The organism is Mesorhizobium sp. B2-7-2, assembly GCF_006440775.1.
Classification (GTDB): domain Bacteria; phylum Pseudomonadota; class Alphaproteobacteria; order Rhizobiales; family Rhizobiaceae; genus Mesorhizobium.
The window spans coordinates 450,666-505,539 of the sequence record NZ_VFTZ01000001.1 but is presented as its reverse complement, the minus strand read 5'-3'; the positions used below and the strand labels follow the sequence as shown (position 1 = coordinate 505,539).

58 protein-coding genes and 1 tRNA gene (1 of these 59 running past the window's edge) are annotated in these 54,874 nt (G+C 63.3%); 45 read left to right on the top strand and 14 right to left on the bottom strand.

Annotated features, from left to right (window positions below; genetic code table 11):
• Positions 1-8: 8 nt before the first annotated feature.
• From glpD to glpK, 9 genes are all read left to right on the top strand, one after another.
• Positions 9-1,535, top strand: coding sequence for a glycerol-3-phosphate dehydrogenase (gene glpD / locus FJ425_RS02550; RefSeq protein ID WP_140627775.1), 1,527 nt, complete (start codon positions 9-11; stop codon positions 1,533-1,535).
• A gap of 39 nt (positions 1,536-1,574) precedes the next feature.
• The gene (locus FJ425_RS02545; protein WP_140627777.1) at positions 1,575-2,654 is read left to right on the top strand and encodes an ABC transporter ATP-binding protein; all 1,080 of its coding nucleotides are present in this window, start codon (positions 1,575-1,577) and stop codon (positions 2,652-2,654) included.
• 10 nt (positions 2,655-2,664) lie between these two features.
• The gene (locus FJ425_RS02540) at positions 2,665-3,732 is read left to right on the top strand and encodes an ABC transporter ATP-binding protein (protein WP_140627778.1); all 1,068 of its coding nucleotides are present in this window, start codon (positions 2,665-2,667) and stop codon (positions 3,730-3,732) included.
• Positions 3,733-4,599 (top strand): sugar ABC transporter permease, encoded by an 867-nt coding sequence (locus FJ425_RS02535; RefSeq protein WP_140627780.1) that lies wholly within the window; start codon positions 3,733-3,735, stop codon positions 4,597-4,599. It abuts the gene before it with no gap.
• Between the two features lies 1 nt (position 4,600).
• Positions 4,601-5,509: a carbohydrate ABC transporter permease gene (locus FJ425_RS02530; protein ID WP_140627782.1), complete on the top strand. Its 909-nt coding sequence runs from the start codon at positions 4,601-4,603 to the stop codon at positions 5,507-5,509.
• 3 nt (positions 5,510-5,512) lie between these two features.
• Complete coding sequence (locus tag FJ425_RS02525) at positions 5,513-5,800, top strand: DUF2160 domain-containing protein (RefSeq protein WP_140545837.1); 288 nt, start codon at positions 5,513-5,515, stop codon at positions 5,798-5,800.
• A 76-nt stretch (positions 5,801-5,876) separates the two neighbouring features.
• Positions 5,877-7,601, top strand: coding sequence for an ABC transporter substrate-binding protein (locus FJ425_RS02520; protein WP_140627784.1), 1,725 nt, complete (start codon positions 5,877-5,879; stop codon positions 7,599-7,601).
• A gap of 65 nt (positions 7,602-7,666) precedes the next feature.
• Positions 7,667-8,071 (top strand): hypothetical protein, encoded by a 405-nt coding sequence (locus FJ425_RS02515; RefSeq protein WP_140627786.1) that lies wholly within the window; start codon positions 7,667-7,669, stop codon positions 8,069-8,071.
• A 7-nt stretch (positions 8,072-8,078) separates the two neighbouring features.
• On the top strand, positions 8,079-9,572 hold the full coding sequence (gene glpK / locus FJ425_RS02510; protein ID WP_140627788.1) for a glycerol kinase GlpK: 1,494 nt from the start codon (positions 8,079-8,081) through the stop codon (positions 9,570-9,572).
• Between the two features lie 73 nt (positions 9,573-9,645).
• Here glpK and FJ425_RS02505 read toward each other — a convergent pair whose 3' ends face one another.
• Positions 9,646-10,101 carry a BA14K family protein gene (locus FJ425_RS02505; protein ID WP_140627790.1) on the bottom strand — a complete coding sequence of 152 codons (456 nt, stop codon included), beginning with the start codon at positions 10,099-10,101 and terminating at the stop codon, positions 9,646-9,648.
• A gap of 291 nt (positions 10,102-10,392) precedes the next feature.
• On the opposite strand from FJ425_RS02505, the gene FJ425_RS02500 reads away from it, so the two are divergent.
• The 3 genes from FJ425_RS02500 to FJ425_RS02490 all read left to right on the top strand — a co-directional run bounded on the left by FJ425_RS02500 (position 10,393) and on the right by FJ425_RS02490 (position 12,082).
• Positions 10,393-10,468: transfer RNA gene (locus FJ425_RS02500), tRNA-Lys, on the top strand.
• A 162-nt stretch (positions 10,469-10,630) separates the two neighbouring features.
• Positions 10,631-10,837 (top strand): hypothetical protein, encoded by a 207-nt coding sequence (locus FJ425_RS02495; protein ID WP_140721486.1) that lies wholly within the window; start codon positions 10,631-10,633, stop codon positions 10,835-10,837.
• 99 nt (positions 10,838-10,936) lie between these two features.
• Positions 10,937-12,082 carry a hypothetical protein gene (locus FJ425_RS02490; protein WP_140627794.1) on the top strand — a complete coding sequence of 382 codons (1,146 nt, stop codon included), beginning with the start codon at positions 10,937-10,939 and terminating at the stop codon, positions 12,080-12,082.
• Between the two features lie 31 nt (positions 12,083-12,113).
• On the opposite strand, the gene dprA is transcribed toward FJ425_RS02490, so the two are convergent.
• The 4 genes from dprA to FJ425_RS02470 all read right to left on the bottom strand — a co-directional run bounded on the left by dprA (position 12,114) and on the right by FJ425_RS02470 (position 16,253).
• Positions 12,114-13,241, bottom strand: coding sequence for a DNA-processing protein DprA (gene dprA, locus FJ425_RS02485; protein ID WP_140627796.1), 1,128 nt, complete (start codon positions 13,239-13,241; stop codon positions 12,114-12,116).
• Entirely contained in the window at positions 13,238-13,819 is a 582-nt protein-coding gene (plsY, locus tag FJ425_RS02480; protein ID WP_140627798.1) for a glycerol-3-phosphate 1-O-acyltransferase PlsY, read from the bottom strand. The genes dprA and plsY overlap by 4 nt, the downstream gene beginning before the upstream one ends.
• Positions 13,820-14,004: 185 nt before the next feature.
• Positions 14,005-15,291, bottom strand: coding sequence for a dihydroorotase (locus FJ425_RS02475; RefSeq protein ID WP_140627799.1), 1,287 nt, complete (start codon positions 15,289-15,291; stop codon positions 14,005-14,007).
• Positions 15,288-16,253, bottom strand: a complete 966-nt coding sequence (locus FJ425_RS02470) for an aspartate carbamoyltransferase catalytic subunit (protein ID WP_140627801.1) — start codon at positions 16,251-16,253, stop codon at positions 15,288-15,290. Before FJ425_RS02470 ends, FJ425_RS02475 begins: the two co-directional genes overlap by 4 nt.
• Before the next feature lie 201 nt (positions 16,254-16,454).
• Here FJ425_RS02470 and FJ425_RS02465 point away from each other — a divergent pair, with 201 nt between their 5' ends.
• The 3 genes from FJ425_RS02465 to FJ425_RS02455 all read left to right on the top strand — a co-directional run bounded on the left by FJ425_RS02465 (position 16,455) and on the right by FJ425_RS02455 (position 19,196).
• Complete coding sequence (locus tag FJ425_RS02465) at positions 16,455-18,083, top strand: DNA alkylation response protein (protein ID WP_140721483.1); 1,629 nt, start codon at positions 16,455-16,457, stop codon at positions 18,081-18,083.
• Between the two features lie 214 nt (positions 18,084-18,297).
• On the top strand, positions 18,298-18,855 hold the full coding sequence (locus tag FJ425_RS02460) for a hypothetical protein (RefSeq protein ID WP_140721658.1): 558 nt from the start codon (positions 18,298-18,300) through the stop codon (positions 18,853-18,855).
• Positions 18,855-19,196: a DUF6105 family protein gene (locus tag FJ425_RS02455; RefSeq protein ID WP_140721480.1), complete on the top strand. Its 342-nt coding sequence runs from the start codon at positions 18,855-18,857 to the stop codon at positions 19,194-19,196. The genes FJ425_RS02460 and FJ425_RS02455 overlap by 1 nt, the downstream gene beginning before the upstream one ends.
• Here the strand turns inward: FJ425_RS02455 and ruvX are convergent.
• A complete protein-coding gene (gene ruvX, locus FJ425_RS02450) occupies positions 19,138-19,620 on the bottom strand; it encodes a Holliday junction resolvase RuvX (RefSeq protein WP_140721477.1) in 483 nt (160 codons plus the stop codon). The genes FJ425_RS02455 and ruvX overlap by 59 nt on opposite strands.
• A gap of 116 nt (positions 19,621-19,736) precedes the next feature.
• Between ruvX and FJ425_RS02445 the strand changes: the two genes are divergently transcribed.
• From FJ425_RS02445 to FJ425_RS02420, 6 genes are all read left to right on the top strand, one after another.
• On the top strand, positions 19,737-20,444 hold the full coding sequence (locus tag FJ425_RS02445; RefSeq protein WP_140721474.1) for a metal-dependent hydrolase: 708 nt from the start codon (positions 19,737-19,739) through the stop codon (positions 20,442-20,444).
• A gap of 216 nt (positions 20,445-20,660) precedes the next feature.
• Complete coding sequence (gene gatC / locus FJ425_RS02440) at positions 20,661-20,948, top strand: Asp-tRNA(Asn)/Glu-tRNA(Gln) amidotransferase subunit GatC (protein WP_140545764.1); 288 nt, start codon at positions 20,661-20,663, stop codon at positions 20,946-20,948.
• A 3-nt stretch (positions 20,949-20,951) separates the two neighbouring features.
• Positions 20,952-21,398 carry a GNAT family N-acetyltransferase gene (locus FJ425_RS02435; protein WP_140721471.1) on the top strand — a complete coding sequence of 149 codons (447 nt, stop codon included), beginning with the start codon at positions 20,952-20,954 and terminating at the stop codon, positions 21,396-21,398.
• On the top strand, positions 21,398-22,963 hold the full coding sequence (locus tag FJ425_RS02430; protein ID WP_140721468.1) for an amidase family protein: 1,566 nt from the start codon (positions 21,398-21,400) through the stop codon (positions 22,961-22,963). Before FJ425_RS02435 ends, FJ425_RS02430 begins: the two co-directional genes overlap by 1 nt.
• Before the next feature lies 1 nt (position 22,964).
• Complete coding sequence (locus tag FJ425_RS02425; RefSeq protein ID WP_140721465.1) at positions 22,965-23,498, top strand: hypothetical protein; 534 nt, start codon at positions 22,965-22,967, stop codon at positions 23,496-23,498.
• A 9-nt stretch (positions 23,499-23,507) separates the two neighbouring features.
• Positions 23,508-24,305: a YdcF family protein gene (locus FJ425_RS02420; RefSeq protein ID WP_140721462.1), complete on the top strand. Its 798-nt coding sequence runs from the start codon at positions 23,508-23,510 to the stop codon at positions 24,303-24,305.
• On the opposite strand, the gene FJ425_RS02415 is transcribed toward FJ425_RS02420, so the two are convergent.
• Positions 24,278-24,997 carry a DUF599 domain-containing protein gene (locus FJ425_RS02415; protein WP_140721458.1) on the bottom strand — a complete coding sequence of 240 codons (720 nt, stop codon included), beginning with the start codon at positions 24,995-24,997 and terminating at the stop codon, positions 24,278-24,280. The genes FJ425_RS02420 and FJ425_RS02415 overlap by 28 nt on opposite strands.
• Before the next feature lie 168 nt (positions 24,998-25,165).
• On the opposite strand from FJ425_RS02415, the gene FJ425_RS02410 reads away from it, so the two are divergent.
• From FJ425_RS02410 to FJ425_RS02395, 4 genes are all read left to right on the top strand, one after another.
• Complete coding sequence (locus tag FJ425_RS02410) at positions 25,166-26,569, top strand: L-serine ammonia-lyase (protein ID WP_140721455.1); 1,404 nt, start codon at positions 25,166-25,168, stop codon at positions 26,567-26,569.
• Positions 26,570-26,815: 246 nt separating this feature from the next.
• Complete coding sequence (locus tag FJ425_RS31915; RefSeq protein WP_140545758.1) at positions 26,816-27,031, top strand: type II toxin-antitoxin system HicB family antitoxin; 216 nt, start codon at positions 26,816-26,818, stop codon at positions 27,029-27,031.
• A gap of 75 nt (positions 27,032-27,106) precedes the next feature.
• Positions 27,107-27,541, top strand: a complete 435-nt coding sequence (locus FJ425_RS02400; protein WP_140545757.1) for a DUF1489 family protein — start codon at positions 27,107-27,109, stop codon at positions 27,539-27,541.
• Between the two features lie 123 nt (positions 27,542-27,664).
• The gene (locus FJ425_RS02395; RefSeq protein ID WP_095765344.1) at positions 27,665-28,363 is read left to right on the top strand and encodes a molecular chaperone DnaJ; all 699 of its coding nucleotides are present in this window, start codon (positions 27,665-27,667) and stop codon (positions 28,361-28,363) included.
• A 43-nt stretch (positions 28,364-28,406) separates the two neighbouring features.
• On the opposite strand, the gene FJ425_RS02390 is transcribed toward FJ425_RS02395, so the two are convergent.
• The gene (locus tag FJ425_RS02390; protein ID WP_140627825.1) at positions 28,407-29,831 is read right to left on the bottom strand and encodes a D-alanyl-D-alanine carboxypeptidase; all 1,425 of its coding nucleotides are present in this window, start codon (positions 29,829-29,831) and stop codon (positions 28,407-28,409) included.
• 288 nt (positions 29,832-30,119) lie between these two features.
• Between FJ425_RS02390 and FJ425_RS02385 the strand changes: the two genes are divergently transcribed.
• The 3 genes from FJ425_RS02385 to clpA all read left to right on the top strand — a co-directional run bounded on the left by FJ425_RS02385 (position 30,120) and on the right by clpA (position 33,525).
• Positions 30,120-30,449, top strand: coding sequence for a phasin family protein (locus FJ425_RS02385; RefSeq protein WP_140627827.1), 330 nt, complete (start codon positions 30,120-30,122; stop codon positions 30,447-30,449).
• 277 nt (positions 30,450-30,726) lie between these two features.
• Positions 30,727-31,053 carry an ATP-dependent Clp protease adapter ClpS gene (clpS, locus tag FJ425_RS02380; RefSeq protein WP_036258315.1) on the top strand — a complete coding sequence of 109 codons (327 nt, stop codon included), beginning with the start codon at positions 30,727-30,729 and terminating at the stop codon, positions 31,051-31,053.
• A 6-nt stretch (positions 31,054-31,059) separates the two neighbouring features.
• The gene (gene clpA, locus FJ425_RS02375; protein WP_140721452.1) at positions 31,060-33,525 is read left to right on the top strand and encodes an ATP-dependent Clp protease ATP-binding subunit ClpA; all 2,466 of its coding nucleotides are present in this window, start codon (positions 31,060-31,062) and stop codon (positions 33,523-33,525) included.
• 89 nt (positions 33,526-33,614) lie between these two features.
• Here the strand turns inward: clpA and FJ425_RS02370 are convergent, their stop codons facing one another.
• From FJ425_RS02370 to FJ425_RS02355, 4 genes are all read right to left on the bottom strand, one after another.
• On the bottom strand, positions 33,615-34,043 hold the full coding sequence (locus tag FJ425_RS02370; RefSeq protein WP_140721449.1) for an HIT domain-containing protein: 429 nt from the start codon (positions 34,041-34,043) through the stop codon (positions 33,615-33,617).
• A 265-nt stretch (positions 34,044-34,308) separates the two neighbouring features.
• The gene (locus FJ425_RS02365; protein WP_140721446.1) at positions 34,309-35,523 is read right to left on the bottom strand and encodes a GNAT family N-acetyltransferase; all 1,215 of its coding nucleotides are present in this window, start codon (positions 35,521-35,523) and stop codon (positions 34,309-34,311) included.
• Positions 35,524-35,578: 55 nt separating this feature from the next.
• A complete protein-coding gene (locus FJ425_RS02360; protein WP_140721443.1) occupies positions 35,579-36,307 on the bottom strand; it encodes a glycerophosphodiester phosphodiesterase in 729 nt (242 codons plus the stop codon).
• Positions 36,308-36,315: 8 nt separating this feature from the next.
• Positions 36,316-36,780, bottom strand: coding sequence for a RidA family protein (locus tag FJ425_RS02355; RefSeq protein WP_140721441.1), 465 nt, complete (start codon positions 36,778-36,780; stop codon positions 36,316-36,318).
• Positions 36,781-36,919: 139 nt separating this feature from the next.
• Between FJ425_RS02355 and FJ425_RS02350 the strand changes: the two genes are divergently transcribed.
• The 4 genes from FJ425_RS02350 to tsf all read left to right on the top strand — a co-directional run bounded on the left by FJ425_RS02350 (position 36,920) and on the right by tsf (position 40,134).
• Positions 36,920-37,750, top strand: a complete 831-nt coding sequence (locus FJ425_RS02350; protein ID WP_140545913.1) for a cell envelope integrity EipB family protein — start codon at positions 36,920-36,922, stop codon at positions 37,748-37,750.
• Positions 37,751-37,832: 82 nt separating this feature from the next.
• Positions 37,833-38,111, top strand: a complete 279-nt coding sequence (locus FJ425_RS02345) for a DUF4031 domain-containing protein (protein WP_140721439.1) — start codon at positions 37,833-37,835, stop codon at positions 38,109-38,111.
• A 201-nt stretch (positions 38,112-38,312) separates the two neighbouring features.
• Positions 38,313-39,092, top strand: a complete 780-nt coding sequence (rpsB, locus tag FJ425_RS02340; RefSeq protein ID WP_140545916.1) for a 30S ribosomal protein S2 — start codon at positions 38,313-38,315, stop codon at positions 39,090-39,092.
• A 121-nt stretch (positions 39,093-39,213) separates the two neighbouring features.
• Entirely contained in the window at positions 39,214-40,134 is a 921-nt protein-coding gene (tsf, locus tag FJ425_RS02335; RefSeq protein ID WP_140721437.1) for a translation elongation factor Ts, read from the top strand.
• A 53-nt stretch (positions 40,135-40,187) separates the two neighbouring features.
• Here tsf and FJ425_RS02330 read toward each other — a convergent pair whose 3' ends face one another.
• Positions 40,188-41,114 (bottom strand): LysR family transcriptional regulator, encoded by a 927-nt coding sequence (locus tag FJ425_RS02330; protein ID WP_140721435.1) that lies wholly within the window; start codon positions 41,112-41,114, stop codon positions 40,188-40,190.
• 114 nt (positions 41,115-41,228) lie between these two features.
• On the opposite strand from FJ425_RS02330, the gene FJ425_RS02325 reads away from it, so the two are divergent.
• The 13 genes from FJ425_RS02325 to lpxB all read left to right on the top strand — a co-directional run bounded on the left by FJ425_RS02325 (position 41,229) and on the right by lpxB (position 54,356).
• Complete coding sequence (locus FJ425_RS02325; RefSeq protein WP_140721433.1) at positions 41,229-41,756, top strand: nuclear transport factor 2 family protein; 528 nt, start codon at positions 41,229-41,231, stop codon at positions 41,754-41,756.
• A 35-nt stretch (positions 41,757-41,791) separates the two neighbouring features.
• Complete coding sequence (locus FJ425_RS02320; RefSeq protein ID WP_140721431.1) at positions 41,792-42,901, top strand: aldo/keto reductase; 1,110 nt, start codon at positions 41,792-41,794, stop codon at positions 42,899-42,901.
• A gap of 168 nt (positions 42,902-43,069) precedes the next feature.
• Positions 43,070-43,792 (top strand): UMP kinase, encoded by a 723-nt coding sequence (gene pyrH / locus FJ425_RS02315; RefSeq protein WP_095765617.1) that lies wholly within the window; start codon positions 43,070-43,072, stop codon positions 43,790-43,792.
• A gap of 84 nt (positions 43,793-43,876) precedes the next feature.
• On the top strand, positions 43,877-44,431 hold the full coding sequence (gene frr, locus FJ425_RS02310; protein WP_140545921.1) for a ribosome recycling factor: 555 nt from the start codon (positions 43,877-43,879) through the stop codon (positions 44,429-44,431).
• Between the two features lie 31 nt (positions 44,432-44,462).
• Positions 44,463-45,182, top strand: a complete 720-nt coding sequence (locus FJ425_RS02305; RefSeq protein ID WP_140721429.1) for an isoprenyl transferase — start codon at positions 44,463-44,465, stop codon at positions 45,180-45,182.
• 12 nt (positions 45,183-45,194) lie between these two features.
• Positions 45,195-46,010, top strand: a complete 816-nt coding sequence (locus tag FJ425_RS02300) for a phosphatidate cytidylyltransferase (RefSeq protein ID WP_140721427.1) — start codon at positions 45,195-45,197, stop codon at positions 46,008-46,010.
• Between the two features lie 103 nt (positions 46,011-46,113).
• The gene (rseP, locus tag FJ425_RS02295; protein WP_140721425.1) at positions 46,114-47,256 is read left to right on the top strand and encodes an RIP metalloprotease RseP; all 1,143 of its coding nucleotides are present in this window, start codon (positions 46,114-46,116) and stop codon (positions 47,254-47,256) included.
• Positions 47,257-47,474: 218 nt separating this feature from the next.
• Positions 47,475-49,841 (top strand): outer membrane protein assembly factor BamA, encoded by a 2,367-nt coding sequence (gene bamA, locus FJ425_RS02290; RefSeq protein ID WP_140721423.1) that lies wholly within the window; start codon positions 47,475-47,477, stop codon positions 49,839-49,841.
• Positions 49,842-49,919: 78 nt separating this feature from the next.
• Complete coding sequence (gene lpxD / locus FJ425_RS02285) at positions 49,920-50,975, top strand: UDP-3-O-(3-hydroxymyristoyl)glucosamine N-acyltransferase (RefSeq protein ID WP_140545926.1); 1,056 nt, start codon at positions 49,920-49,922, stop codon at positions 50,973-50,975.
• A complete protein-coding gene (gene fabZ / locus FJ425_RS02280) occupies positions 50,968-51,429 on the top strand; it encodes a 3-hydroxyacyl-ACP dehydratase FabZ (protein WP_095765364.1) in 462 nt (153 codons plus the stop codon). Before lpxD ends, fabZ begins: the two co-directional genes overlap by 8 nt.
• Positions 51,430-51,444: 15 nt before the next feature.
• Entirely contained in the window at positions 51,445-52,281 is an 837-nt protein-coding gene (gene lpxA, locus FJ425_RS02275; RefSeq protein WP_140721421.1) for an acyl-ACP--UDP-N-acetylglucosamine O-acyltransferase, read from the top strand.
• Positions 52,268-53,185 (top strand): UDP-2,3-diacylglucosamine diphosphatase LpxI, encoded by a 918-nt coding sequence (lpxI, locus tag FJ425_RS02270; protein ID WP_140721420.1) that lies wholly within the window; start codon positions 52,268-52,270, stop codon positions 53,183-53,185. The genes lpxA and lpxI overlap by 14 nt, the downstream gene beginning before the upstream one ends.
• Positions 53,175-54,356: a lipid-A-disaccharide synthase gene (lpxB, locus tag FJ425_RS02265; RefSeq protein ID WP_140721418.1), complete on the top strand. Its 1,182-nt coding sequence runs from the start codon at positions 53,175-53,177 to the stop codon at positions 54,354-54,356. Before lpxI ends, lpxB begins: the two co-directional genes overlap by 11 nt.
• Positions 54,357-54,429: 73 nt before the next feature.
• On the opposite strand, the gene gltA is transcribed toward lpxB, so the two are convergent.
• On the bottom strand, positions 54,430-54,874 hold the 3' portion of the coding sequence (gltA, locus tag FJ425_RS02260; RefSeq protein ID WP_140546402.1) for a citrate synthase. Its footprint extends 884 nt past the window's final position; only the last 445 of its 1,329 coding nucleotides appear in the window; its start codon lies beyond the right edge, outside the window — the gene reads right to left on this strand; it ends in the stop codon at positions 54,430-54,432.

Sequence of the window (54,874 nt, the reverse complement as noted above, 5' to 3'; positions counted from 1 at the left end):
AGGAATCTTTGGACGCATCTCCGATCCATGACATTTTCGTCATCGGCGGCGGCATCAACGGCTGCGGCATAGCCCGCGATGCCGTCGGCCGCGGATTTTCAGTTTACCTTGCCGAAATGAACGATCTCGCCAGCGGGACTTCCTCCGGCTCGACCAAGCTCATACATGGCGGCCTTCGCTATCTCGAATTCTACGAGTTCCGGCTGGTGCGCGAAGCGCTGATGGAACGCGAGGTTCTGTGGAAGAACGCGCCGCACATCATCTGGCCGATGCGCTTCGTGCTGCCTTATGCCAAGGGGCTCAGGCCCGCCTGGCTGATCCGGCTGGGACTGTTCCTTTACGATCATATCGGCGGGCGCAAGCTGCTGCCGGCGACGAAGACGCTGGATATGGCCCGCGATCCGGCAGGCAAGCCGCTCAAGCCATTGTTCCGCAAGGCTTTCGAATATTCGGATGGTTGGGTCAACGACGCGCGCCTGGTGGCGCTGAACGCGCGTGACGCCGCCGACCGGGGCGCCGCTATCCGCACCCGCACCAAGGTCGTCAGCGCGCGTCGCGACGGCGCGCTTTGGACCGTGAAAGTGCAGAATGTGCTTACCGGGGAGACCGAAGAGGTTCGCGCGCGGCTTCTCGTCAATGCCGCCGGCCCTTGGGTCGATCACGTGCTCTCGACAGCGGTCGGCCAGAACGACGTCCACAATGTTCGCCTCGTGCAGGGCAGCCACATCGTCATCAACAAGAAGTTCGACGACCCGCGCGCCTATTTCTTCCAGAACAAGGACGGCCGCATCATCTTCGCCATTCCTTACGAGGAAGAATTCACGCTGATCGGCACCACCGATCGCGACTATCCGGGCGATCCACATGAGGTGAAGATCTCCGACACCGAGATCGACTATCTGTGCGCCGCGGCAAGCGAATATTTCGCGCAGCCGGTGAAGCGCTCCGATATCGTCTGGACCTATTCGGCGGTGCGCCCGCTCTATGACGACGGCGCCTCGAAGGCGCAGGAAGCAACGCGCGACTATGTGCTGAAGGCCGATGGCGGGGAGGGGGCTGCCCCTTTGCTCAACGCGTTCGGCGGCAAGATCACCACCTTCCGCCGGCTGGCGGAATCGATGTTGGAGAAGATCGAGGGTTTTCTCGGCAAGCGCGGCAGTCCGTGGACGCATGATGCGCCGCTGCCCGGCGGCGATTTCGCCGCGACCGGCTTCGATGCCCAGGTTGCCAGGCTGAAGAGCGCCTATCCGTTCCTCGACCAGCGGCTGGCGCGCCGCTTCACCCGGCTTTACGGCACGCGGGCGGAAAGGCTGCTCGGGCTCGCCAAGTCGAATGCCGATCTCGGCCGCAATTTCGGCGCCGACCTTTTCGAGGCGGAAGTTCGCTATCTGGCCGAAAACGAATGGGCGGTCACCGCCGAGGACGTGTTGTGGCGCCGCACCAAGCGCGGTTTGCATTTCAGCCGCGAGCAGACGGCGGCATTGGAAGAATTCATGCGCGGACTGAGCAGCCGCCATGTCGCGGCGGCGGAATGAGGATCGGCTGCTGATGCGCAAGGCCTGGGAGGAGGCGTGATGCTGGAATTGAGGAACGTGACGAAGACCGTCGGCGCGCAGGAGCATATCCGCGACGTGTCGCTGACGCTTCAGCACGGCTCGCTGAACGTCCTGCTTGGGCCGACGCTCTCCGGCAAGACCAGCCTGATGCGGCTGATGGCTGGCCTCGACGCGCCGACTTCCGGCTCGGTCTGGTTCGACGGCAAGGACGTCACCGGACAGAAGGTGCAGAAGCGCAACGTCGCCATGGTCTACCAGCAGTTCATCAACTACCCGGCGATGACCGTCTACGAGAACATCGCCTCGCCGCTGCGCGTAGCCGGTGTCGAGCAGGCGAAGATCGACAAGGAGGTGCGCAACGCGGCGGCGCTCTTGAAGCTCACGCCCTATCTCGACCGCACGCCGCTCAGCCTGTCCGGCGGCCAGCAGCAACGCACCGCGCTTGCCCGTGCGATCGTCAAGAATGCCAGCCTGGTGTTGCTCGACGAGCCTTTGGCCAATCTCGACTACAAGCTGCGCGAGGAATTGCGCGCCGAATTGCCGAAGATCTTCGCCGCGGCCGGCACGATCTTCGTCTATGCGACGACCGAGCCGCACGAGGCCCTTTTGCTCGGCGGCAACACAGCAACGCTTTCGGAAGGCCGCGTCACGCAATTTGGCCCGACGGTCGAAGTGTTCCGCAAGCCCGTCGACCTGGTGACGGCGCGGACCTTCGCCGATCCGCCGCTCAACACCATCGTGCTCTCCAAGAAGGGGTCGGATTTCCTGCTCGAAGGCGGCGTCAAGCTGCCGGTGCCGACGGAACTCGCCGGCATTGCGGACGCCAGCTACACGATCGGCTTCCAGCCGCATCATTTGTCGTTGGAGCGGCCGAACGCCGGCGCCGTGCCGGTGCGGGCCAAGGTCACCATCACGGAGATCACCGGCTCGGAGAGCTTCGTCCATCTCGATTTCGCCGATGCGCGCTGGGTGATGCTTGCGCATGGCATTCTCGATTTCGAGACGGACGACGAGGTCGAGGTGTTCATCGATCCGCGCCACATCATGGTATTCGACCATAACGGCCGCGCCGTGACGGCGTCGAAGCTGGCGGCCTGAGGAGAAAACGATGGCGCGCATCGAGGTCAATCACATCCGCCATTCCTACCTGCCCAACCCGCAGAAGGATTCCGACTTCGCTCTGAAGGAAGTGCACCACACTTTCGAGGATGGCGGCGCCTACGCGCTGCTCGGGCCTTCGGGCTGCGGCAAAACCACCTTGCTCAACATCATTTCGGGACTGCTGCACCCCTCGCACGGCAAGTTGCTGTTCAATGGCCGGGACGTGACCAGGCTGTCGACGCAGGAGCGCAATATCGCCCAGGTGTTCCAATTCCCGGTCATTTACGACACCATGACCGTCTACGACAATCTGGCCTTCCCGCTGCGCAACCGGCGCGTGCCGGAAGCCGATGTCGACCGCAAGGTGCGCGAGACGCTCGACATGATCGATCTCGCTTCGATGGCGAACAGGAAGGCGCGCCGGCTCACCGCAGACCAGAAGCAGAAGATCTCGCTTGGACGCGGCCTGGTGCGCTCCGACGTCAACGCCATTCTGTTCGACGAACCGCTGACGGTCATCGACCCGCATATGAAGTGGGTGCTGCGCTCGCAGTTGAAGCAACTGCACCGCCGCTTCGGCTACACCATGGTCTATGTCACGCATGACCAGACCGAAGCGCTGACTTTCGCAGACCGCGTCGTGGTCATGTATGACGGCGAGATCGTGCAGATCGGCACGCCTGCCGAACTTTTCGAGCGTCCGCGCCACACCTTCGTCGGTTATTTCATCGGCTCGCCGGGCATGAACGTGCTGCCGGTTGCGCTGGAAGGCAGGACGGCGAAGCTCGGCGCGCAGCGCATCGAATTACCCGGCGTGCCCAAGGCCGAAGCCGGCGCCGTCGAGCTCGGCATCCGTCCCGAATATGTGCGGCTCGGCCGCGAGGGCATGGCGGTGCAGGTCAGCAAGGTCGAGGACGTCGGCCGCCACAAGGTCGTGCGCGCCAACCTGGAAGGCAGGGAGATCGCCGCGGTGATCGGCGAGGACGACGAGGTGCCGGCCGAACCCAAAGTCCGCTTCGATCCGGCCGGCATCAACATTTATGCCGATTCCTGGCGCGTCGAGATGGGGGCATAGATGGACAAGATCTGGAACAACAAGGCCTGGTTCCTTGTCCTGCCGATGCTGGTGCTGGTGGCGTTCTCGGCCGTCATCCCGCTGATGACCGTCGTCAATTATTCGGTGCAAGACACGTTCGGCAACAACGTCTTCTTCTGGGCCGGCACCGAATGGTTCGAGGAATTGCTGCACTCCGACCGCTTCTGGGAAGCGATGGTGCGCAATCTGATCTTCTCCTTCATCATCCTGGCGATCGAAGTGCCGCTCGGCATCTTCATCGCGCTCAACATGCCGAAGAAGGGCTGGGGTGTGCCGGTCTGCCTGGTGCTGATGGCGCTGCCGCTGCTCATTCCGTGGAACGTCGTCGGCACGATCTGGCAGGTGTTCGGCCGCAACGACATCGGGCTGCTCGGCTATTATGTCAATGCGCTGGGCTTCAACTACAATTATGTCCAGGATCCGTTCGACGCCTGGGTCACCGTCATCGTCATGGATGTCTGGCATTGGACAAGCCTGGTCGTGCTGCTGTGCTATGCCGGCCTGGTCTCGATCCCGGATGCCTTCTACCAGGCGGCCAAGATCGACGGCGCCTCGCGCTGGGCGGTGTTCCGCTACATCCAACTGCCCAAGATGCAGCGCGTGCTTTTGATCGCAGTGCTGCTGCGCTTCATGGACAGTTTCATGATCTACACGGAGCCTTTCGTGGTCACCGGCGGCGGCCCCGGCAATTCGACGACCTTCCTGTCGATCGACCTCGTCAAGACGGCGCTGGGCCAGTTCGACCTCGGTCCGGCGGCGGCGATGTCGCTGGTCTACTTCCTGATCATCCTGTTGTTGTCATGGGTGTTCTACACCGTGATGACCAACTACGACGCGGAGCGCTGAGATGGCGGGCGCCAACGAGACGACGCGCGTGAGCGAAGCGGCGGTGACCGAGGTGGGCAGCACGCTGTCGCAGGACGAGGTGGCGAAGCTGATGCGCCGCCGCGGCGAGGAATCGCGCTGGTGGTGGATCGTGCCGACGGTCTACATCATCGTGCTATTGTTGCCGATCTACTGGCTCATCAATATGAGCTTCAAGACCAACCAGGAGATCGTGTCCTCGCTGACGCTCTTTCCGCATCAGCCGACGCTGCGCAACTACAAGATCATCTTCACCGACGCCTCCTGGTATTCCGGCTACATCAATTCGATCACCTATGTGGTGATGAACATGGTGATCTCGGTGGCGGTGGCACTGCCGGCGGCCTACGCGTTCTCGCGCTACCGCTTCCTCGGCGACAAGCATTTGTTCTTCTGGCTTTTGACCAACCGCATGGCGCCGCCGGCGGTGTTCGCGCTGCCGTTCTTCCAGCTTTATTCAGCCTTCGGTCTGATCGACACGCATATCGCGGTGGCGCTCGCCCACTGCCTGTTCAACGTGCCGCTGGCGGTGTGGATCCTCGAAGGCTTCATGTCCGGCGTGCCGAAGGAGATTGACGAGACCGCCTATATCGACGGCTATTCCTTCCCGCGCTTCTTCGTGAAGATCTTCATGCCGCTGATCGCGAGCGGCATCGGTGTCGCCTGCTTCTTCTGCTTCATGTTCTCATGGGTGGAACTCCTGATCGCGCGCACGCTGACCACGACCGACGCCAAGCCGATCGCCGCCACCATGACCCGCACCGTCTCGGCCGCCGGCATGGATTGGGGCCTGCTCGCCGCCGCCGGCGTGCTGACGCTGATCCCCGGTGCGTTGGTCATCTGGTTCGTGCGAAATTATATCGCCAAGGGCTTTGCCCTGGGGAGGGTCTAAGCCATGAACCTCGACTTCTCCTGGATGGCGTGGACGTGGCCGACGGCCGCCTTCTTCATCGTTATTGCGCTGATGCTCTTCGGCATGGGCGTCTGGGAATATGTCTCGCCCGGCGGCAATCCGCGCGTCGGCATGCTGCGCTTCGAGACGACGCGCGGCGACCGCCTTTTCGTTTCGCTGCTCGGCAGCGCCTTCATCCATCTCGCTTGGCTGGGCCTTGTTGGGCCCAACCTGTGGTGGGCTCTCGCTCTCTCCGTGGTCTACGCCGTTGGCGTGTTCCGATACGTATAGAGGGGGAATAGCCGGAGCGGCCGCGTGCTGGCGGCCGCTCCGGATCGCACTTGCAACTTAAGACTGGAGGAGACACATGCGACGGCAATTTCTAACATCGACGACCGCCCTTGTTCTATTGCTTGGAGCGGGCCATGCCTATGCCGGGATGGATGAAGCAAAAGCCTTTCTCGACAAGGAGATAGGCGACCTGTCGACGCTCTCGCGCGCCGATCAGGAAAAGCAAATGCAGTGGTTCATCGACGCCGCCAAGCCGTTCGCCGGCATGGAAATCAAGGTGGTGTCGGAAACCTTGACGACGCACCAGTATGAGTCACAAACGCTGGCCCCGGCTTTTACCGCCATCACCGGCATCAAGGTCACGCATGACGTCATCCAGGAAGGCGACGTCGTCGAGAAGATCCAGACCCAGATGCAGACCGGCCAGAACCTCTATGACGGCTGGGTCAACGACTCCGACCTCATCGGCACGCACTGGCGCTATCAGCAGGCACGCAACCTGACCGACTGGATGGCCGGCGAGGGCAAGGACGTCACCGATCCGATGCTCGACGTCGACGACTTCATCGGCAAGTCGTTCACCACCGCGCCCGACGGAAAACTCTACCAACTGCCCGACCAGCAGTTCGCCAACCTCTACTGGTTCCGTTACGACTGGTTCAACGACGAGAAGAACAAGGCGGACTTCAAGGCGAAGTACGGCTACGACCTCGGCGTGCCGGTCAACTGGTCGGCCTATGAGGACATTGCCCAATTCTTCACCGGCCGTGAGATCGACGGCAAGAAGGTCTTTGGCCACATGGACTACGGCAAGAAGGACCCGTCGCTCGGCTGGCGCTTCACCGATGCCTGGCTCTCGATGGCCGGCAATGGCGACAAGGGCATCCCGAACGGAAAGCCGGTCGACGAATGGGGCATCAAGGTCGACGAGAATTCGCGTCCGGTCGGCTCCTGCGTCGCCCGCGGCGGCGACACCAACGGCCCGGCCTCGGTCTATGCCATCCAGAAGTATCTCGATTGGCTGAAGGCCTATGCGCCGCCGGAGGCCCAGGGCATGACCTTCTCCGAGTCCGGCCCGGTACCCTCGCAGGGCAACATCGCCCAGCAGATATTCTGGTACACGGCCTTCACCGCCGACATGGCCAAGCCCGGCCTGCCGGTGGTGAACGATGACGGCACGCCGAAGTGGCGCGTCGCGCCGTCGCCGCACGGCGTCTACTGGAAGGACGGCATGAAGCTCGGCTACCAGGACGCAGGTTCCTGGACGCTCTTGAAGTCGACGCCGACCGATCGCGCCAAGGCCGCCTGGCTCTATGCGCAATTCGTCACCTCGAAGACCGTCGACGTGAAGAAGAGCCAGGTCGGTCTCACCTTCATCCGCGACTCCACCATCCACGACAAGAGCTTCACCGAACGTGCGCCGAAACTCGGCGGCCTGATCGAGTTCTACCGTTCGCCGGCGCGCGTGCAGTGGACCCCGACCGGCACCAATGTTCCGGATTATCCGAAGCTGGCGCAGCTCTGGTGGCAGAATATCGGCGATGCCTCGTCGGGTGCCAAGAGCCCGCAGGAAGCGATGGACTCGCTCTGCGCCGACCAGGAGAAGGTGCTCTCCCGCCTCGAGAAGTCAGGCGTGCAGGGCGACATCGGCCCGAAAATGGCCGAAGAGCACGACCTCGACTACTGGAACAAGGACGCCAGCTCGAAGGGCAATCTTGCGCCGCAGCTCAAGGTCGAGAACGAGAAGGACAAGCCGATCACCGTCAACTACGACGAGCTGGTCAAGAGCTGGCAGAAGTAAGGCCGGCAACTAGCTTTTGGGCCGGAGCTACGCACTCCGGCCCATTTGCGTTCGAGGGGGAAGCGATGCACTCGCGAAACATTGACGAAATTGTTCGGTCTTTTGGGCGTCTGTTGAATCCCAATAGCCGCGCTCGTGACCGCGCATCGGCCTGCACTATTGAAGATCGGCCCTTCGATCGATCGGCAGTACTGGAAAAATGGCAAAATGGGCCCAGGGATACGCAGGCCGAATATCCTCGATCTGTCGCCTACCTCGCCGCCTATGCAATGATCTTCGGTGAAGGGATCAACCCAGAGGGCGTGCTAACCGACGATGGCCGTTGGTTTCGGCCTGATCACTCAGTCATCCGGGCTTTAATTCGCAGCCGAGATTTGATTTTGAACGTTGATGCCGAGCCCATGCTTCGGCTCGCCGACGCCGCTTATGGAAGGATTGCAGCTGCATTAAACACGGCTGCCCAGGAGTGAATGATTTATGTCCGGCTTCGTCCTAGCCATCGACCAAGGCACGACTTCGACTCGCGCCATCCTGTTCGACGACAAGATGAAAGTCGCCGGCACCGGCCAGCAGGAATTCATGCAGCATTATCCGGCTTCCGGCTGGGTCGAACACGACCCGGAAGACATCTGGGCAAGCGTGCTCGCCACGGTGAAAGCGGCGTTGAAGGCCGCCGGCCGCACGGCTTCGGATGTGGCCGCGATCGGCATCACCAATCAGCGCGAGACGGTCGTCATCTGGGACAAGGCGACCGGCAAGCCTATCCATAACGCGATCGTGTGGCAGGACAGGCGCACCGCGCCGCTCTGCCAGAAGCTGAAGAAGCTGGGGCTGGAGAAGACATTCACGAAGAAGACCGGCCTGCTGCTCGACCCCTATTTCTCCGGCACCAAGATCGCCTGGATGCTGGACAAGGTGAAGGGTGCCAGGAAGCGCGCCGAGAAGGGCGAACTGCTTGCCGGCACCATCGACAGCTTTCTCATCTGGCGGCTGACCGGCGGCCAAATGCATGCTACCGACGCGACAAATGCCTCGCGCACGCTGGTCTACAACATCGAGAAGAATGTCTGGGACGACGAGCTGCTCTCGATCCTGAAGATCCCGGCCGCGATCCTGCCTGAGGTGAAGGACTGCGCCGACGATTTCGGCGTCACCGAGAAGAGCCTTTTCGGAGCCGAGATGCGGATCCTGGGCGTCGCCGGCGACCAGCATGCGGCGACCATCGGCCAAGCCTGCTTCGAGCCCGGCATGATGAAATCCACCTACGGCACCGGTTGCTTCGCGCTGCTCAACACCGGCGCCGATCTGGTGCGTTCGAAGAACCGGCTTTTGACTACCATCGCTTATCGGCTCAACGGCAAGACAACCTACGCGCTGGAAGGCTCGATCTTCATCGCGGGCGCCGCCGTGCAGTGGCTGCGCGACGGCATCAAGGTGATCGGCAAGGCCGAGCAGAGCGGAGTATTGGCTGCGACCGCTGACCCTGCGCAGCAGGTCTATCTGGTGCCGGCCTTCGTCGGCCTGGGTGCGCCGCACTGGGACGCGGAAGCGCGCGGCGCGATCTTCGGCTTGACGCGCAATTCGGGCCCGGCCGAGTTCGCGCGCGCGGCACTTGAATCGGTCGCCTTCCAGACGCGCGACCTGCTCGACGCCATGCGCAAGGACTGGAAAGGCGCTTCGGCCAAGACGGTGCTTCGCGTCGACGGCGGCATGGTGGCGTCCGACTGGACCATGCAGAGGCTCGCCGACATTCTCGACGCGCCGGTCGACCGTCCGACGATCCTGGAGACGACGGCGCTGGGCGCGGCCTGGCTTGCCGGGTCAAAGGCCGGCGTCTGGCCGAAAGCGAAAGAATTCGCAAAGAGCTGGGCGCTGGAGCGGCGCTTCAAGCCGCAGATGGACGCCGCAACGCGCGGGGCGAAACTGGCCGGATGGCGCGATGCGGTGCGCAGGACGCTGAGCTCTCGCTAACGTCGGAACGAGAGAGCCCGTGCCTCTCGAGGCACGGGCTCAGTCAACGACCCTGGGTACTGACTGGAGGCCGTCAGTAGGGCGAAACGCACTGCTGACGCGGGCCGTTGTTAGGCTGGAAGGTGTTGTCCGAGGCGCGATAGGAGCGGTAGCGGTCGTAGCACCACTGCACGTGCGAGTTGCCGCGATAGACGCGGTTGTTCTCGCTGTTGACGATGGCGCCGGTGATCAGCGCGCCGGTGGCGAAAGCGGCCAGCGGGAACCAATAGTCGCCATGCCGGCGATAGCCGCGGCGATACTCACGATAGCCGCGATGGCCGTTCCAGTAGACGGCGTCGCCACGACGCGAGAAATCCCGGTTAAAGGCACGGTGCCTTCTCCAATCCCGATACTGCACGGTCTGGAGATCTGACGACAGGCCTTGGGGTTGCGGTACATAAGCTGGCTGAGCGTTGACCGGCACCATCTCCGCCGCGACGAACGACGCCGAGAGAGCGGTTGCCAACAGGCCCGATGCGATCTTGTTCATTGATCTTCTCCTCGATGGTTGATGGGACGTCCTGTTTTGCGAAACGGGCCCGGATTGCAATGGTTCCCGTTCCACCATCAGCCCATTGTTTCAGCCCATTGTTATTGTAGGGCTTTCTAAAGCAGCCCCAAGCCGGGCCATTGGCGCAGGCATCGAAAGCCGTCCACCCTCGGCGCCCCTTCGAATCCGTTCAAGAAACCCGCCTTGGAAGCCCGTCTTTTTCCGGTTGACCGGCCGCGGCACTCTCCCTATGTTCCGCCCAATTTCGAGGGCGGCGTTCCGAGCCCACGGGAGCGCGTAGCTCAGCCGGTAGAGCAACTGACTTTTAATCAGTAGGTCATGGGTTCGAATCCCATCGCGCTCACCAAAATTTTTAACACCCAAATAGATGCGAGATCCGACCCCACGGGCGCTTCCATGTCCGGGGCGATCGAAGCAGCACATTTGTCTGCGTCTCCGGCAATCGGAACAAAAACTTGCGCGCGGCTGTTTCTCTGTTGAAGGGACCGCAATCTGGGATGCGGATACAGTGGACGTACTGAACTTGGAACTGGCCAGGGCCAGGCAGAGCGTGAAGCGCGCGGAGACTTCTCTCAATCACGCAAAGGAAATGCTGGACGAGGACTGCGGTGTGGGGATCAATCTTGTCCTGTGCGACCGCATACGGTCGGAACAGAAGCGCGTGGCAGAAGCCAGAAAGCGGCTGATGAAGATCGCTCGGGCTGTCTTGCCGTGAGGGGGTGACTTTCCCCAAGACAATGCGTGTCGGTCACGGGCAAACTTGTCCCTGGATGGGGTCGTGGTTAAACTCGGCGCCTCCGAGGGAGGCTCCAGGATGGCACTTGACCTTTCGGTAGATGCGCAGGCGCCCAAGGCGGCGACGCCGCCGGGCAGATATCTTTTCGGCCCGGTCGCCGATTTCCTGATGCTCGGCGGCAGCGCGTTTCTGATCCTGCCACTGCTGTTCCTGGTGCCGCGCGAGTATGAAGGCTCATTGGCCGCGACGATGGTCGTCGTGGCCTATGTGGTGAACTATCCGCACTTCGCCCACTCCTACCAGATTTTCTACCGCAATTTCGGCCGCAAGGCGCGGGGCGAGGGCTACGACAGAAGCCTGCAGCTTCGCTACATTTTTGCCGGCGTCATCGTTCCGGTGGTCATGGCCCTGTTCTTTGCCTATGGCGCGGCGACGTCGAACACGCGGCTGCTCGGCTTCGCGGCCAACGCGATGTTCTTCTTCGTCGGCTGGCACTACGTCAAGCAAGGCTACGGCATGCTGATGGTCGACGCCGTCTTGAAGCGCAAATTCTTCGACGATCGGGACAAGAAGGTGCTGCTCGTCAACAGCTATGCGGTGTGGATCCTGGCCTGGCTGCAGACGAATACGGCCGTGACGCAAGGGCAGTATTACGGTCTTCAATATTACACCTTCGCGGCGCCGTCCTGGGTAACCGACATTGCGGTGCTGGCGGCCGTCGGATCGACGGCGGCCACGCTTTTCATGCTGGTCAACCGCTGGCGAAGGAATGGCGGCGGACTGCCTTACAACGGCATCGTGGCCTATGTCGCCTCGCTCTATCTCTGGATCCTGATCGCCAGGATAAACCCGCTCTGGCTGCTCGTGGTGCCGGCGCTGCACTCGCTGCAATATCTGGCCGTGGTGTGGCGCTATCAGACCAATGTCGAGCGTGACGTTTTGGATGCTGCGCGGGATCCGAAACCGAAGATACTATCCGTGCTCGGGCCCCACTATCGGTTGCGGGTGCTGGGATTCATCATCGGGGGTGGGGCGCTTGGCTATCTCGGCTTCTGGCTGATACCGTTCGTGCTGACCGCCTTGGTTCCCTACGACAAGCAGGTGCTCGGTTCGTCGCTGTTCTTCTTCATCGTGCTGATCTTCATCAATGTGCACCACTATTTCCTCGACAACGTGATGTGGCGTCGCGGCAATCCGGAAGTGTCCAAATATCTGTTCCGGTAAGGAAATCAGCGTTGCAGGTAAACGGGCCAGGTCACGCGATCAGCGACACGTTTCCGCCGGCGTGGCGCTCGAGCCGTCCGGCGAGATCGAGTTCCAGGAGCACCATCGCAATCTGCGCAGCGCTCAGTCCCGTGTGGCGGATGATCTCGTCTATGCCTGTCGGCGTGGGCCCGAGCGCTTCCAGCACATCGGCGCGGTCGTTTTCGCCTGGCGGCGGCATGGCTGATATGTCGGGCGCCTCGGCAAGTGGGGCGGTTCTTGGAAGCCGGGTGCCGGCAAGCGGCGCCAGCGCGCCGAGCACGTCGGCGGCTTCGGTGACGAGCGTGACGCCGTCCTTGAGCAGCGCGTTGCAGCCGGCAGCGCGCGGATCGAGCGGCGAGCCCGGCACGGCGAAGACCAGCCGGCCCATTTCGTTGGCGAGGCGCGCGCTGATCAGGGAGCCGGAGCGCTGCGCCGCCTCGACCACCACCAGTCCAAGCGCCATCCCTGCGACCAGGCGGTTGCGGCGCGGGAAATCCTGGGCCCGCGGCTGCCAGCCGAAGGGCATCTCGGAAACGATGGCGCCGCCACGATCGGCGATCTCATCGCAAAGGCCGGCATTTTCAGGCGGGTAGGGCACATCGAGCCCGCCGGCCAGCACACCGACTGTGCCGGTCGAAACGCTGCCTTTGTGCGCGGCCGTGTCGATGCCGCGCGCCAGGCCGGAAACGATGGCGTAGCCGTCGCGGCCGAGATCGGCCGCCAGCATGCGCGCCATCTTGATGCCGGCCAGAGAGGCGTTGCGAGCGCCGACGATCGCCACCGCCGGCAGGCGGAAGACCGCGCCTTCGCCTTTTACCGCCAACAACGGCGGCGGGTTGTCCAGCGTCCTCAGCAAGGGCGGATAATCGGCCTCGCCGATGCCGACGAAGCGGGCGCCGGCGCGCCGGGCGGCGTCCACCTCGGCTTCGGCCTCGGCGATGGAGGGGATGCGGACGATGCGATTGGCGCCGCCGGAGATCATCAGCTCCGGCAGCATTTCAAGCGCGGCTTCGGCCGAGCCGAAGCGGTTGATCAGCTCGCGAAACGAGGCCGGGCCGACATTGGGCGTGCGGATCAGGCGAAGCCAGGCAAGCCGCTGCCGATCGCTGAGATGGGGGCCGGCAGCCAGGGCGCTCATCCCTTCGCCCCGATCTTGTCCTCGGTGCCGGCCAGCAGCCGCGAGATGTTGGCGCGGTGCTTGATGAAGACGATCAGGCTCATCAGCGCGAACAGGCCGGCGATCTGCGGTGTGCTGATGAAATAGAGCGCGATCGGCACGACCACCGCGGCCGCCAGCGCCGCCAGCGAGGAATAGCGGAACAGGAAGGCCATCGCGAGCCAGACAACGGCGAAGACAAGCATGCCTTGCCAGGCAAGGCCAAGCAGCACGCCGAGATAGGTGGCGACACCCTTGCCGCCCTTGAAGCCGAGCCAGACCGGGAAGAGGTGGCCGAGAAAGGCACCGAAACCGGCCAACAGTCCGAAGTCCGGCGAAAAATGTCCGGCGATCAGCACCGCGGCAGTGCCTTTCAGCGCATCGAGCAGCAGCGTGGCGGCAGCAAGGCCCTTGTTACCCGTCCTCAGCACATTGGTCGCGCCGATGTTGCCGGAGCCGATCTGGCGGACGTCGCCGAGCCCGGCCGCGCGGGTGATCAGGAGCCCGAACGGGATCGAGCCGAGCAGATAGCCGAAGACGAGCGCGATCGCGTAACCCATTGTTTCCCCATCTTTCCTGTCGCTTTGGTAGTTCGCCCTATGATTGATACACTGTGCGCGATGCAACCATGGTTTGCAAGTGCTGGCCTTCTTGGGCGTGAATTTATCATAATGGTAGAGTCGGGAGGGTTCGCCAAGCAAGTCAATGCCGGGCAGACTCACCAGGACTCAAGCGATGCGGTGGCTTATGCGGAAAACACCGTGCGGCCCGCGACCATCGTCTGCAGGACCTTGCCCTGCAGGCGCGCGCCCTCGAAACAGGTGTTCTTCGAGCGTGAGCGCAGACCGCTCTCGCTGACGATCCACGGCGCGTCGAGATCGACGACCGCGACGTCGGCCGGTGCGCCCGGCTTCAGCGTGCCGCCCGGCAGGCCGAACAGTCTGGCCGGCGCCGTGGACAGCGTCTCGATCAGCCTGAGCAACGGCACGTCGCCATTGTGGTAGAGCCGAAGCGCAGCGCCAAGCAGCGTCTCCAGCCCGATGGCGCCGGCGGCGGCGTCGGCGAAGGGCAGGCGCTTGGTGTCGACGTCCTGCGGGTCATGCGAGGAGACGATGATGTCGATCGTGCCGTCCTTGATCGCCTCGATCATCGCCAGCCGGTCGTCCTCGGCGCGCAGGGGCGGGGTCAGCCGGAAGAAGGTGCGGTATTCGCCGACGTCGTTCTCGTTGAGCGACAGATTGTGGATGGCGACCCCGGCCGTGACATTGGCGCCGTCCGTCTTTGCCCGGTCCACCGCGCCGGCTGCCATCGCCGACGAGATTTTTGCCGCGTGATAGGCGCCGCCGGTCAGCCGGGCCAGCGCCAGGTCGCGTTCGAGCGGGATCAGCTCCGCCTCGCGCGGAATGCCCGACAGGCCGAGCCAGCTCGCATAGAGCCCTTCGTTCATCACGCCGGACGAGGCGAGGTTGGCATCTTGCGTTTCGTGCGCGATGACACCGCCGAAATCGCGCGCGTAGGTCAGCGCCCGGCGCATTACCAGCGCATTGGCGATCGTGTGGCGGCCGTCGGTGTAGGCGACGGCGCCGGCCTCGCGCAGCAGGCCGAACTCGGTCATCTCGCGGCCTTCGAGGCCCTTGGTGATCGCTGCCGCCGGGAAGATGTTGACGCTAGCGGTGTCGCGCGCCGTGCGCAGCACGAATTCGACCAGCGCGACATTGTCGATCACGGGATCGGTATCCGGCATCATGACGATGGAGGTGACGCCGCCCGCCGCCGCGGCGACGCTCGCCGAGGCGATGGTCTCGCGATGCTCGCCGCCTGGTTCGCCGATGAAGACGCGCGCGTCGACTAGGCCCGGAATGATCGTCTTGCCGGCGCAGTCGACGACGGTGGCGCCTTCCGGCACGCCCTGGTTCAATGCGGCTTTTCCGGCCGCGACGATCTTGCGGCCGTCGACGATGACGCTGCCGATCTCGTCGACGCCGCGCGAGGGGTCGACAACGTGCGCCTTGCTGAAGACGGTCACGCTCATGCGCCGCGCCCTTCATGGTTGCGGCGCGGATCAAGCAGCGCTTCCATGACCGCCATGCGCACGGCGACCCCCATCTCGACCTGTTCCTGGATAACGCTTTGCGGTCCGTCTGCGATCTCGGAGGCGATCTCGACGCCGCGGTTCATCGGGCCGGGATGCATGACCAGCGCATCGTCCTTGGCGGCTTTCAGCTTCTCGGCATCAAGGCCGAAATAGCGGAAATATTCGCGGATCGAGGGCACGAAAGCGCCTTCCATGCGCTCGCGCTGCAGGCGAAGCATCATCACCACGTCGGCATCCTTCAGGCCGTCGGCCATCGAGCGCGACACGATGACGCCCATCCTGTCGATGCCGGAGGGCAGCAATGTCGAGGGCGCGACGACGCGCACCTGCGCGCCGAGCGCGTTCAGAAGTATGATGTTGGAGCGGGCGACGCGCGAATGCAGGATGTCGCCGCAGATCGCCACGATCAGCTTCGACAGCGGCCCCTTGGCGCGGCGGATGGTCAGCGCATCGAGCAGCGCCTGCGTCGGGTGCTCATGCGCGCCGTCGCCGGCATTGACCACCGAGCAGCCGACCTTCTGGGCCAGCAGCGCAGCCGCGCCCGCCGATTGGTGGCGGATGATCAGGATGTCGGGCCGCATGGCGTTGAGGGTCATCGCCGTATCGATCAGCGTCTCGCCCTTCTTCACCGAGGAGCTCGCCACCGACATGTTCATGACGTCGGCGCCGAGACGCTTGCCGGCGAGCTCGAAGGACGATTGCGTGCGGGTCGATGCCTCGTAGAACAGGTTGATCTGGGTGCGGCCGCGCAGCGTCGTGGTCTTCTTTTCCGATTGCCGCGAGATTGCCACGGCCTGGTCGGCCCGATCGAGCAACAGCTCGATATCGGCGGGGGAAAGATCGCGGATGCCCAGAAGATGGCGGTGAGGGAAGAGCGGCAGGGACGAAGCGTCGGTCATCTCAAGGCGCTGCTATAGGGTGCGGTCCGGCCTGCCGCAAGCGCCAGCTTTGGATTGCGGGCGTTCTCCCCGGTATTTTCGTCGCGCGCCTTCCGTGGCTTGGGCTATAAGGCCCCAGTGGCTTCGGATTCGCGACCGCGGGCTTGGAAATGGTAAGAACCTCTCGGCCAACTGAAGGATTGGGCAACTGAAGGATTGGGCGTGACCGACGAGGTGATCAACCAGCCGCCGCCGTTGGCCGGCGGCAATGCATGGCGGGGCGATCCGTTGCTCATCCAGCTAGCCGAGCGTTTTTCCGACCCCGTGCGCAAGGATCTCGACGGGCTTGGCCGGTTCGTGATGACGCAGGAAGCGCAGGAGCTTGCCCGCCTCGCCAACACCGACACGCCGAAATTGCGCACCCATGACCGCCAGGGCCGGCGACTCGATCTTGTCGAATATCATCCGGCCTATCACGCCTTGATGCGCCGCTCGATCGCCGGCGGCCTGCATTCTTCGGTATGGGAAAACGGCGATGCCGAGATCGGCCGCCGCCATCAGGTGAGGGCGGCACGCTTCTACCTGACCGCCGAGCTCGAGACGGGGCATCTTTGCCCCATCACCATGACCAGCGCCTCGCTGGCGGCCTTGATGGCGAGCCCGAAACTTTTCCGCGAATGGGCGCCGCGCGTGACGACGCGCAAATACGACCAGGCGCAGAAGCCGCCGGTGCAGAAGACCGGGCTGACGCTCGGCATGGGCATGACCGAGAAGCAGGGCGGCACCGATGTGCGCGCCAACACCACCAAGGCGGAGCGTACCGGTAGTGGTTTTTATCGGTTGACCGGTCACAAATGGTTCATGTCGGCGCCGATGTCGGATGCCTTCCTGGTGCTCGGGCAGGTTCCGGAGGGGCTGTCCTGCTTCCTCGTGCCGCGCATCCTGGGCGACGGTTCCGGCAACGGGTTCCGCTTCCAGCGGCTGAAGGACAAGCTCGGCAACCGCTCGAACGCCTCGTCGGAGGTGGAGTTCGTCAACGCGATCGGCGAGATGGTCGGCGACCCGGGCGCAGGCGTCAAGACGATCATGGACATGGTGACGCTGACCAGGCTCGACTGCGCGGTCGCTTCGTCGGCGCTGATGCGGGCGGGCCTCGCAGAGGCTGTCCATCACACGCGCCATCGCCAGGTGTTCGGCTCCAACCTGATCGACCAGCCGCTGATGCAGCGGGTTCTAGCCGACATGGCGCTCGACGTCGCCGCGGCCACGGCGCTGTCGTTCCGGCTGGCGCGCTCTTTCGACGAGGCGGCAAGCGATCGCGGCGAGGCGGCCTTTGCCCGCGCCATGACGCCTGTCGTCAAATACTGGGTCTGCAAGATCGCGCCGCAGCTGCTTTACGAGGCGATGGAATGCCTTGGCGGCAACGGCTATGTCGAGGAAGCGCCGCTTGCCCGCTACTACCGGGAGGCGCCGGTCAACGCGATCTGGGAGGGCTCTGGCAATGTCATGGCGCTCGACGTGCTGCGCGTGCTCGGCCGCGCGCCCGGCCTGTTCGAGGAGGTGCTGACCGGCATCGACCGCGATCTCGGCACCGGCGGGCGCGGCACCATCGGCGTGCTGAAGGCCGCCATGCAGGTCGCCGCGACCGACCAGGGTTCGGCGCGCCTGCTCACCGAACAGCTGGCGCTTTCGGCCGCGGCGGCGGAGCTTCGCCGGCTGGGGGCAGGGCGGATCGCCGACGCTTTCGTCGAAACGCGGCTCGGCGGCCAGTGGCGCACCACGTACGGCATGCTCGATTCGCGCCACGACGCGCGCATGGTCATCGACACGCTCTATCCGCCGGTGACCTGATCCTGCTCTATCAAGGAGATAGAGCAGGATGTCATCGGAAGCCGCTTTACACTTTTCGGCATCATGCTCCGAGGCAGATTGCCGATCTGTGGATAGCTGTTAACCTTAACAAATGGTTTCCGTTGCGGCGAACCGTTGCAAAGCCCACTCTCCACTTTGCTGGAGTAGGGAAGGGTTAACCATGACCTCCCCGAACTCCGCCAGCGGGAAACGTATGCGGCACGTGTTGAGCTCAGTTCTGGCCTTGCATTGGGCGGTGGTTTTCGCCCTGCTTGCCTATGTCTGCATGGACGGCAGCCGCGGCATAGCGACGGCTCTTGGCGTGCTTGGCCTCTCCGTCCGGGGCAACCGGTTTCCGCAGTTTGAAAATGCGGCCGTGGTCGCGCCGCTTTCGATCGCGTTGTTGATCGTCGCGGTGTTGTTCTGCTGGGCCTTCGTCGAAACGCTGCTGAACGCGGCGGCAAGGCCGGACGCGGGCGAGAGCGTGGCTCGGATCGCCTTCATCTCGGCATCTTTCCTGCTTTCGCTCATCCTCATCGGCGGCGTGGCGCAAGGCGTAGACGGCCTGTTCATGATCGTCGCCATCCAAATGACGGCGCTGCTTGCCTCCTACATCGCCGTGCTGGCTGAACGCCGCTCCACCTTCGCCGCAATGAATCTGCCTGAGGGCGATGTTCGCGCCGCCTCGCGCATGGCGATGGGCGCCGCGCACAGCTCGCTCCTTTCCCGCATATCCGGCCGCCCGGAAAACAAGCCTGGAGGCAGGCGCTGATGCGCACGATATTCACGCTCTGGGCTGCTCCGATGGCCATCTTTTGGGGATGGTTCTTCCTGTCGGCCAACGACATGAATTTCGGCTATGCGATGCTGAGCCGACAGGTGCACGATTTCGCTTTCCAGCTCTACGGCCAGATGCTCGGCGTCGATCCGGCGATCATTCCGGGCATGGTAGCGCGGACCTGCGTTTTCGATTTTTTCCTGCTCATGGGGCTTTGGACCTTCCGGCGCCGGCGCAACATCGCCGAATGGATCAGACAGCGCCGGCACGGCGATATCAGCCCCGATCGGCTCGGCCCAGCGACTGAAGCCGGTCCAAGGCTCCCTGCAGAATAAAGGCGGCGGCCGCCGAATCGATCTTGCCGGCGCGCTTCTTGCGCGAGAAATCCATCTCGATCAGTGTCCGCTCGGCCGCAACCGTCGACAGCCGCTCGTCCCACAGCACGAAGGGCAGGTCGGAAAGCGGCGCCATGTTGCGGACAAAGGCGCGGGATTTTTGCGCTCGGGGTCCTTCCGAGCCGTCCATGTTGACCGGAAGGCCGAGCACGAAGGCGCCGACATTGTCCTTGTCGAGCTGAGCGAGCAATTGGGCGGCATCCAGCGAAAATTTCCTGCGCAGGATGACCGGGCGCGGATGGGCGAAGGACAGCCCGCGATCGGAAACCGCCACGCCGATCGTCTTGTCGCCGAGATCGAGCCCGGCGAGCGTCTTGCCGCCGGCAAGCCGCGCCGGCAGTTCCTCGATTGAAATAATGCCCAACGGCTTTTCCTGATATCCAGGCGTCACATCCTTTTGACGTGTAGGAGGAGGGCGCCACTTTCAATTTGCGACTAGCGTTCTATCTTCCGGCAACGGAGAAATCGAGGAAAGCGTTCATGAAACTGACATGGTACGGGCATTCGGCATTCCGCGTCGAGACCAAGGACGCCACCATTCTCATCGACCCCTATCTGGTCGGCAATCCGTCCTGGACGGGCGACTGGGAAGGACCGGCGGAAGGCGTGACCCACGTGCTCCTGACCCACGGCCATAACGACCATGTCAGCGGCGCGGTCGAAGTGCTGAAGAAAAGCGGCGCCATGCTGGTCGCCAATTTCGAGATCTGCATGTACCTCGTCGGCCAGGGCGTCAGCGGCGACAAGATCAATCCGGGCAATATCGGCGGCACCGTCGATTGCGGGCCGTTCACCACGACCTTCGTCCAGGCGCTGCACTCGTCCTCCTTCGGCGGCGAAGGCGGCACGAACACCTATCTCGGCAATCCGGGCGGGCTTGTCCTGCACTTTCCCGAGGACAAGACGCTTTACCACATGGGCGACACCGACATCTTCTCCGACATGGGGCTGATCAACGAGTTGCACGAACCGAAGATCGGCATCGTGCCGATCGGCGACCGCTTCACCATGGGCGGCGCCGTGGCGGCCCTTGCCTGCCGCCGCTTCTTCGGCTTCGATACGGTCGTTCCCTGCCATTTCGGCACCTTCTCGATGATCGACCAGACCGCCGACAAGTTCGTCGCCGGCATGGAAGGCTCGGGCGTAAACGTGGCGCTGCCGGACATCGGCAAGGCGATCACGATCTAGGTTTCTTTGCGTCGGAAGAGCTCTGCTCCCAAGCCAGGAAAGATACGCTGCAGACAGGCCGGCAAACCGTGGCAGCCATTATCACTGCGAGGGCGTGGCATTGCCGCGTAAGCGCCCCGGGGAGCGACCGCGTGGCGATGGAACCGGCATGATCCGTGTTGCACGCTGAGCGCCGCGCCGCTATAGCCCGAACTGGTTTTCCCGAGGCGATAGAACATGTCCGTTGATCTTCAGACCGTGAAGCGCGTCGCGCACCTTGCCCGCATAGCGGTGAGCGAGGAGGACGCCGAGCGCATGACCGGCGAATTGAACGCCATCCTCGGCTTCGTCGAGCAATTGAACGAGGTCGATGTTTCGGGCGTCGAGCCGATGACCTCGGTCACGCCGATGGAGATGAAGAAGCGCCAGGATGCCGTCACCGACGGCAACAAGGCCGCCGACATCGTCGCCAACGCGCCGGCGACGGAAGAGAATTTCTTCCTCGTTCCGAAGGTGGTGGAGTAGAGCGTGGCTGTCGAGATCGCCGTCGAGACACCTTTGCAGGACGACGTGCGCGCGCTGGTCGCCGAACTCAACGCCGCGCTGCTCGAACTGACGCCGCCCGAGCACTGCTACCATCTCACCGTCGACGAGGACACGACGGTGTTCATCGCCCGCGACAACGGCCTTGCCGTCGGCTGCGGCGCGCTCAAGCGCCATGACGATGCGGTCGGCGAGGTCAAGCGTATGTACACGCGGCCTTCGCATCGCGGCCGCAAGATCGGCGCCGAAATCGTCGCACGTGTCGAGGCGCTTGCCCGGCAGGAAGGGCTGAAGCGCCTGGTCCTCGAAACCGGCGATCGGCACCCCGCCGCCTGGACCGTCTATGAGCGCGCCGGATTCTCGCGTTGCAGACCGGTGCTGGATTATCCCGATTCCGAATGGTCGGCGTCTTACGAAAAGAGCCTTGCCTGATGAGCGATCTCACCCATCTCACCATTTCCGAGGCCCGCGCCAAGCTGCGCGGCAAGGAGATCACCGCGGCCGAGATCACCGAGGCCTATCTCGCGGCGATCGATCGCGCCAATCCGGTGCTCAATGCCTATGTGACTGTGACCGCCGACAAGGCGCGCGACATGGCCAAGGCTTCCGATGCCAGGCTCGCCACGGGCGAGGGCGGCGCGCTGGAAGGCATTCCGCTCGGCATCAAGGACCTGTTCGCCACCGAAGGCATCCACACCCAGGCCTGTAGCCACGTGCTGGACGGCTTCAAGCCGCACTACGAGTCGACCGTTACGAGCAATCTGTGGGCCGACGGCGCCGTCATGCTCGGCAAGCTCAACATGGACGAGTTCGCCATGGGCTCGTCCAACGAGACCTCCTATTACGGCCCGGTGATCAATCCGTGGCGACGCTCGCGTGTCGATACGGTCGTCATGCCGACGACGCATCAGGGCGATGGCGGCTTTGTGCCCGCCGGCGGCACGAAGACGGCGCGGACCTTGGACAACGCCCAGCTGGTGCCGGGCGGCTCGTCGGGCGGGTCGGCTTCGTCGGTGGCCGCCTTCCTTTGCGCAGGTGCCACCGCCACCGATACCGGCGGCTCGATCCGCCAGCCAGCCGCCTTGACCGGCACGGTCGGCATCAAACCGACTTACGGGCGCTGCTCGCGCTGGGGCATCGTCGCCTTCGCTTCCTCCCTCGATCAGGCCGGCCCCATCGCGCGCGATGTGCGCGACGCCGCCATCCTGCTGAAGTCGATGGCCTCCGTCGATCCGAAGGACACGACCTCGGTCGACCGTCCGGTGCCGGACTATGAGGCGGCGATCGGCAAGCCGATCAAGGGCATGAAGGTCGGTATTCCGAAGGAGTATCGTGTCGACGGCATGCCGGAAGACATCGAGTCGCTCTGGCAGAAAGGCATCGCCTGGCTGAAGGACGCCGGCGCGGAAATCGTCGACATCTCCCTGCCGCACACCAAATATGCCTTGCCGGCCTACTATATCGTGGCTCCTGCCGAGGCTTCGTCGAATCTCGCCCGCTATGACGGCGTGCGCTACGGCCTGCGCGTGCCCGGCAAGGATATCGTCGACATGTATGAGAAGACCCGCGCCGCCGGTTTCGGCCGCGAGGTCAAGCGGCGCATCATGATCGGCACGTATGTGCTGTCGGCGGGCTATTACGACGCTTACTATCTGCAGGCGCAGAAGGTGCGCACGCTGATCAAGCGCGACTTCGAGAACGTCTTTGCCGCCGGCGTCGATGTGATCCTGACGCCCGCGACGCCGTCGGCCGCCTTCGGCATCGCCGACGAGGACATGGCCTCCGATCCGGTCAAGATGTATCTCAACGACATCTTCACCGTGACGGTGAACATGGCCGGCCTTCCCGGCATTTCGGTGCCGGCCGGCCTCGACGGCAAGGGCCTGCCGCTCGGCCTGCAGCTGATCGGCCGCCCGTTCGACGAGGAGACGCTGTTCCAGACGGCCAACGTCATCGAGCAGGCGGCGGGCAGGTTCCAGCCGGAAAAGTGGTGGTAGGATGTCGGCCCTGTCTCGCATATCCATTGTCGAGACGGGGGGCGAACTGATCATCGGCAATCCGCCGCGGCGTTCGGCTGTAAGGATCGGCTTTGTCCTGCTCTCGCTTGGGATCGTCGCCGTCACCGCGCATTGGGGCTTCCTTGACAGGTCGCCCGAAACGATCGCCATGGGCCTGGTCGGCCTAGTCTCATTCCTGGCAGTTGTCGGGCTGTTCGCATATTTCCTTGGCAAGGAATTGCTTTGGCTAGCGTCCGCCGGGGAAGAGCTACGCGCCACCAGAGCCGTCGTGCTACGCGAAACCAGGGGCACCCTGCTTCCCAACCGCGCCTCCCTGGCCTTCAGCGGACAGCTTTCGGTCGAAATCCTGGACCATCCCTATCCGACCGACGAGGCCGGCTTGAAAGAAGTTGTCCGCTTCACCAGCGCAACGGGTTCGATCTCCTTTGGTCGGGAGCTGAGCCGGCCTGAGGCTGAGGCGGTGGCGGAAGCCGTCAGGCGATTTACCGCCCCCAACCATTCTTATGCGCGGTAGGTGCCAAGCGTGTTCTACTATCTTTCGAAGATTCTTTGGTTCTTCATCCAGCCGATCAATCTGGCGATCTTCCTGTTGCTCGCCGGCCTGGTGGCAGCGCTGCTCGGGCGGCGCCGGCTGGCTGCGACGGGCAGCGTGCTCGCTGTCACGATCCTGGTCCTTTCGGCCTGGACGTCGGTCGGCGCGATGATGCTCAATCCGCTCGAACAACGCTTTCCCAAGCCGCCATTGCCCGAGAAGGTCGACGGCATCGTCGTGCTCGGCGGCGGCTTCGAGGGCGCCATCAATCTGGCGCGCGGCGGTTACGAGCTGAACAGCAGCGGCGACCGCATGGTGGAGACAGCGATCCTTGCGAGGCGCTTTCCGCAAGCGAAGATCGTCGTATCGGGCGGCAACGGCTCGCTTTTTCTCGACGGCGAGGGCGATGCCGACACGGCGCCGCGGCTGCTCGGCGCTTTAGGCATTTCCGCCGATCGCCTGATCCTAGAGAATAAATCCCGCAACACTTACGAGAATGCGGTGTTCTCGCGAAAACTGATCGAGCCGAAGCCGGGTGAGACCTGGCTGTTGGTAACCTCGGCTTTCCACATGCCGCGCGCCAAGGCGCTGTTCGACAAGGCGGGTTTTGCGACCGTTCCGTGGCCGGTCGACTATCGCACCTCGGGCAGGGAAGGCGTCGGCCTCTACCGCGACAATCCGGTCGATTCGGTGCAGGCGACCACCATCGCAGTGCGCGAGTGGATCGGGCTTTTCGCCTACAGGCTGTCCGGCAAGATCGATCAGTTCTTTCCCGGGCCGGGCGTCTGACCGAGCACGGCTTGCCGCGCCGCCGAGAAGAACTGGCGGCGCACCAGCACCGCCAGAAGCACCAGCGTCGATATCACGAAGACGACCGGGTCGACGAACCAGCCGAGATAGCCGATCGAGAAGAAGACGGCGCGCAGTCCGGAGTTGAAGTGCTTGCCGGCAAGCACGTTCATGCGCGTCGCCCGCCACACCGCCGTTTCGCTGACCGGGTTGCGCGAAGCCGGGCCATGCGGGGTCGGCACGGCGCCGATCAGGATCGAGCAATAGTTGAACAGGCGATAGGCCCAGCCGAATTTGAAGAAGGCGAAGGCCAGGACAAGCACCAGGCCGAACACCTTGGTCTGGAAGGCTTCGCGCGACGGAGCCGCGCCGAAGGGCAGGCCGGCCAGAACCTCAAGCACGCGGTCTGAGGCGCCGAGCAGGGCAAAGCAGCCGCCGAGCGCGATCAGAGAAGAAGAAGCGAAGAAGGCGGTGCCTTGCTGCAGGCCGCCCATGATGGCGGTGTCGACGATCCGAATCTCGCGCTCGGCCATGTTGCGCATCCAGGCTTCGCGCTGGGCGTTCATCGCCGTGGTCAGCGACATGCGACGGACCAGCTTGCCGTCCGAGGCGAGCGTGTGCGCAACCCAGACGACCAGGAAGAAAGCCAGCGCCGCCAGATCGGCCGCCGAAAGATGAAGTGAGTCGCCCATCCATTGCTTTTAACACAGGGGGTGCCGGCACTTCGACAGGCGGCAAGCGATGTCGCTGGCGGAGCAAACAAGGTCGGCAGCCGCCGCTCCGCGCCATGCAAAACAGCGGAAACATCCCGGGAATTCCTATATGTATGCTTTGAGCAGTCCTCAGGAGACAAAGCCCCAGTGTTCCTTTCGGTTTTCGACCTGTTCAAGATCGGCATCGGCCCATCGAGCTCGCACACGATGGGGCCGATGACGGCCGCGCGCCGCTTCCTCGACGAGATCCTGGCCGGCGACTGGCCTCGGCCCGCCGGCGTCAAGGTTGACCGCATCGGCGCCAGCCTGCACGGCTCGCTTGCCTATACCGGCATCGGCCACGGCTCCGACCGCGCCGTCATCCTCGGCTTGGCCGGCCAGACACCGCAGACGGTCGATCCGGACGAAGCCGACGGCATCGTCGCCCGCATCGGCGCGGAGAAGCGCATTTCGCCGCCTGGGCATCCGACGTACCGCTTCGATCCCGCCAAGGACCTCGTGCTCGACCGCAAGACGGCGCTGGCCGGCCATGCCAACGGCATGGCCTTCTATGCCTATGATGCTTCCGACCGGCTGCTGCTCAAGCGCATCTATTATTCGATCGGCGGCGGTTTCGTCGTCTCCGAGGAAGAGCTACAGCGCATGAAGGCCAAGGGCTCGGTGACAACCGAGGGCAAGAACGTGCCGTACCCCTTCAAGAACGCCGTCGAGATGCTGGCCATGGCGGCCAAGAGTGGGCTTTCGATCGCCGAGATGAAGCGCGCCAACGAGGAAAAGCATATGTCGCGCGAGGAGCTCGACGAAGGCCTCGACGCGATCTGGGGCGCGATGAAGGGTTGCATCGATCGCGGCTTGTCGCAGGACGGCATCATGCCGGGTGGGTTGAAGGTGCGCCGCCGCGCGCGGCAGCTGCACGACAAATTGCAGGAACAGTGGCAGCAAAACAGGCCAAATCCCTTGCTCGCCAATGACTGGCTGTCGATCTACGCCATGGCAGTCAACGAGGAGAACGCCGCCGGCGGGCGCGTGGTGACCGCGCCGACCAATGGCGCCGCCGGCACGCTGCCGGCAGTGCTGCGCTACTGGCTGCATTTCCATCCTGAAGCCGACCAGCCGAGCATCCGTGACTTCCTGCTGACGGCCGCCGCCGTCGGCGGCATCATCAAATCCAACGCCTCGATCTCGGGCGCCGAGGTTGGTTGCCAGGGCGAGGTGGGTTCCGCTTCGGCGATGGCCGCCGCTGGGCTGTGCGCCGTCATGGGCGGCACGCCCGAGCAGGTGGAGAACGCCGCCGAGATCGCGCTCGAGCATCATCTCGGCATGACATGCGATCCGGTCGGCGGCCTTGTGCAGGTGCCCTGCATCGAGCGAAATGCGCTGGGGGCGGTGAAGGCTGTAACGGCGGCTTCCTTGGCCATCAAGGGCGACGGCACGCATTTCGTGCCGCTCGACGCCGCGATCGAGACCATGCGCCAGACCGGCCTCGACATGAACGAGAAATACAAGGAAACCAGCCTCGGCGGCCTGGCGGTCAATGTGGTGGAGTGCTGAACAGGGCTTCGCAGCCAAGATCTCCTTCCCCGCGTCTCGAAGCTCGAGATTGGTCAAGGCGCTCCGAATGTCGTCATCCTCGGATCTGCGCGCGTCGCTTCGCTCCTTGCTCCGCCCGTGGATGACAGGCGATGGATGTTTCGGCTGACCTCGAAGGCCGAACTACCAGCGCAGCCATCATCCGGTCCGTCACCTTCTATGCTAAGAAACCATCAGAAAATGGCTGGAGAGTCACGGAGTTAGAACATGAAGAACATCATCGAGATCGACGGCCATAAGGCTACGATGGCATTCGATCCTGAAATCGGGATGTTGAGAGGCGAGTTTCTCGGACTTGCTGGCGGCGCCGACTTCTATGCGCAGGATGTCGAGCAGCTCTATGTCGAAGGGGCGAAATCTTTGGCGATCTTCCATGAAATTTGCAGGGAGAAAGGCCTCGAGACGGCGATGCAAGCCTCTTGAGCCGACAGCCTTTCTTGCCTGTGCAAAACCGCTCGAGGCGTTGAACCCCCGCTACGCCGTCGCTAGATTGCGACCATGCTCAATCTGCTAAAACTGTGCGTCGGTTGCGACAGCGTCGAGGATCTCGAAGAGTGGATCGCCTTCCGCCTCGACGAGCGGCGCCGTGCCGGCGAGCCGGCCGAGCACTGGCACACCACCCGCATGGTGCCGACGCGCGGCGATGAGATCACCGATGGCGGCTCGCTCTATTGGGTAATCAAGGGCAGCGTGCAGTGCCGGCAACTGATCACCGAGATCCGGCCCTTCGTCGACGGCGAGGGCATCGGCCGTTGTCATCTCATGCTCGATCCTGAGGTGGTGCGCACCGACTGGCAGCCGCGCCGCGCCTTCCAGGGCTGGCGCTATCTGAAGCCCGCCGACGCACCGGCCGATCTCGGCAAGGGCAGGGCGGCACTCGCCGAAATGCCGCCCAAGCTGAGGCTCGAACTCGCCGAACTCGGCCTGCTGTAGCGCCGCGCCGGCCGGCAAGCCCGCCGCTGGCCCTTCGGCTCGTTCGATGTGGGACTTGCAAGCGCCGGACCTTGGTCCCATCCTATTTGTTATGCTCGGTCATCCGTATGGCGGTGCTACCCGATGGGTGTGATCCTCGCTTTGGCAGCGGTGCTTGTGGTGCTTTTCGGTGCCGCCATGCTCTTTGTGCGTGCTGATCCCGCAAGGATGGCCGACAGTCTGAGATCGCTTGGACCGGCTTTTCTGGGCCTTGTCGGGGCGCCGATGCTGATCTTTGGCCGCAGCCTTATCGGTGGACTGCTTTTGCTCGCGGCGCTGGCCTGGGTCGGCTGGATACGCACGAGACGGCCTCCGGCGCGCGCCGCCGCGTCCAAACATTCGACGGTGCGCACCGCCGCGCTCGAAATGGACCTCGACCACGACAGCGGCAAGCTTGAGGGGCTTGTCCTGGCCGGGCGTTATGAAGGCAAGATGCTGGGAGCAATGGGGCTGACGGACCTGCGCCAGCTTCATGGCGAGCTCAGCCCGGATATGGAGAGCCGCCAGCTCCTAGAGACGTATCTTGACGGCCGTTTTCCCGTCTGGCGCAAGGACGCGCAGCCGCACGGTGGCGAAGGGCTGGGTGTTGCGCCAGGTGCGGGCTCCATGACTAAGGAGGAGGCCTACAAGGTCCTTGGTCTTGAAGCGGGGGCTGCCGCGGCGGATATCCGCAAGGCGCACCGCCGCCTGATGCAGCGCCTGAACGCCGATGTCGGCGGCACGTCTGTCCTGGCGGCGCGGATCAATGAAGCCAAGGACGTCCTGCTCTCCAATCACGATTAGTCTCCTTCGACGCGGGTACTTTCCCGGAGATTTCAACAGCCGCCTATTGCTCGACGGCGTAGCACGAGATTTTCTTGCGCTTCAGGGCGTCGCAGGCCTTCCAGGCTGCGTCCTTCGAGCCGAAGCCGCCGAAACGGGCGCGGTAGTAGGTGGTGCCGTCCTTGTCGAAAGCGACCGTGAAGCCCGATGCGTCCGCCAGGACCCTCGGCGCCTGCTTGCTCGTCTTTTCGAGCAGCGCCTGGGCTCCGGTTTTCGTCGGCGACGATGCAACCTGAACGACCCAGCCGGAGGGCACCGACGATGTCTTGACCGGATCGATCGCCGGTGCTGCGGGCGCTGGGTCGGCATAGGCGGTGACGACCTGGGCCGAGGCTTCCTCGGTTTTGGCGGGCGGCGCCATCGCGGCCACGGCAACCGTCTTCACCTTCTTGATCTGGATCACCGGTCTCGTCTCTTCGGCGACCTGTTGGCTGTCGTCCTGGACGTCATCGTCGGCTGAGGCGACGACAGCGTCATCCGTAGCCGGCTTGGCGTCCGGAGTCGGCGCGTCATGCTTGGGCAAAAGGACCTTGGCCAAGGTCTTGATCGGATTGTCGTTGCCCTTGGCGATGAGATCGCCGCCGCCGCGCGTCGAGGCGCGCGGCAGATAGGTGTTGATCAGCGCGGCCATCTGGTTGTCGCGGCTGCGGCCGGAAGCGCCGCCCATCACCACCGCGACGAGGCGGCGGTCGCCATCGGCAACGGAGGAGACGAGGTTGTAGCCTGAAGCGCGGGTGTACCCGGTCTTGATGCCGTCGACGCCCCTGATGCGGCCGAGCAGACGGTTGTGGCCGTTGATGCGCTGACGCCCGTAGAGAAACGAGCGCTGCGAGAAATAGCCGTAATATTGCGGATAATGCTCGCGCAGCGCGATGCCCAGCATCGCCATGTCGTGAGCGGTGGTGAACTGGCCCGGGTCGGGCAGGCCGTTGGCGTTGCGGAAGACGGTGCCGTTCATGCCGAGCTGGCGCGCCTTGGCCGTCATCATGCGGGCGAAATTGTCCTCGCTGCCGCCAAGCATCTCGCCGAGCGCGGTCGCCGAGTCATTGGCGGATTTCGTCACGATCGACAGAATCGCGGTCTCGACCGGAACCGAGCCGCCGGCGCGCACGCCGAGCTTGGTCGGCGCCTCGGCGGCGGCATGAGCGGAAAACGGAACCGGGGTGTTCTTGCTGATCCTGCCCTTCGCCAGTGCTTCGAAGGTGAGGTAGAGGGTCATCATCTTGGTAAGCGAGGCGGGATAGCGCCGGCCATTGGCGTCAGCGGAGTAGAGCACCTTGCCGGTCTTGGCGTCCACGACGATGGCCGAGGATCTCGCTGCCATTGCCGACGCCACGTCGGCGACGACAACCGTCATCGCGAGCGCGGCGATCATGATTGCCTTGAGGGAGAAAGATTTGGAGACCAGCCCCGACAACGCCTGACGCACCGTTACTTACCCTGAATTTTCGTTGCCCCGGAGGCGGCAAAGGGAGTGCCGGCCTCACTTCCGGCCAAGCTATCGCGCCCAGCGTTACCAATCCGTTTATGGTAACCGCCGCGTTCACCATTTTTCGGCAAATCGAGCTTCTCTTTAATCGAATTTTACCGGCCGCCGGCGCTGGACCCCCTGCATGCCAAGGGATTCTTGACTTTTGTGCATCGCACAATATATTGAGGTGCATTGCACAAGGGCGCCCGGGGCAAAAAGGGCGTTTCAACCAAAGGGAAGTATGAAATGACCCAGACCTATGAGGACTTCACGAAATACGGCAAGGAATTTGCCGACACCGGGCTGAAGAGCTTCGCCTCGCTCACCAAGGGCGCGCAGGCGATCGCCACCGAAGCCGGCGAATACACCAAGAAGAGCTTCGAAGCCGGCACCGCCGCCTTCGAGAAGCTGTTCGCGGCCAAGTCCGTCGAGAAGGCCGTCGAGATCCAGGCCGATTACGCCAAGCAGAGCTATGAGAGCTTCGTGGCCGAGGCCAGCAAGATCGGCAATCTCTATGCCGAGCTCGCCAAGGAAGCGTACAAGCCCTTCGAATCGGTGGTCGCCAAGGCGAAGTAATTTCGCCCGATCACACCGGACACGGCCAGCGGGCCAATCAAAAGCACCCGGTCGCGGAAACGCGGCCGGGTTTTTTCATGCGCGATCGCAACCTGACGCACCTTGCCGCATTCACGATTGAGAAATTCGCTGAGGTTTGCCCACCTAGCCATATTGTCAGCTAAACAGAAGGGCTTAAAATCGTCCATCGAGAACCTACATGTTGAACTCGCATGAGGATTCGAAAAGGCTGGACTACGTGACGATCGGTTTGACTGCCACGGCAGGCGTGGTGCGAATGCAAAGTGACGGAGACCGCAACGATCCCGGTCGCGGCACCGCTGTCATCACGCGCACCAAAACCAAGACCAAGAAGCCCAGTCTCTACCGGGTCCTCATTCTGAACGACGACTACACCCCGATGGAGTTCGTCGTTCACGTCCTGGAGCGTTTTTTCCAAAAGGACCGCGAAGCCGCCACACGCATCATGCTTCATGTTCACAATCATGGAGTGGGCGAGTGCGGCATCTACACATTCGAGGTGGCCGAGACCAAAGTGTCCCAGGTCATGGATTTCGCCCGACAGAATCAGCATCCGCTGCAATGCGTGATGGAGAAGAAGTGAGGTAACATGCCGGCTTTCTCCCAAGGCCTGGAAAAGGCGCTACATCAGGCGCTGACATTCGCCAACGAGCGGCATCATGAGTATGCAACGCTCGAACATTTGCTGCTTGCCCTGATCGACGACACCGAGGCGGCCGCCGTCATGCGCGCCTGCAACGTCGATCTCGACGAGCTCAAGCATACGGTTCTCACCTATATCGACACCGAGCTCGACAACCTCGTCACCGGTTACGATGAGGATTCGAAACCGACGGCAGGTTTCCAGCGCGTCATCCAGCGCGCCGTGATCCATGTGCAATCGTCCGGCCGCGAGGAAGTGTCCGGCGCCAATGTGCTCGTCGCCATCTTCGCCGAGCGCGAGAGCCACGCCGCCTATTTCCTGCAGGAACAGCAGATGACCCGCTATGATGCGGTCAATTACATCTCGCATGGCATTGCCAAGCGCCCGGGCGCTTCGGAATCGCGCACGCCGCGCGGCGCCGAGGACGAGCAGGGCGGCCAGAACGGCGCCGAGCCGCAGGAAGAGGGCGGCAAGAAGAAGCAGCAGGACGCGCTGACGGCCTACTGCGTCAACCTCAACAACAAGGCCCGGGCCGGCAAGATCGATCCGCTGATCGGTCGCGACAGCGAGATCAACCGCACCATCCAGGTGCTGTGCCGCCGTTCCAAGAACAACCCGCTCTATGTCGGCGACCCGGGGGTCGGCAAGACGGCGATCGCCGAAGGCCTCGCCAAGCGCATCGTCGAAGGCGATGTGCCGGAAGTGCTGCAGGACGCCACCATCTTCGCGCTCGACATGGGCACGCTGTTGGCCGGCACCCGCTATCGCGGCGACTTCGAGGAGCGGCTGAAGCAGGTCGTCAAGGAGCTCGAGGACTATCCGGGCGCGGTGCTGTTCATCGACGAGATCCACACGGTGATCGGGGCCGGCGCCACCTCGGGCGGCGCCATGGATGCATCGAACCTTCTGAAGCCGGCGCTGTCGTCCGGCGCCATCCGCTGCATCGGCTCGACCACCTACAAGGAGTTCCGCCAGTTCTTCGAGAAGGACCGCGCGCTGGTGCGGCGCTTCCAGAAGATCGACGTCAACGAGCCGACCATCGAGGACGCCATCGAGATCATGAAGGGCCTGAAGCCCTATTTCGAGGAGTTCCACAAGGTCCGCTACACGAGCGAGGCAATCAAGGCCTCGGTCGAGCTGTCGGCGCGCTACATCAACGACCGCAAGCTGCCGGACAAGGCGATCGACGTGATCGACGAAACCGGCGCCTCGCAGATGCTGGTGCCGAAAGCCAAGCGCAAGAAGACGATCGGCATCAAGGAGATCGAGGCGACGATCGCCACCATGGCGCGCATCCCGCCGAAGACGGTCTCGGCGGATGATGAGAAGGTGCTGCAGGGGCTCGATATCGAGCTGAAGCGCGTGGTCTACGGCCAGGATACGGCCATCACCGCGCTGACCTCGGCGATCAAGCTGGCGCGCGCCGGCCTGCGCGAACCGGAGAAGCCTATCGGCTCCTACCTGTTCTCAGGGCCAACCGGCGTCGGCAAGACCGAAGTGGCGAAGCAGCTTGCCGCCTCGCTCGGCGTCGAACTGATCCGCTTCGACATGTCGGAATACATGGAACGCCACACCGTCTCGCGGCTGATCGGCGCGCCTCCCGGCTATGTCGGCTTCGACCAGGGCGGCCTGCTCACCGACGGCGTCGATCAGCATCCGCATTGCGTGCTGTTGCTCGATGAGGTCGAGAAGGCGCATCCGGACCTGTTCAACATCCTGTTGCAGGTGATGGACCATGGCAAGCTGACGGACCACAACGGCAAGCAGATCGATTTCCGCAACGTGATCCTGATCATGACCACCAATGCTGGCGCCTCGGACGCGCAGCGCGCGGCAATCGGCTTCGGCTCGACCAAGCGCGAGGGCGACGACGTCGAGGCGATCAACCGGCTGTTCACGCCGGAGTTCCGCAACCGCCTGGACGCGATCATCCCGTTCGGTTCGCTGCCGGTGCCGGTCATCCATCAGGTGGTGCAGAAGTTCGTCATGCAGCTCGAGGCCCAGCTCTCCGAGCGGGGCGTCACCTTCGACCTGTCGCCGGACGCGATCGCCTGGCTGGCCGACAAGGGCTATGACGAGCGCATGGGCGCGCGTCCGCTCGGCCGCGTCATCCAGGAGCACATCAAGAAGCCCCTGGCCGACGAGGTGCTGTTCGGCAAGCTCAAGAAGGGCGGCACGGTGCGCGTCACCGTCGAGAAGAAGGAAACCGGCGAGTCCGGCCTGAAGCTCGAATCGCTCGCCGACGAGTCGCCCGTGCAGCCGAAGAAGGAAGAGCCGGAAGACTCGCCGAAGCCGAAGAAGGCGGTGGCCAAGAAGCCGGCGCCCAAGAAGGCCGTGGCGCAGAAGCCGGAGCCGAAGGGCAAGGACGGCAACAAACGCAGCCTTGTGCCGCAACTGCCGCGCAAGGGCTGATCGGCCTTCACGTGAAATGCAAAAGAGCCCCGCAACGGGGCTCTTTTCTTTTGAGCGGTCAGCGCGCAGTCACCGGGTCGAAGGCTGGGTCAGCTTCCCAGCGCCGCGCGGATCTTGCCGGCGTTCTCGGCCAGCACTTCCGGCTTCTCCATCTGGCCGGAATGCGGCTTCAACGGCACGCCTTCGAAGCGAGGCACGACGTGGACATGGAGATGGTAGACGGTCTGCCCGGAGGCCGATTCGTTGAACTGCATGAGGGTGACGCCGTCGGCGTCGAAGGCCTTTTTCACCGCCACCGCCACCTTCTGGACGACCGCGAACAGCGGACCGAGCGTTGCCGGATCGGCGTCGAGCATGTTGCGCGACGGCGCCTTGGGCATCACCAGCGTGTGGCCCATGCCTTGCGGCATCACATCCATGAAGGCTATGACCGCATCGTCCTCGTAGACGCGGTGCGACGGAATCTCACCGCGCAGGATTTTCGCGAAGATATTGCCGGGATCATAGGCTTCGGCCATGGGGTGACACTCCCAATTGCATTCACCGTCCGGTGTAGCGAAGCCGCCGACGGGCGGCAAGGCGCTCAGGCGAGATCGACAAAGCGCCTCGTAAGGAATGGATTCAGCCGAGGCGCGCCTTAAGTCTCTGTTTTCATGCAGGTCGTTCTCGCAGACCGCTGCGCAGTTTTGGTCGACATGCATCAACCCGGCGTCATTCGCTCAGGATTATCGGCTGCTCTTGACGGCACACCGTGCTGCCGGAAAGCCACACTGACCGCGAGACCTATTCCCCAAGATCCTTGCGGAAGGGCGTGTGCTCTTCGAGATATTCGCCCATGCGCTCGACCTCGCGGCGCTCGCGCCTGAGGTAGTCGGCGACGGCGTTGCGCAAGCCGGGATGCGAGAAATAGTGCGCCGAATGCATGGTCACCGGCCGGTAGCCGCGCGCCAGCTTGTGCTCGCCCTGCGCGCCTGCCTCCACCACCTTGAGCTTGCGCTCGATGGCGAAATCGATCGCCTGATGGTAGCAGACCTCGAAATGCAGGAAGGGGTGATCCTCGATGCAACCCCAGTTGCGTCCATAGAGCGCGTCGGAACCGATGAAGTTGATGGCGCCGGCAATGTAGCGGCCGTTCCGCTTTGCCATCACCAGCAGGATGTCGTCGGCCATGCGCTCGCCGATCAGCGAGAAGAACTGTCGGTTGAGATAGGGCCGCCCCCATTTCCTCCCGCCGGTATCCATGTAGAAGGCGAAGAAATCGTCCCAGGCGCTTTCGGTGATGTCCTTGCCGGTCAGCCAGTCGATCGAGAGGCCGTCGGCAAGCGCTTCGCGGCGCTCCTTCTTCATTGCCTTGCGCTTGCGCGAGGCCAGCGTGGCGAGGAAGTCGTCATAGGCCGAAAAGCCTTCGTTGAAGAAATGGAACTGTTGGTCGGTGCGATGCAGGAAGCCCGCCGCTTCCAGTGTCGCCACATCGGGCTCGGTTGCGAAAGTGACATGCGCGGACGAGACGCCGAGCTTGTCGGTCACGAGCTTCAGGCCTTCCGCCAGTCCTGCCTTCACCGCACTTTCATTCTCGCCTTTGCCGACCAGCAGGCGAGGGCCGGTGACTGGTGAAAACGGCACCGAGCATTGCAACTTGGGATAATAGCGGCCGCCGGCTCGCTCGAAGGCATCCGACCAGCCGTGGTCGAAGACATATTCGCCCTGGCTGTGCGATTTGAGGTAACAAGGGACGGCGCCGAGCAACCTGCCTTGCGCGGTTTCCAGCCGCAGGTGATGACCCTGCCAGCCGGTGCGCCGGACAGCGCAGCCGGAATCTTCCAGGGCGCTTAGAAAAGCGAATGAAACCAGCGGGTTGTAACCGTTTTCTTGGTCGCCGCGCGTGGTTCCGGCAAAGCCGTTCCATTCCTCGCAGGTGAAGGCGCCGATACCCGCCGCGATGCGGATCGCATAATCCGCGTTCGCTGCCTGTCCATCGTCTTCGTCGCCCTGATCCATGGGGCTTATTTAAGCTTCGCAGGGGCAGCTACAAGTCACGTTTGAGGCACCCGGCTCAGCCAACTCTCACCAGGCCGGGCTCGAAACCCTCGAAGGTCATCTGGTCGGCATATTTGAAGGTGAGGTCTACCGCCGGCTGGTCATGCACGGTCCAGGTGATGACCGGCATCTTCAGCTTTTCGCGCACGAAGCTGACGAAGGGGTTGGGCAGGTCGCCGGCGGCGTAGGAGGTGAAGGCGAGGTCGTGCGCGAGCATCGCGAAATGCGCCTCGATCAGCTGATTGTCCCTGCCATAGGCGGTCAGCCCGCCGGGGATGCCGGGGGCGTCCTTGGCGAAGTCGCGGATCAGCCAGTGATCGAACGACATGATCGCCACCTTGCCGTTGTAGCGCTTGAGCAGCCGGCCGACTCTGGCCACCAGCCCGGCGTCATGGCCAGGAACGCCTTTCAACTCGACCACCAGTGGCACACGGCCGTCGATCAGGTCGAGCGCCTCCTCGAGCGTCGGCACGTGGTCCTTGGTGCCGCCGATCTTGAGCGTCGCCAGTTCGGCCGCGGTGCGTTGCCAGACGAAGCCATCGTGGCCGGTGAGGCGTTTCAGCTCGCCGTCATGGATGATGACCGGGACGCCGTCGGACGAGATATGCACGTCGCATTCGATGGCATAGCCGCGCTCGGCGGCCGCGGCGAAAGCCGACAGCGTGTTTTCCCAGCGCGTCTTGTTCATGTCGTGGAAGCCGCGATGCGCGACGGGCTGCGCAATCAGCCAGGACAGATCGGTCATGTTGAGCCTCACTCGACTTCGAAGATCGCTTCGATCTCAACCGCGGCGTTGAGCGGTAGCGAGGCGGTGCCGACGGCGGAGCGGGCATGCTTGCCGCGCTCGCCGAGTGCGGCGACCAGGAAGTCGGAGGCGCCGTTGGCGACAAGATGCTGCTCGACGAAATCCGGCGCGGAGGCGACGAAGACGGTGATCTTGACCAGGCGCCGGATCTTTTCGAGATCGCCAAGTGCGGCCTTGGCCTGCGCCAGGAGGTTGATGGCGCAGAATCTCGCGCCTTCCTTGCCTGCGGCGGTATCGATGTCGCGGCCGAGCAACCCGCTTGCCTGCAGCTTGCCGTCCTTCAGCGGCAACTGGCCGGCGGTGAACAGCGTGCTGCCGGTGCGGCAATAGGGCACGTAGTTGGCGGCGGGCGCGGCGGCGGCCGGGAGGGTGACGCCAAGATCGCTTAGCCGCTTTTCGATTGTTTCGCTCATTGGTTTTCCCTATTGCTGGAAGACGCCGCGTTGGCCGGGCCGAAATTGCTATTTTTGCCTCGCTTCCGCCACGACTTTTTTTAAGCTGGACCATCTTTCCCTGCGGTCTGCCTCGCGGCCGCGACGATCGGAGCAACGCATGCGCGCAACGCGCCTTTTTTTCGCCGCCGCCTGTTTCTCGGCGATGCTGCCGATGGCGCCGGCCCTTGCGGTGCCCGCGCTGCAGGCGCATCGCGCCGTCTACGATCTCACGCTCAACAAGGCCTCCGACCGCTCAGGCATTACCGGCATCACCGGCCGCATGGTCTATGAGTTCAATGGTTCCGCCTGCGAAGGCTATACGGTGAAATTCCGCTTCGTCACCCAGATTGCCACCGCCGAAGGTACGAAGCTGACGGACCAGCAGACGACCACGTTCGAGGATGCCGAAGGCAAAACTTTTTCGTTCGTGACAAAATCCTTCACCGACCAGAACCTCGACAAGGAAGTGAAAGGCACCGCGACCCGGGAGCAGAAGGGCCTCAAAGTCGAGATCGACAAGCCTGAGAAGAACAGCCTCGAGCTTGCAGCGACGCAGTTCCCGACCCAGCATCTGGTCGAGCTGATCGGCAAGGCCGAAAAGGGCGAGAATTTCTACCAGACCAACCTGTTCGACGGCTCCGAGGACGCCAACAAGGTGATGACCACCACCGTCATCGTCGGCAAGAAGACCGACGTCCAGAAATCCGACCCGGAGGCGCCGGCGCTGGCCAAGCTCGCCACCGACAAATACTGGCCGGTCGACATCGCCTATTTCGACGATACCGACAACAAAGGCGAAGAGGTGCCGGAATACCGGATCAGCTTCAAGCTGCACGAGAACGGCATCACCCGCGACCTCGTCATGGACTATGGCGAATTCTCGATGACCGGCAAGCTGGTGAACCTGTCGCTGTTCGATCAGACCAAGCCTTGCCCGGCGTCGAAATAGCAATTGCTGACGGCAGCCGGCCCGGCTTGCAGGCTTGGCCTCCGAATACCATGCGTGAGGCTCACCGAATGCGGTGGGCCTGATGGCAGTCTATGTCGATGCAGCGATCTGGAAATGGGCCGGCCACCGCTGGTGCCATCTGCTCGCCGACGATACCGACGAACTCCATCGCTTTGCAGCCGAGCTGGGCCTTAAGCGTTCATCCTATCAGGGGCCGCCCAAGACATCGGCGCCGCATTACGATATCACTGGCTTCGAGCGTGATCGCGCGGTCAGGCTTGGGGCGATCGAATGCAGCCGCGAGGACATCGTGGCGATCTTCCGCCGCGTGCGGGTTCCGAATGGAAAGATAAAACGCTGAGATTTGGGCGGATCGCCGCAGGCGGGGACGTTTTCGGGCGCGCGGCTTGCGTTAATCGGACTTCCCCTCTATATGCGCGCTCATTCCACACACGGACTTTGGTGTCTGCCCGGGAGAAATCCGGCTGAGACCTCCGGTGGCATCAGGACATAAGTCCGAAATGCCTGTGTCCGTGGAGGCCAACCGGAAAGGAACTAAAGAATGGCTCTGCCAGATTTCAGCATGCGCCAGCTTTTGGAAGCTGGTGTTCACTTCGGCCACCAGACTCACCGCTGGAACCCGAAGATGGCGCCTTACATCTATGGCGCCCGCAACAACATCCACATCATTGACCTGTCGCAGACGGTGCCGCTGCTGCACCAGGCCCTGAAGCAGGTGTCCGACACCGTCGCCAAGGGCGGCCGCGTGCTGTTCGTCGGCACCAAGCGCCAGGCGTCCGACATCGTCGCCGACGCGGCGCAGCGTTCGGCCCAGTACTATGTCAATTCGCGTTGGCTGGGCGGCATGCTCACCAACTGGAAGACGATCTCGAACTCGATCCAGCGCCTGCGCAAGCTCGACGAGACGCTCTCCGGCGAGGCCCAGGGCCTCACCAAGAAGGAGCGCCTGAACCTCGACCGTGAGCGCGAGAAGCTCAACAAGGCTCTCGGCGGCATCAAGGACATGGGCTCGACGCCGGACCTGATGTTCGTCATCGACACCAACAAGGAAGCGATCGCCATCCTCGAGGCCAAGCGCCTCGGCATCCCGGTCGTGGCCATCATCGATTCTAACTGCGATCCGGACAAGATCGACTTCCCGATCCCCGGCAATGACGACGCGGCGCGCGCCATCCAGCTCTATTGCGACCTGATCGCCAAGGCCGCCATCGACGGCATCGCCCGTCAGCAGGGCGCGCTCGGCGTCGACATCGGCGCCTCGGCCGAGGCTCCGGTCGAGCCAGCGCTCGGCGCTCCGGCCGCAGAAGCTCCGGAAGCTTGATAAGGAAGGCCGGATCCCGGCCTTCATCTTTCCAATAAGTTGGCGCGCTAAAGCGCTTTTGCCGAGCGCATCACCCGAGTCCCGGTTGGTGCGTCGGCGCATTTGAGACAAAGAGGCGACAATGAGCATTTCGGCTGCACAGGTCAAAGAACTCCGCGACTTGACCGGCGCGGGCATGATGGACTGCAAGGCGGCGTTGAACGAGACCAACGGCGACATGGAAGCGGCCGTCGACTGGCTGCGCAAGAAGGGTATCTCCAAGGCCGATAAGAAGGCCGGGCGCACTGCCGCCGAGGGCCTGATCGGCGTCGACGCAGGCGTGCGTGAAGCGGCCATCGTCGAGGTCAATTCCGAAACCGACTTCGTCGCCCGCAACGAGCAGTTCCAGCAACTGGTCCGCAATGTCGCGAAGGTCACGCTCGCCTATGGCGCAACCGAAGCGGTTGCCGCCGCCAAGTATCCAGGCTCCGACAAGACGGTCACCGAGACCGTCAAGGACGCGGTCGGCACCATCGGCGAGAACATCAATTTCCGCCGTTCGGCCAAGCTCACCGTGCCGCATGGCGTGGTGGCGACCTATGTCCACAATGCGGTTGCCGATGGGCTGGGCAAGCTCGGCGTGCTGGTCGCGATCGAGACCACCGGCAACGAGCATGCCGCGAACGCCTTTGCCCGCCAGGTTGCCATGCACGTCGCCGCCACCAACCCGGTGGCGCTGACGGCCGAAGAGGTCGACCCGGCGCTGATCGAGCGCGAGAAGGCGATCTTCTCCGACCAGGCGCGCCAGTCGGGCAAGCCGGAAGCCATCATCGAGAAGATGGTCGAGGGCCGTCTGCGCAAGTTCTACGAAGAGGTGGTGCTTTTGAAGCAGGCGTTCGTGCTCAATCCCGACATCACTGTCGAGAAGGCGCTGAAAGACGCGGAGACGGAGATTGGCGCTCCGGCGAAGATCACCGCCTATCTGCGCTTTGCTCTCGGCGAAGGCATCGAGAAGGAAACGACCGATTTCGCGGCGGAAGTCGCGGCCGCGGTCAAGAAATAGCTCCGATCCGAGGGGAGCGCGCAGCGTTTCCTTAAGGTGACGAGCTCACGAGCTCAGGCGACTCGGCCGGGTGTCCGCATGGATGCCCGGCCGATTTCTTGCGCGGTGTCGATAAAGGCCCTGAGCTTCGGCGCCATCGACGCGCGGCGCGGAAAATAAAGGAAGAGTCCGGGCTCCTCGATCGCCGTCTGCGGCAGGATCTGGACGAGGCGGCCGGCGGCAAGGTCGGCGCGCACCAGCGGCTCGAAGACGTAGGCGAGCCCGACGCCGGCCAGCGCCAGGTCGATGGCGCCAAGCGAATCTGTGACGACGGCCGTGCCGCGCGTTTCGACGACGACATCCTTGCCGTTGTCGTTCAGGTCCCAGCGATAAAGCGCCCCCGATCGGACCAGCCGGTAGCCGATGCAGTTGTGGTTGGCGAGATCGGCCACGTCGCGCGGACGGCCGTGCTTTGCGACATAGGCGGGAGAAGCAACGATCACGGCGTTGAACGGCGGCGTCATCCGGACGGTGATCATGTCCTGCGCGATCATTTCACCCAGCCGGATGCCGGCGTCAAACCCTTCCCCGACGATATCGATAAGGCCCTGATCGGCAACGATCTCGACCGTCACGTCGGGGTAGCGTTCGGCCATCGCCGCGACCACCGGCGTCACCGCCAGGGGGATCGCTATGGTGGAGGCGTTGATCCTGAGCAGGCCGGCGGGCCTTCCCTTCACGCCGCGGATGCGGTCCATCCGCTCGGCGATGTCCTGCAGGGCAGGGCCCGCCGTCTCCACCAGCGCTTTGCCTGCCTCGGTCAGCGAGACGCTGCGCGTCGTGCGCGCAAAGAGCGGCTGGCCGATACGCTCCTCCACCAGCCGCACCGCATGGCTGACGGCAGACGGGCTCATGCCGAGCTCAGCCGCGGCAAGCGCGAAGCCTCCGCGCCGCGCCACGGCGACGACGACCGGAAGGTGTGTGAGCAGATCGCGATCCATTCATGAATGATATCGCACAGTCTTTTCGAACAATGCAATCTTATCGATGCCCCTGAGCCGGCTCATATTGGCGTCAACATGTTGGCGGTGGGCTGATGGCCAAGGAGAGACGAAATGAACGCGTTGAGACATGTAACTTTTGCCGCAGGAATAGTGCTGGCGCCGGTCGATGCCGGCGGTGCCGAACCGGCCGGCTGGCAGGCCCTTGCCGACGAGCGCGCCGTCATCCGCATCGCAGACGCCATCGACCGCGCGGTGGATGCGCAGGACTGGAAGCTGGCGCGCAGCTATTTCGCCGAGCGTGTCACCGCCGATTTCAGCAGCCTGTCCGGCCAGCCCGCGGCCAATATCGCGTCCGACGACCTGATCGGCGCCTGGGCGGGCAACCTCAAGGGCAGCAAGACCAGCCTGCATCTGCGCACCAACCATCAGGTCGTGCTCGAAGCCGATGCCGCGACTGTCCGCTCCAACGGCTATGCCTGGAACCGAATGGAAGGCAATGGCGATCCGCTCTGGGAAGTCTGGGGCAGCTATGAGCACCACCTGACGCGCTCGGCTTCCGGCTGGAAGGTCGACGGCTTCACCTTCCGCATGACGCATGAGCGCGGCAATCCCTGGGTCAAGGCGACCCCCGGCCAGTGACCGGCAGGAAATCCGTTCAGAATCGGGAGACCACCATGACCATGAGCTATTACACGCTTGGCAACAGCGGCCTGCGCGTCAGCCGGCTGGCACTCGGCACCATGACCTTCGGCACCGAATGGGGCTGGGGCGCGGACAGGGACACAGCCCGCGCGATGTTCGACGCCTATGTCGAAGCGGGCGGCAACTTCTTCGACACGGCCGACCTCTATACCGGCGGTACCGCCGAGACCTGGCTCGGCGAGTTCGTCGCCGAGCGCGGCCTGCGCGACAGGGCGGTGATCGCCACAAAATTCACCATGAATTCCGAGGCCGGCAATCCGAATGCCGGCGGCAACGGCCGCAAGAACATCATGCGGGCCGTGGACGCCTCGCTGAAACGGCTCGGCACCGACTATATCGACCTTTATCTTCTGCATGTCTGGGACAGGATTACCCCGGCCGAGGAGGTGCTGCGCACGCTGGACGACCTCGTTCGCGCCGGCAAGGTGCGCCATATCGGCCTCTCCGACGTCCCGGCCTGGTATGCCGGCCGCGCCCAGGTGATCGCCGAACTGCGCGGCTACGAGCCAGTCTCGGCGCTGCAGCTCGAATATTCGCTCGCCGAGCGCGCCATCGAACATGAGTATGTGCCTTTCGGCACACGTCATGGCGCCGGCATCATGGTGTGGAGCCCTTTGGCCAGCGGGCTGCTCAGCGGCAAATACAAGCCGACGCAAGCCGGAAGGGCCGGCCGGCTCGACGGTTTCCGCAACACCACGCATCCCGGCTTCCAGAAGTTCAGCGACCGCAACTGGGCGATCGTGGCGGAGCTCGAGAAGGTGGCGGCCGAGCTCGGCCGCAGCATGGCCCAGGTTGCGCTCAACTGGGCGGCGACGCAGCCAGGCATCGCTTCCGTCATCCTTGGAGCGACGAAGCTCACTCAGCTGCAGGACAATCTCGGCGCGCTCGATTTTTCGATTCCCGCCGAGCTTCGCGCGCGGCTGGAAAAGGTCAGCGCCATGCCGGCGCCGTTCCCGCATTCCTATTTCGGCTCCGAGATCCAGGTCCGGGTGACCGGCGGCGCCGTGACCGGCGACAAGCCGGCCGGTTATTCGCCCGCGGTCATGATCGAAGGCGAGGCGGTCAGCGTCTCCAGCCGTTGATCAAAGAGGCGGCAACTGACCGAAAAAGCCTGGAATTTTGCACGAGGGCGCGGCGTGACATCGCCGCGCCCTTCGTGTATCGGGTCAACCCGTCATGACAGCATCGCCGGATGAAGCGGGGGCGGTTTTGCCTCCAAAATTGCCGCGCCGAGATATTCGAGGAATGAGATGACGGTGAAGCCCCTCTATCGACGTGTCGTGCTGAAGGCTTCGGGCGAAGCGTTGATGGGCGAGCAGCATTTCGGCATCGATGTCTCCGTTGTCGACCGCATCGCCGCCGACATTGCGGAGGCGCGCGCGCTGGGCGTCGAAGTGGGGGTCGTCATCGGCGGCGGCAACATTTTTCGCGGCGTAGCTGTGGCCTCGAAAGGCGGCGACCGGGTCACCGGCGATCACATGGGCATGCTCGCCACCGTCATCAATTCGCTGGCGCTGCGCACCTCGCTCAACAAGATCGGCGTCGATGCCGTCGTGCTTTCGGCGATCGCCATGCCGGAACTTTGCGAGAGCTTTTCCCAACGCCAGGCGACAGCTTATATGAACCAGGGCAAGGTGGTCATATTCGCCGGCGGAACCGGCAATCCGTTCTTCACCACCGATTCGGCCGCGGCCCTGCGCGCCGCCGAGATCGGCGCCGATGCGCTGTTCAAGGGCACGCAGGTCGACGGGGTCTATTCGGCCGACCCCAAGAAGGACCCGAACGCGGTCCGTTTCGACCGCATCAGCCACGCCGAAGTCATCAAACGCGGTCTTGCGATCATGGACACCGCCGCGATTGCACTTGCGCGTGAAAACAACATTCCGATAATCGTCTATTCGATCCACGAAAAAGGTGGTTTCGGCGATATTCTAAGGGGCGGCGGCCATTGCACGGTCGTCGCGGACAAATAACCGAGGCCGGGATCCGTTGAACGGTACCGCGGACGGGACGACGGCATAAGCAGTGAACCCGGCGAACGGGTCGAGGAGATGATCATGAGTGGCGAGTTCGAAGACCTGAAGCGACGCATGGACGGGGCGATCGCCGCCTTCAAGCACGACCTGGCGTCGCTGCGCACCGGCCGAGCCTCCAGCAACCTGCTCGACGCCGTCCAGGTCCAGGCCTACGGCACGACGATGCCGATCAACCAGGTCGCCAACGTGACGGTGCCGGAGCCGCGCATGATTTCGGTCTCGGTCTGGGACAAGTCGATGGTCAGCGCGGTCGACCGCGCTATCCGCGAAGCCAATCTGGGCTTCAATCCGATCGTCGACGGCACCAATCTCAGGATCCCGCTGCCGGAGCTCAATGAGCAGCGCCGCAAGGAACTGGTCAAGATCTCGCATGGCTATGCCGAGAACGCACGCGTCGCGGTGCGCCATGTCCGCCGCGACGGCATGGATTTCCTCAAGAAGGCTGAGAAGGACGGCACCATCAGCGAGGACGATCACCGCAAGCGATCCGACCAGGTCCAGAAGCTGACCGACGAGATGATCAGCACCATCGATCACCTGCTTTCCGATAAGGAAGCTGAAATCATGCAGGTTTAGGGTCGGGGTTTTCCGGCTCGAAAGCGAGACCATGGCAACGCCCGCGCATGTCGCGATCATCATGGATGGAAACGGACGCTGGGCCAAGGCGCGCGGCCTGCCGCGCCTTGCCGGGCATCGCGCCGGCGTCGAGGCTCTGCGCAAGACGGTGCGCGCCGCACCCGAGCTCGGCATCTCCTATCTGACGGTCTACGCATTTTCCTCGGAGAACTGGTCGCGGCCGAAATCCGAGGTCAGCGACCTCATGGGGCTTTTGAAGCTGTTCATCCGCCGCGATCTCGCCGAACTGCATCAGAACGGCGTGCGGGTGAGAGTGATCGGCGACAAAGAGGGGCTGCAGCCCGATATCCGGGGGCTGCTGCAGGAGGCCGAATCGCTGACCGCCGGCAACGAGGCGCTGACACTGGTCATCGCCTTCAATTACGGCGGCCGCGACGAGATCGTGCGCACAGCGCGCAAGCTGGCGGAGGCCGTCGCGCGCGGCGACATGGCGAGCGAGGCGATCACGGCGGAAAGTTTCGCCGCTTTGCTCGACACAAAGGGCATTCCCGATCCCGAGTTGGTGATCCGAACCAGCGGCGAGCTCAGGCTGTCGAATTTCCTTCTCTGGCAGGCTGCCTATAGCGAGCTCGTCTTCCTGCCTTGCTATTGGCCTGACTTCAGCCGCGAGCATCTGGCCGACGCCTTGCGCGACTTTGCCGGCCGCGAACGACGCTTTGGCGGGCTCGCCGCCCGCGACGTCGCGCTTTAGGCGCTGCCACGCATGAGTAACCTCCAGCAGCGCGTCATCTCGGCAATCGTGATGGCGGCTCTGACGCTCGCGCTCACCTGGCTCGGCGGATTGCCGTTCCGGCTGTTCTGCGCGGGAATAGCGGCGCTGATCTTCTATGAATGGACGCGCATGGCGCGCGCCGGGAACGGCGCGGCGCTCGGCTTCCTGCCCGAAGTGCTGATTCTGATCTTCGTCGGCGCGCTGATCGCCGGTCTGCCGGCCTTGTGGCTGCTGCTCCTCGTCGCGATCCTGGTGGCGGTCGCGGCCATTGTCGCCCGGACCAAGGGGGCCGCGCCGTGGGAAGCCTCGGGAGTGGCCTACGCAGCACCATCCGGCTTTTCGCTCGCCTATCTCCGTGACGACAATCATTCCGGGCTGATTGCGATTCTCTTCCTGTTCGCCGTGGTCTGGGCAACCGACATAGCAGCCTATTTCGTCGGCCGCGCTGTCGGCGGCCCGAAGCTTGCACCTTCGATCTCGCCCGGCAAGACCCAGAGCGGCGCTCTGGGCGGCGCGGTCGGCGGCGTTATCGCCGGAGTTTTGCTCGCAATCGCGGCCGGCGCCGGCAACCTCGTCCAGCTTGGCCTCGTGGCCCTTGCTCTGTCGATCGTTTCGCAAGCCGGCGACCTGTTCGAATCATGGGTCAAGCGCCGGCACGGCGCCAAGGATTCCAGCAATCTCATTCCCGGCCATGGCGGCGTCATGGACAGGGTGGACGGGCTTGTCGCGGCCGCGTTCGCGCTGTACGTCATAGGTTGGGTCGCGGCGGGCGCCGAGCATCCGGCATTGGGGCTTTTTCCGAACTGAACGTAGCGGCAGTAAGGCGAAAAAAGGCGCGGGCCACCGATTCGCCCGGATTGATGCCACAGTCGCGGTGGAATGTCGCTCGCGGGCGAATTGAGGGCATGACTTGAACGACATCTTTCACGCGGTTTTCAGCACACAAGGCTTCGTCCTTGGCACGCTCGTGCCGTTTCTGTTCGTGCTGACCGTCGTCGTGTTCGTCCACGAGATGGGCCACTATCTGATCGGCCGCTGGTGCGGCATCGGCGTGAAGGCCTTCTCCATCGGCTTCGGCCCCGAGCTCTTCGGCTTTTACGACCGCCGCGGCACGCGCTGGAAGCTTTGCGCCATTCCGCTTGGCGGCTACGTCAAATTCGTCGGCGACATGAATGCGACGTCGAGCCAGCCGAGCACGGAAGAGATCGAATCGCTGACGGATGCCGAGCGCGAGGTCGCCTTCCACACGCAACCGATCTGGAAGCGCGCTGCTACCGTCGTTGCCGGGCCGCTGTTCAATTTCCTGCTGACGATCGCCGTGTTTGCGGTGCTGTTTTCCCTCTATGGCCGTCCGGTCCTGGAGCCGATGGTGGCCGAAGTGACCGCGGGCAGCCCGGCGGAGAAAGCCGGAATCCAGCCGGGCGACCGATTCGTGAAAGTCGACGGCAGCAAGGTGGAGACATTCGCCGACGTGCAGCGGCTGGTTTCAGGCCGGGCTGGCGACGCCATCACCTTCACCATGCTGCGCGATGGCAAGCAAATCGAGGTTACGGCCGCGCCGGAGCCCATGGAGCAGCAGGATGCGCTGGGCAACAAGGTCAAGGTCGCGGTCATCGGCGTCGTCAACAACGCCGAGCTCGGCCAGCCGCGCCTGATTTCCTATACGCCGGCCGGCGCCGTGGTGGCGGCGGTCGAGGAAACCGGGCACGTGATCGAGCGCACCGGCCAGTTCCTGCAGCGCTTTGCGCTTGGACGCGAGGACAAATGCCAGTTGGGCGGTCCGATCAAGATCGCGAAGATGTCGGGCCAGGCAGCCAAGCTCGGCTTCGAGTGGCTGGTGCAGCTTGTTGCATTTCTGTCAGTCGGAATAGGATTTCTCAATCTCCTGCCGATTCCCCCTCTCGACGGCGGCCACCTGTTGTTCTACGGCGTGGAGGCCGTCATAAGGCGGCCCGTTTCGGAGCGAACGATGGAGATGGCCTACCGGACTGGGTTGTTCCTGGTGCTCGGCTTCATGGGCTTCGTGTTTTGGAACGATCTGTTTGGGTGCTGAAATCATGAAGAAATTTGGCTTCAGCGCCGATCATATTGAGATGCCGTTTACCATGCGTGGGGATATGCGTGACGCGAAAGCCACGCGGTACGGTTAAGTAAATACAAATTAACCGGGAGCCTTGCGTGTAGGGAAAATCCGGTTAATACGGTAAGGGAAAATACCGCACGTCCGGTTTTCTCGCCGTGGGGACTACGAGAAAAAGGTACAAAAGCCCGATGAAGGCAGCATCCAAGTTTCTGAGCGCCGCTTCCGCGGCGGCTTTGTCCGCCGCTCTGGTCGTGCCAGGCGCGCTCGCAGTGCAGTTCGCCGCCACGTCGGTGGCCGAGGCCGCGGTCATCTCGCGTGTCGAGGTCAGCGGCAACCAGCGCGTCGATGCGGAAACCATCCGCAATTACATTTCGATCAAGCCGGGCAAGCCTTTTTCCAGCTCCGATATCGACGACGCCGTCAAGGCGCTGTTCGGCACGGGTCTGTTCTCGGACGTTCAGATCAACCAGGTCGGTTCGAGCCTTGTCGTCAAGGTTTCCGAATACAAGGTCGTCAACCAGGTCCTGTTCCAGGGCAACAAGAAGATCAAGGACAACGCGCTTCAGATGGGTATCCAGCTGAAGCCGCGTGCAACCTTCTCGCAGCAGGCGCTGGACGCCGATGTCGAGGCGATCAAGACGGCTTACAAGCGCATCGGCCGCGACGACGCCGCCGTGACCACGCAGGTCATGGATCTCGGCGACAACCGCGTGAACGTGGTCTTCAACATCAACGAAGGCGGCCGCACCCAGATCGCGGCGATCAACTTCGTCGGCAACCACGCTTATTCCAGCCGCCGCCTGTCGGACGTCATCAACACCAAGCGCTCGTCCTGGCTGTCCTTTGTGCTGCGCGACGACGTCTATGACGAGGACAAGCTGCGCGCCGACCAGGAGCTGCTGCGCCGCTTCTACTACAATCACGGCTATGCCGACTTCCAGGTTGTCTCGGCCGTCGGCGAGCTTGACGACGCCACCAACAAATACACGGTCACCATTACCGTGCAGGAAGGCGATCGCTATACGTTCGGCGACGTCAGCGTGGAAAGCACCATCCCTGAAGTCGATTCGAAGGCGCTGGAATCGGCGGTCGAAACCCACAAGGGCGACGTCTACAACGCCAAGGACGTCGAGGATTCGATCGTCGCGTTGACCGAGAAGGTCGCGGGTTCGGGCTATGCCTTCGCCCAGGTGACGCCGCGCGGCGACCGCAATTTCGAGAACCACACCATTTCGGTCGTCTACACGATCGACCAGGGCACCAAGGCCTATGTCGAGCGCATCGAAATCCGCGGCAACGACCGCACGCGCGACTATGTCATCCGTCGCGAATTCGATGTCAGCGAAGGCGATGCCTTCAACCAGGTTCTCATCCAGCGCGCGAAGAAGCGGCTGGAAGCCCTTGATTATTTCCAGTCTGTCGACATTTCGACCGTCCCCGGCTCAGCGCCGGACCAGGTAGTGCTGGTGGTCACCGTGGTCGAGAAGTCGACCGGCGAATTCTCGGTCGGCGCTGGTTATTCCACTGGCGGCGACACGCCCGGCCCGTCGATCGAAGGTTCGATCACGGAGCGTAACTTCCTTGGGCGCGGCCAGTATATCAAGCTGTCGGCCGGCGGCGGCAGGCATTCGCGCGACTATGCCATTTCGTTCACCGAGCCTTACTTCCTCGGCCGGCGTATCGCGGCGGGCTTCGATATCTATAAGTCGACCCGCGAGTACGATCACTACGACAGCAACGTCACTGGGGCGACCGTCCGCTTCGGCCTGCCGATCACCGACAACATTTCGACGCAGCTGGCGTACAATATCTCGCAAGAAAAATACGAGTTCGATCACTGCGACGACAACGGCGACGGTGTTGAGGGCGACTGCAATCTTTCGCAGGCTATCAAAAACGGCATCGAAGAAAGCCCGTGGCTGAAGTCATCGGTCAGCCTGGGTCTTGTCTACAACACCATCGACGATATGAAGAACCCACATGAGGGTCTTTATATCACCGGCACCACTGAGTTTGCTGGCCTCGGAGGCGACGCCAAGTGGGTGAAGGTGACCGGGCGTGCGAGCGTCTACCAGACCCTGTCGGAACAGCTTGACTTGGTTGGTCTCGTCTCGGGCGGGGCGGGTTATATCGCGGGTTATGGCAGCAACGACCTGCGCATCTTTGATTATTTCCAAAGCAACGACCGCATGATCCGAGGCTTCGAATACGGCGGTATCGGCCCGGTGGCTACCGGAACCAGCGGCGACCATCTCGGCGGAACAACGTATTTCAACGCTTCCGCCGAAGCCCAGTTCCCGCTGCCGGTGATACCGGAGAGCTTTGGTCTGCGTGGCGCCGTATTTGCCGATGCAGCGACGCTCTATGGCAACAAGCTGGGTGACGCACTGGTTGATCCGTCGTCTACCGGCATGAAGCTACGTGCCTCGGTCGGTGTCGGCCTGATGTGGGCTTCGCCGTTTGGTCCGATCCGCATCGACTATGCGATCCCGGTCAAGAAAGAGTCGACTGACAACGTTCAGGAATTCAACTTCGGTATCGCGACCCGCTTCTAATTTCGTGGTTGCGATGGTTCCGGGCCGGATGACGGCCCGGAGTGGACCGATCCAACCCAGCTGGATATTACTTCTGGAATGACCGATCCGGTGTTCTTCGCGCCTTCACGCCGGTACACGGCTGGCGAGGTCGCGAATCTGACCGGCGCCAGCCTGTTCGATTCCGATCAGGCCGAAATTGCCATCGAGGCGCTGGCTCCCGCCAACGAGGGTGGCAACGGCGCGCTCGTCTTTGTCGACGGCAAGCGCAATTTCGCCTTGATGCCGTCGCTCAGGGCGGCTGCGGTGCTATGCCCCGCCGATTTCGCCAGCAAGGCGCCGCCGGGCATCGCGGTGCTCATGCATCCGCGCCCGCAGCAAGCTTTCGCGATGGTCGGACGCCTGTTGTTTCCGCAGGCTGCGACTCCGGGGCCGTTAACCGGAGAAACCGGCATATCGCCCCACGCGTTTATCGATCCTTCCGCGCATATCGAGGACGGGGCGATCGTAGAGGCGGGCGCCGTGATCGGTCCCGGCGTATCCATCGGCAGCGGCACGGTTGTTGCGCCCCACGCCGTTGTCGGCCGTTCCTGCCAGATCGGCCGCGACGGCTTCATCGGCCCCGGCGTCAGCATTCAATATGCGCTTATCGGCAACCGCGTCATCATCCATGGTGGCGCCCGGATCGGCCAGGACGGTTTCGGCTTCGTCGGCGGCGCCAAAGGGCCCGAACGCGTGCCGCAGATCGGCCGCGTCATCATCCAGGACGATGTCGAGGTGGGCTCCAATTCGACCGTCGACCGCGGCGCCATGTCCGACACCGTCATCGGCCAAGGCACCAAGATCGACAATCTGGTGCAGATCGCCCACAATGTTCGCATCGGCCGCAATTGCATTATAGCCGGGCTTTCGGGTATTTCCGGTTCCGTCGTCGTCGGCGACAATGTCACCATGGGCGGCGGTGTCGGCCTCGCCGATCATCTGACCATCGGGCCAGGAGCCAAGCTTGCTGCGAGAAGTGGGTTCATGAACAACGTGCCGGCAGGCGAGGTCTGGGGAGGTTACCCGGCGCAACCCATGGCGGAAGCCATGCGTGAGATAGCGATGCTGCGCAGGATGGCCAGGACGCGCAAGCAAGGCGACGGAAATGGCTGATACGGTGGCAACTTCACTCGACGCGGTCGACATCATGGGGCTTATGAAGCTCCTGCCGCATCGCTATCCGTTCCTGCTGATCGATCGCATCGTCGACATAGACGGCGACGAGTCCGCCGTCGGCATCAAGAACGTGACCATCAACGAGCCGCATTTCCAGGGCCATTTTCCCCAGCAACCGGTCATGCCCGGCGTGCTCATCATCGAGGCCATGGCCCAGACCGCGGGCGCGATCTGCATTCGCAGCCTCAACACCGAGAAGCCGTCGCTGGTTTATTTCATGACCATCGACAATGCGAAATTCCGTAAGCCGGTCGTTCCGGGCGATCAGCTCAGGATCCACGTCAAAAAGATCAAAAAACGCGGCAACCTGCTGAAATTCGCCTGCGAGGCGATGGTTGACGGCGCGAAAGCCGCCGAAGCCGAGGTTTCGGCCATGATGGTTACCGGCTGACGGTTCGAAATGCTCATGAAAGTCGCGACATCCATTCATCCTTCCTCGATCGTCGAAGAAGGAGCCAGGCTCGGCGAAGGCGTCCGCATCGGACCCTTCTGCCATGTCAGCGCCGATTCGATCATCGGCGACCGCGTCGAACTGGTCAGCCATGTGTCGGTGATGGGCGCCACGACCATCGGGGCCGGGACAAAGGTCTATCCAATGGCGACGCTCGGCGCGCCGCCGCAAAACACCAAGCACAAGGGCGGTCGCACCACTCTGGTCATCGGAGCGAACTGCACCATTCGTGAAGGCGTTACAATGCATGTCGGCACCGACACCAGCCGTGGCGAGACGACTGTCGGCGACAACGGCAACTTTCTAGCCTACGCCCATATCGCCCATGATTGCGTCGTCGGCAAGAATGCCACCTTCGCCAATGGCGCGACGCTGGGCGGACATTGCGAGATCGGCGACAACGTCTATATCGGCGGCCTGACCGCCGTTCATCAATTCGTGCGGCTCGGCGACAATGTGTTCATCGGCGGCTGCTCGGCGGTCGTTGGCGACGTCATTCCTTATGCCATCGCCGCCGGCAACCGCGCCAAGCTGCGTGGCCTGAACATCGTAGGCCTCAAGCGCTCCGGCCTGCCGCGTTCCGAAATCTACCTGCTGCGCAAGGCCTATAGGACGATCTTCGATCGTTCCCGCACCGTCGGCGAGAATGTGGAACTCGCCAAGGCCGAGTTCGCCGGGTCGCCAACGGCCATGAAGATCATCGATTTCATCACAAGTCGCGGCAAACGGCACTTTGCCGTTCCATCGCTCAAGGGTGACGGCGACGACGACAGCGGCGATGACGAGGGCTGAGCCTGCCAAGGCAGGGCTCGTACTCGCGCCGGGCTCCAGGGTCGGCATCATCGCCGGTGGAGGCAGCCTGCCCGTCGAAGTTGCTGATGGCTTGGTCAAGCAAGGTTTTGTGCCCTTCGTGATCATCGCTGAGGGTGAGGTCGACCGCGAGGCGGACTTTTCCGCCTACGAGCGGGAGACGCTGGCACTGGAAGATATCGGCCTGCTGCTTGCCTTGTTGAAGCGCAATGGGATCACGCATCTCGTTCTTGCCGGCGAAATCAAGCGCAGGCCGCGTTTGAGCAAGGTTCGACCGACACTTGGCTTGCTGGCCATAATACCTTCCGTGATCAGAGCGCTGAGACGTGGCGACGACGGCTTGCTGAAGGTGTTGACCCGAGGCCTTGAAGATCGGGGCATTGCGGTGGTCGGCGCGCATGAGGTCGTTCCCGAACTGACGGCTGGCGAAGGCACCTTGACGGCGGCTCATCCAAATCAATCCGACTGGCGCGATATCAAAGCGGGGCGCGCCGCCGCCAAAGCCATTGGCGCGCTCGACATCGGCCAGGCGGCGATTGCGGTCGGAGGTCGAGCCATCGCGCTGGAAGGCATCGAGGGCACTGCCGGCCTGCTCGACAGAACGCGGGAATTGCGCGGCCATGGCAGGCTGGCCGGCAAGGCGCGAGGCGTGCTGGTCAAATGCGCCAAGCCCGGGCAGGAACTGCGCGCCGACTTGCCCTCCATCGGCCCGCAGACGATCGAAGCCGCACATGCCGCCGGGCTGGCCGGCATTGCGCTGGAAGCCGGCCACTCTCTAATTCTCGAGAGTCCGGAAACGCTGGCGCGCGCCAATGCTCTCGGCCTGTTCATCGTCGGTCTGCCCGCAACGGAGATCGCCGATGGGGAGCTGGCTAATGGACGCTGACAAGCCGCTCAAGCTTGCTATCGTCGCCGGCGAGGAATCCGGCGATCTGCTCGGCGCCGACATCGTGCGGGCGCTCGAACGCACGACGGGCCGCGAGGTGCAGCTCGTCGGCATTGGCGGCCGCCACCTGCAGCAACTGGGGCTGACCCCGCTCTTCGACGGCGGCGAGATCGCGCTGATGGGCTTCAGCGCGGTGCTGCGCGACCTGCCGCGGCTGATGCGCCGCATCAGCCAGACGGCGGCGACGATCGCGGCCGAGCGGCCCGATTGCCTGGTTACCATCGATAGTCCGGACTTTTCGCTGCGTGTCGCGAAGAAGGTGCGCGCGGCAGCACCCGCCATCCCGATCGTCCATTATGTCTGCCCGAGCGTTTGGGCTTGGCGGCCGGGCAGGGCGGTGGCGATGAAGCCCTATGTCGATCACATCCTCTGCATCCTGCCGTTCGAGGTGAAGGCGCTCGCTCGTCTTGGCGGACCGCCGGGCACTTATGTCGGCCACCGGTTGACGCAGGATCCGGGCGTGCTTGGCGCCGCCAAGGCGCAGAGCCAGCCGCGCGACCTCGCCGACGACCGCGTCAAGACGGTGCTGGTGCTGCCCGGCTCACGCCGCGGCGAGGTGCGGCGGCTGATCGAACCCTTCGGCAAGGCAATGTCGGCGCTGCGCCAGCGCGGCCACCGCCTGCGCTTGCTGTTGCCGACGGTGCCGCATGTCGCCGAGCTGGTGAAGGCCTCGGTCGCAAGCTGGGACGACAAGCCGGAAATCATCACCGAGCCGGAGCGTAAATGGCAGGCTTTTGGCAAGGCCGATGTAGCGTTAATCGCGTCTGGAACGGTTTCGCTGGAACTGGCGCTCGCAGGCGTTCCGATGGTCTCCTGCTACAAGCTCGACCCGATCGCGCGCCAGCTTCTGCAGCATATGGTGACGACGTGGTCGGCGCTGCTGCCCAATTTGATATCCGATCGCGCGCTGGTGCCGGAATTCTACGATCAGTATGTCCGGCCGGAAAACCTGGCGCGGCAGCTGGAAGCCCTGTTTGCCGACACCGGCATGCGCGCCTGGCAAAAGGCGGGCTTTGCCGAGATTGCCCGGCGCATGGCGACCGAGCGGCCCTCGGGCGAGATCGCCGCCGAGGTGGTGATGGGGTGCGTGAAGAGAGCGAATAGGGAGTAGCGAATAGCGAATAGGGCTGTGTCGGCTTCGCCCGTTTCCCCTATTCGCTACTCCCTATTCGCTATTCGCTCAATTACCTTTTCGCAATCGGCACGTAATCGCGTTCCGTGGCGCCGGTGTAGAGCTGGCGCGGGCGGCCGATCTTCTGGTGCGGATCCTCGATCATTTCCTTCCACTGCGCGATCCAGCCGACGGTGCGGGCGACCGCGAACAGCACGGTGAACATGGTGGTGGGGAAGCCCAGCGCCTTCAGCGTGATGCCGGAATAGAAGTCGACATTCGGGTAGAGCTTCTTTTCGATGAAGTACTCGTCGGTCAGCGCGATCTTTTCCAGCTCCATCGCGATGTCGAGCAGAGGATCGTCCTTGATGCCGAGCTCACCCAGCACCTCATGCGCGGTCTTCTGCATGATCTTGGCGCGCGGATCGTAGTTCTTGTAGACGCGGTGGCCGAAGCCCATCAGCCGGAACGGGTCGTTCTTGTCCTTGGCGCGGGCGATGAACTCGGGGATGTGGTCG

Coding starts and splice junctions, on each gene's coding strand:
- FJ425_RS02515 (WP_140627786.1), top strand. CDS start 7,667: ATGCACTCGCGAAACATTGACGAAATTGTTCGGTCTTTTGGGCGTCTG.
- FJ425_RS02355 (WP_140721441.1), bottom strand. CDS start 36,780: ATGAGCGAAACAATCGAAAAGCGGCTAAGCGATCTTGGCGTCACCCTC.
- FJ425_RS02490 (WP_140627794.1), top strand. CDS start 10,937: ATGGCACTTGACCTTTCGGTAGATGCGCAGGCGCCCAAGGCGGCGACG.
- FJ425_RS02430 (WP_140721468.1), top strand. CDS start 21,398: ATGAGCGATCTCACCCATCTCACCATTTCCGAGGCCCGCGCCAAGCTG.
- tsf (WP_140721437.1), top strand. CDS start 39,214: ATGAGCATTTCGGCTGCACAGGTCAAAGAACTCCGCGACTTGACCGGC.
- plsY (WP_140627798.1), bottom strand. CDS start 13,819: ATGGGTTACGCGATCGCGCTCGTCTTCGGCTATCTGCTCGGCTCGATC.
- FJ425_RS02345 (WP_140721439.1), top strand. CDS start 37,833: ATGGCAGTCTATGTCGATGCAGCGATCTGGAAATGGGCCGGCCACCGC.
- FJ425_RS02350 (WP_140545913.1), top strand. CDS start 36,920: ATGCGCGCAACGCGCCTTTTTTTCGCCGCCGCCTGTTTCTCGGCGATG.
- lpxI (WP_140721420.1), top strand. CDS start 52,268: ATGACGAGGGCTGAGCCTGCCAAGGCAGGGCTCGTACTCGCGCCGGGC.
- FJ425_RS02530 (WP_140627782.1), top strand. CDS start 4,601: ATGGCGGGCGCCAACGAGACGACGCGCGTGAGCGAAGCGGCGGTGACC.
- FJ425_RS02425 (WP_140721465.1), top strand. CDS start 22,965: ATGTCGGCCCTGTCTCGCATATCCATTGTCGAGACGGGGGGCGAACTG.
- lpxD (WP_140545926.1), top strand. CDS start 49,920: ATGACCGATCCGGTGTTCTTCGCGCCTTCACGCCGGTACACGGCTGGC.
- FJ425_RS02505 (WP_140627790.1), bottom strand. CDS start 10,101: ATGAACAAGATCGCATCGGGCCTGTTGGCAACCGCTCTCTCGGCGTCG.
- FJ425_RS02385 (WP_140627827.1), top strand. CDS start 30,120: ATGACCCAGACCTATGAGGACTTCACGAAATACGGCAAGGAATTTGCC.
- FJ425_RS02455 (WP_140721480.1), top strand. CDS start 18,855: ATGCGCACGATATTCACGCTCTGGGCTGCTCCGATGGCCATCTTTTGG.
- FJ425_RS02325 (WP_140721433.1), top strand. CDS start 41,229: ATGAACGCGTTGAGACATGTAACTTTTGCCGCAGGAATAGTGCTGGCG.
- pyrH (WP_095765617.1), top strand. CDS start 43,070: ATGACGGTGAAGCCCCTCTATCGACGTGTCGTGCTGAAGGCTTCGGGC.
- clpS (WP_036258315.1), top strand. CDS start 30,727: ATGCAAAGTGACGGAGACCGCAACGATCCCGGTCGCGGCACCGCTGTC.
- FJ425_RS02400 (WP_140545757.1), top strand. CDS start 27,107: ATGCTCAATCTGCTAAAACTGTGCGTCGGTTGCGACAGCGTCGAGGAT.
- FJ425_RS02305 (WP_140721429.1), top strand. CDS start 44,463: ATGGCAACGCCCGCGCATGTCGCGATCATCATGGATGGAAACGGACGC.
- fabZ (WP_095765364.1), top strand. CDS start 50,968: ATGGCTGATACGGTGGCAACTTCACTCGACGCGGTCGACATCATGGGG.
- frr (WP_140545921.1), top strand. CDS start 43,877: ATGAGTGGCGAGTTCGAAGACCTGAAGCGACGCATGGACGGGGCGATC.
- FJ425_RS02525 (WP_140545837.1), top strand. CDS start 5,513: ATGAACCTCGACTTCTCCTGGATGGCGTGGACGTGGCCGACGGCCGCC.
- FJ425_RS02370 (WP_140721449.1), bottom strand. CDS start 34,043: ATGGCCGAAGCCTATGATCCCGGCAATATCTTCGCGAAAATCCTGCGC.
- bamA (WP_140721423.1), top strand. CDS start 47,475: ATGAAGGCAGCATCCAAGTTTCTGAGCGCCGCTTCCGCGGCGGCTTTG.
- FJ425_RS02320 (WP_140721431.1), top strand. CDS start 41,792: ATGACCATGAGCTATTACACGCTTGGCAACAGCGGCCTGCGCGTCAGC.
- FJ425_RS02365 (WP_140721446.1), bottom strand. CDS start 35,523: ATGGATCAGGGCGACGAAGACGATGGACAGGCAGCGAACGCGGATTAT.
- rpsB (WP_140545916.1), top strand. CDS start 38,313: ATGGCTCTGCCAGATTTCAGCATGCGCCAGCTTTTGGAAGCTGGTGTT.
- clpA (WP_140721452.1), top strand. CDS start 31,060: ATGCCGGCTTTCTCCCAAGGCCTGGAAAAGGCGCTACATCAGGCGCTG.
- FJ425_RS02360 (WP_140721443.1), bottom strand. CDS start 36,307: ATGACCGATCTGTCCTGGCTGATTGCGCAGCCCGTCGCGCATCGCGGC.
- gatC (WP_140545764.1), top strand. CDS start 20,661: ATGTCCGTTGATCTTCAGACCGTGAAGCGCGTCGCGCACCTTGCCCGC.
- glpK (WP_140627788.1), top strand. CDS start 8,079: ATGTCCGGCTTCGTCCTAGCCATCGACCAAGGCACGACTTCGACTCGC.
- FJ425_RS02545 (WP_140627777.1), top strand. CDS start 1,575: ATGCTGGAATTGAGGAACGTGACGAAGACCGTCGGCGCGCAGGAGCAT.
- FJ425_RS02470 (WP_140627801.1), bottom strand. CDS start 16,253: ATGACCGACGCTTCGTCCCTGCCGCTCTTCCCTCACCGCCATCTTCTG.
- FJ425_RS02540 (WP_140627778.1), top strand. CDS start 2,665: ATGGCGCGCATCGAGGTCAATCACATCCGCCATTCCTACCTGCCCAAC.
- FJ425_RS31915 (WP_140545758.1), top strand. CDS start 26,816: ATGAAGAACATCATCGAGATCGACGGCCATAAGGCTACGATGGCATTC.
- FJ425_RS02460 (WP_140721658.1), top strand. CDS start 18,298: ATGCGGCACGTGTTGAGCTCAGTTCTGGCCTTGCATTGGGCGGTGGTT.
- FJ425_RS02395 (WP_095765344.1), top strand. CDS start 27,665: ATGGGTGTGATCCTCGCTTTGGCAGCGGTGCTTGTGGTGCTTTTCGGT.
- FJ425_RS02300 (WP_140721427.1), top strand. CDS start 45,195: ATGAGTAACCTCCAGCAGCGCGTCATCTCGGCAATCGTGATGGCGGCT.
- FJ425_RS02475 (WP_140627799.1), bottom strand. CDS start 15,291: ATGAGCGTGACCGTCTTCAGCAAGGCGCACGTTGTCGACCCCTCGCGC.
- FJ425_RS02535 (WP_140627780.1), top strand. CDS start 3,733: ATGGACAAGATCTGGAACAACAAGGCCTGGTTCCTTGTCCTGCCGATG.
- FJ425_RS02520 (WP_140627784.1), top strand. CDS start 5,877: ATGCGACGGCAATTTCTAACATCGACGACCGCCCTTGTTCTATTGCTT.
- FJ425_RS02445 (WP_140721474.1), top strand. CDS start 19,737: ATGAAACTGACATGGTACGGGCATTCGGCATTCCGCGTCGAGACCAAG.
- dprA (WP_140627796.1), bottom strand. CDS start 13,241: ATGAGCGCCCTGGCTGCCGGCCCCCATCTCAGCGATCGGCAGCGGCTT.
- lpxB (WP_140721418.1), top strand. CDS start 53,175: ATGGACGCTGACAAGCCGCTCAAGCTTGCTATCGTCGCCGGCGAGGAA.
- FJ425_RS02415 (WP_140721458.1), bottom strand. CDS start 24,997: ATGGGCGACTCACTTCATCTTTCGGCGGCCGATCTGGCGGCGCTGGCT.
- FJ425_RS02330 (WP_140721435.1), bottom strand. CDS start 41,114: ATGGATCGCGATCTGCTCACACACCTTCCGGTCGTCGTCGCCGTGGCG.
- lpxA (WP_140721421.1), top strand. CDS start 51,445: ATGAAAGTCGCGACATCCATTCATCCTTCCTCGATCGTCGAAGAAGGA.